Raw genomic sequence first — 57,671 nt, 5'->3', positions numbered from 1 at the left:
CGACCATAATGACTGATATAGAAAGGAGAGTAACCCTCCAGAACCAGATTATCCTCATCCTCATATTTCTCGATGGAAAGAGTTTTACCGGTCTCTACCTCAGTAAAAGGATAAGCGCAGTACACCCCACCCATCTGGCGACGGGTCTGAGCTTGTACCAGCAAGAGACACATGACAAAACCGATTACTAATATTACTTTCTTCATTAGGCTTTTATATTTTTCCACAAAGTTACAAAATTAATTCTATTATCAGAACAAATCTGAAACAATTTTCTTATGGAAGAATCATTTCCCGTCCGGAAGCATTCCTGTGAGGGTCCAATCAATACCTAAAGGATTGTTTTTCATCCAAAGCACCCATGACAGTTGGTGACAAAGACTGATACACATCGTTGTGCCATCTATATCCGCCCGCACGACAACGGTCTTTGCATCCCTTGACACCTGTCGCCAAGTCATATCATTATAGATGAAAGTACCAGAATGAAGCAACTGCTGTAAGGCTTTTCTGGAAATAAACAGGAAGGTACCATCACGCATACCTTCATTCTGCGACTTGTTGCAGACATAGATATTCTTTCCTTTCTGCGGATTGTCCCAAGAGAAACCAGTAGCCTCATCCACCAGTCTTTCCGGTATCAGATAGACCGACTGGTTGCATTTCAAATACAGGGTATCACGGTTTCCATTCAGATAAGTTGCCCCGAGCTCCCAATTGCGATACTGACGGTTTAAAACGAAATGAGAAATCCCCTGTGAAGGAATACTTTTCAACAAGTTATCCACATCTTGTTCACAACGTGGAAAACGCTCTTTCTGATTAGAAATCAGCATCTTAGCACCGTTATCAACAATAGAATCAACAGCAGAAAAACCAGGAAGTACAAGTTTTCCACCATTTGTTAATAACTCATGAGTCAAGAATTTCCTATCCCAGGATTTCATCTTTTCATCCCTTACCACTTGCAGTTTTTTACCATTCTCCAGATGAATCGTATATTCAGGAATCAGCGGCGAGCCTACCAGATAGAGATTCTGTCCTGCCACGGGATAAAGCCCCATCATATTGAAGACAAGCCAGGAAGACATGGCGCCGCTATCATCATTTCCCGGCAAACCGAGCGGAGTATCGTTATAGTTGTCATTCACAATCTGTCTGATACGTGCTACACTCAGATCAGGTCTATCCACCCAATGGTAGAGATAAGGAGTCATAAAACTCGGTTCGTTAGCAACATTATAATGTTTGTTGGCAAAGAATGTATGAAGGCGCTTGATAAAAGCCTCCTTACCGCCGCACAACTCCACCAATCCCGGCACATCATGCGGAATACTGAGACTATATTCAGCCGACAAAGCTTCATAGAAGAAAGTACTCCACCATGGCAGATACCAGGGAGCCACCTTCGTGTCAGGGCGATAAGGAATCAGGGGATGGTAAACTTTTGATTTTCCCCAAGGCACAGAGTCGAGCCATCTCCCATCTGCATCACGAGGCATGATGAAGCCACGCATTCCCTGCCATTCATAATCACCACGCCAAAGATTGCGCCAGTTACCAGAGCGCTTGAGATATTTCTGATACAGGTCTTGATGTCCTAACCCTTTCGCCACCTGAGCGATGCACCAATCATCATAACTGTATTCCACCGTACGGTTACCAGCTCTGTCGATACCATAAGGGATATAGCCAAGCGTATTGTATTCCTTCAATCCACCACGACCATGCTTTTCATCAGGCACACTTCCCAAATAACCATCATCATCCGTAGGTGGAACTTCAGCATCCTTGATCATAGCCTTGAGTGCCAATTCATAGTCGATGCCTTTCATCCCTTTGGCAAAAGCATCGGCTATCACAATTTCAGCATTGCTTCCTCCCTGGGTTCTTCCATTCCAATTACCACTCCGGGCATCCGGCATATAGCCATCATGCTTATAAATATTCAGAAGCGAATGGATCATATCCCGCTGCTTATCCTCATCTATCAGAGTAAGAAGCGGCATAGACGTACGGTAAGTATCCCAAATGGCATAGTAATCATCATAATAAGGAGTATCAGAGAAATGAGGGTTTTCCCCCGACTTATCCACAGGCATCAGCATCGTATGGTAGATGCCCGTGTAGAACATCCGTTTCTGTTTTTCAGTTCCTACAATTTCTATCTTCCTCAATTTTCCATTCCAGGTTTCTCGTAGTTGCTTCAACTGGGCATCGAAACCACAGAAAGGGATATTCCGCTTGGCTTGGGCGATACTGATATGCGAAATACCCAATTTCAGATTGGCAATACTTTTCAAGAAAGTGACATCCAATCTTGCTTTAGATTCTTTCACCTTATTATATAATAGAGGAACATCGCTCTGCAAATAGAAATATACGGTATAAGGGCCGCCATTGTTCCAGCCGCCCCGAACCGTACTCCAGCCAGAGACGGCATATTTTCCATCACAGGAAACATATGAATCCACATACTGCTGCGCTTCGCGCTTATCAGGAATCGTATCTATACCTAAGAAAGTAGCCACATCTATCAAGAGTTTTCCCTTCTGCTTCTTGCCAAAGTCCAACCGATAGAAAGCACAACGTTCTGAGGCAGTAATCTCAGTTCGTATTCCATTCTCAAAGGTACACGCATAATATCCCAAGGAAATCTTCTCATCCATCCGTTTCTGGATGATTTCCTTGGAATCGAGGTAAGGCTGAATCAGGATATTGCCATATTTCTGTCCACCTCCCGTTCCGCTGACATGCATCTGCGAAAATCCCTTGACAGGTTCAGGTATCGGTGCCCATCCTGCATTCGGCATAGTCACGGCATCCGGTCCCGGCTTTACCATACCATAAGGCATACAAGGCCCAGGGAAAGTTCTTCCCAATCCCTCACTTCCGATACGTGGGTCCACATATCGGGTATAATCCTTAGCTGCAACCAGCAAGGCCACAGCCAAGAAGGCCACCAAAAGCTGTAAAGACTTTTTTCCTGCCAACCATAGTAATAAAAACAATAGGTTCCTTCTCACAATCAAACAGTTCTATCAAAATGAAACAAACTTCGCCTAACAATTAGGAAAAAGGGAGTGGCAGACCCTGCCACTCCCCATTTATCATCATTCAATCGATTAATAACCAGCATTCTGTTCCCAACCATTCAAGTCGATGTCACTTTGAGGAATAGGGAAGATACGATGGCGCTTGTCGAAGTTTGCATCAGGGAAGTCCTTGTAATGTGGAAAGAACTCATCCTCGTAATGACCGAAACGAATCATATCATTACGACGCCAGTTTTCATCGAAGAACTCACGACCACGCTCGTCATAGATTTCCTTCAATGTAGGCTCAGAAGTAAGAGTTGGAGCACCTGCATATGTACGAATTTGGTTGAAGAGTTCCTTTGCACCACCAGTGCCTTGACGAGTAAGAGCCTCCGCCTTCATCATCAGGATATCCGCATAACGGAAAATCGGGAGGTCATTAGACTGGTTGCGACTATTATTGTAGTCGCTAGGAATTGCAAACCATTTGATAGAGTGGCATCCCTGCTGATAAGCATTGGCATCATTTCCAACATCAATATCGTTGTCAATTTTGGCAAGAGTTATATCCTCTGTAAAATGCATCTGCACACCTTTATACATAAAAGGTTCCGTCGTTGGACGCAATGTTTTTGGGTCACGAACATAGACATCGCCACGAAGTATACTAAGGTTACGAATATCACCATCTAGGCAGAAAAGTTTGGCAAACTCTGGAGTAACAACAATATTTCCACCAAATGACTGCGTAAACTTATCCGTTGACCCATAAACATTAGGCAACATATTCTTCATATCCTTAAATGTACGAGGGCGTGCATACTGTAATCCATAAGAACTACCATCCTTGATGTCTTGGACAGCATCGTATGGTATGGCATAGATAAAATCCTCTACCGTCCAACCATTATCATAAGAGAACTTATGGAGATAATCTACTGTACCCAAATTGAATTTACCACTATTGATGATTTCATCGCAAGCAGCAATACAAGCATCCAATTTTGGATTAGCTGCTGTTGCAGCATCATACTGGTCAACAGACTCCGCAGTATAAACTGCCCAATTGATATAGAGTTTGGCAAGCAGAGCCTCAGCCATCCACTTAGTTGGTTTACCGTATGTATTCTCCGTTACATCCTCTGTCAAATAAGGAATAATATCCGTCAACTCACTCTCTATCCACTCTGCAACTTCCTTACGAGGAGAACGAGGCACAGACGTACCTTCTGCAGGAACACTTTCCAAGATAGGTGTGTCACCATAACTATCCATCAAAATCCAGATATAATAAGCACGTATGGCACGAGCTGGCGCTTTCATCTGGGCAGAAGCCCCACTACCCAACTCTTCCAAAACTTTATTAGCCTTTGTTATGCCTGCGGTTACATCGGAATACCAACCTATAGATGCATCTGTAGGAGAGCTACAGTGAAGTGCTTGATTTGCGTAAGTATGACCATCAACGTAACCACCGTTAAATGCTACAGATGTAAACTCATCAGAGGCAAGACTCTGAGCTTCCATATAACGACGTCCAAGCGTACCTTTAAGATGGTAATACACATCAGCCATCTTCGCCTCTACCACAATCATAGGGTCTATTCCTGAATTCTGACTAGGATCTTCCGTATATTGCGAATTTGGAGCCATATTCAAATCCGTACAGCTGGTAAGTGCCATAGCTAACAATCCAGCTGAAATAAACAATCTATTTAGTTTCATATTCTGTAATCTGATTAATAGTTATTACTTAACAGTCACAATAGCGATACGGTTTGCATGGTTGCTATCTGCACCCTTAGCAACAATACGTGTCACGTTTACGCCCTTATCTTGCAGATATTTAGCAACCGCATCCGCACGTTTCTGTGAAAGTTTCTGGTTAGCAGAAGACTTACCTTCAGGAGAAGAGTAAGCCACAATCTCTACATTTGAACCACTCTTAATACCATCAAGTTCTGCCGTGCTAACAATTTCTGCAGAGTTTACAGAGAATGTAACCACGTATGTACTCTGCACGAAAGTTGGCTTTCCAGGAACCTCCTTAACCACTTCCTTGATGACTGGTACTTCCTTGATTACCTCTCGGTCGATATACTGTGGCGTAACCTTTTTCTTCTTGCTTCCACCGAAATTAATCTTAACACCCACCATGAAGGTACGTGTATGTGGATAACGGCTCCAACGATAATCGATACCCGGGTCAATGCCACCCATATTCACCTCAGGATCAAGTCCCTTATAGTTAGTGATCGTAAAGAGGTTATTGGCTGTACCATAAAGAGTCAAGTCCTGAATCCAGTCATTAAAGCAATTACGGAAGGTATAGCTTAGAGAGAGGGTTTGGAGACGAACGTATGACCCCTTCTCTATGAAACGGTCTGACGGAAGCGAACCAGAGGCATCACTAGCTGGGTTGTTAAGAAATTCCTTCAACACGTTCTTACCATCAGAGAACATTTGAGCACTCGTATAATGAGCACGTGCGCTATTATAAACATCATTTCCAAACACACCTGTGATAAATGCATTCAAACTCCAGTTCTTATAAGTAAGCGTATTGTTCCAACCTGCATTGAGTTTAGGCTGCGCACAGCCTGTTATAGAACGGTCTTTCAAACTTGGATTATTGGTAGTTTCGCCTGTACGATTACCATTTTCATCAAGAACGTAGTACTCTGAGCGTCCATTTACAATTCCTGCATACTGATATGTATAGAATGTACCAATAGGTTCGCCCTCCATAATTCTCTGTGTCCAACCATCTGCAGAAACACCAGCTACCATTGGGTCACCCTGGGTGAGATTAGTAGTATGGAATGTCTCATTCTGCATCTTATCGACAGTATTCTTGTTATGAGAGAGGTTGAGGGTAGTACTCCACATGAAATTCTTGGTACGAACAGGCACCGCATTCAACGTAAACTCAATACCCTTATTGGTCATCTCACCCACATTGGCATCTATCCAACCATATATGTACTGAGTTGTTGAAACAGGATAGCTCCAAATCAAGTCTTTGGTCTTCTTATGATAAACCTCTACAGTACCATTCAGACGTCCCTTCAAGAATGCAAAGTCGAGACCAATGTTCAACATACCCGTTGACTCCCACTTCAAATCAGGGTTTGCATTCTTGGTTGCACCGTATGTGCGATAAGTCTTACCATCATATACGAATGTACCAGAAGCACCATACGTATTATAAGAAGAATACACATCGAAGCCCATGGCATTACCAGAGATACCATATCCCGCACGAAGTTTCAAGTTATCGAAGATGTGCTGGTTCTGCATAAACTTCTCCTCAGTGATATTCCAAGCAGCAGATACAGAAGGGAAAGTTCCCCAACGATTGTTCTTGCCGAATACCGAAGAGCCATCACGACGAATGGTTGCCTGAAGCATATATCGGCTATCAAACGAGTAATTCACACGACCATAGAAAGAGATGTTACGCACTTTCTCCAAATAGCCGCTCTGAACGGAGTTCTGAACGCCCAAGATGGTTTGTGCGTAAGACATATTATACCATCCAAGATCATCATTATAGTAACCTTCAACACTGAGACCGAATCCATCGTTATTCTTCTTTTCTTCCCAAGAATAACCACCCATCAAGCCCCACTTGCTCTTTCCGACCTTGAAATCGTAGTTGAGATAAGTCTCAAAAGTCTGTTCACGACCAAAATAAGTATTACGGGTAGCCTGACCATTCTTGTTGCCAATACCCTCCAACTGAGAGTTACGGGTATTATAGGCACTATAAGTACTTTGATAATTACTCCAAGAATAGTTGACACTCCAAACGAATCCCTTCCAAAGTTCGAGGGCGGTCTTACCAACAAACTGGTTACGTTTCCAGACTGTCTCAGACTTATTTTCCTCCATCAATGCAAGAGGGTTATAGTTCTTGGAGCCAGAGCCTACGGTCCATGTTCCATCCGCATTTTTGATAGCATTAGTAGGAGAATAATAGTTCATGGCATCAAGCACAGATGCACCCTCATTGCCAGATGGTACGCCAAAGTGTTTGCCATACATCATATTCGCACCAAGAGAAACAGTAAGGTGGTCTTTCAAGGTCTTGGTTGACACAAGAGAACGGACATTGAAACGGTCAAAGCCTGTCATCTTGATGACACCCTCACGCTTTCTGAGATCGGCACTAATCATATAATTAGTAGAACCATTTCCACCACTAATGTTTACATTATGATTATGACTTATACCTGTACGAAGCACCTCGTCTTGCCAATCCGTATTGGCGCCACCATCCTTGAGAGTTATATTGTTGTCCTTTGCATACTGACGCAAATCATCAGCTGTACACACATCATATTTCTTCAGAATATTATCAAAAGCCACATAGCCATTGTAAGAGACATTGGTTTTCTCCTCAGCACCCTTCTTGGTAGTAATGATGATTACACCATTGGCTGCCTTGGAACCATAAATGGCCGTAGCTGTAGCGTCTCGAAGAACGTCAATAGACTCGATATCTTCTGGAGACACAATAGAAATATCAACTCCAGGGATTCCATCCACAACATAATAAGGTGACATGGCACCCGTACGGAGAGTAGAAGCACCACGAAGGGTAATGGTAGGAGAGCCGTTAGGATCGGCAGTAGAAGAAACCACCAAACCCGGAACCTTTCCCTGAAGCATCTGACCTGGGTCTGTAAACACACCTTGGTTCAAATCTTCTGCCTTCACGGTAGTAATTGAAGAGGTAACATCCTTACGGCGCATCGTACCATAACCAACCACTACCACTTCATTCAGAGCGGTATTGTCTTCTTGCAAAACAATCTGACTGTTGGAACCGGCCTTTACAGTCTGTGGTGTGAAACCGATATACGAAATTTTCAACTTTGCACCAGGCTTCACATTCAGTTTGTAGTTACCATACATGTCAGTAACTGCACCATTCTGCGTACCCACCTCCAAAACGGAAACGCCGATAAGAGGCTCGCCATTGGCATCCTTCACGGTACCACTGACATTACTCTGTGCAAACGTGAGCGAACTCACCAATAAAAGGGCGGAAGAGAACAAGACACGTCTCATGTTACTTCCAATAGTCTTTTTTACTATTTGCATAACCTATTAGATTTTAGTTATAATTATACGGTGCAAAGGTAATGATACCTTATTACGCCGGAGTTAAGTTCTGATTTCATTAGAATGAAAGAACTACAGAAACCGTTTCGCATATAGAAATATTAATCATCTATGCCGAAAGTCTTTCCGCCATAGTTGATCTTAGGATCTGCAATTACTTTCAGGTCATCTACCTCCACATTGGTGGCTTGTTCCACATAGACTCCATATACCTTATTATATATAAAGCCCTCACCACGACATGGACGCTTATCATAGACGCCGCCATCGTAAGAAGTCACTTTCTTCAGATTCAAATGAACATTGTTGAGATAAATATCGCGGACTTTATCCTTAGTATCCCCTCCGATAAAGCACCCGTTTTCAGAAGTTGCATAAATATTATTGAAGTAAATGCGGCTCACTTCTCCACATTTACCTACGGTCTGTCCTTTAGGGAAACGCCAGTTGGCATCCTTATGATTACCATTGGCACGAGGATAAGAAGTCACATAGATAGGTTCCGCCTTTCCCCACCAGACATCACTCCAAAGATGACAATCCAAAATAATATTGGAGAATACCACATCCGTCACAGTACCTTCATCACGATTCTGGATACCCAAACCACGGTTACTGCCCTTGATCACACAATTGTCTATCACCACATGATAGATGGAATCCATATTCTCGCTGCCAATCTTGACTGTACAACTGCGACTTTCCATCACGCAATTGGTCACTACGATGTCATGACAAGAACCATACTCCTCAAACTCACGTCGGTTTTTCAGACAAATGGCATCATCACCACTCGTAATATGACAGTTGGCAATACGTACATTCTTGCTATGATCAATATCAATACCATCACCATTGCGTATTTTCAGATTATTCAAAAGATTAATTCCATCTATCAAAGCACCATCACAGCCTATCAGATGAACTGTCCAATAGGCACCTTCACAAATCGTAATATCACGGATAGACAGATTCTTCACACCTATCAGCGTGAGGACATGAGGACGAGGATCGAAGGTTGTTACAGGTTTCAGTTCATAACTGTCAAACAACTCTGCTCCCATAAACTGAATACCATTACCATGAATCGTACCATGTCCGGAGAAAGACAGATTCTCTATATCCTTAGCCCAGATCCACATCATACCTTCACCTTCATTCTTGCCAAAGGCACTTTTCCGATAGATGCTTTCATCAGGATTCGCTTTCCAGACAGAATGGGTCTCCAGGATAATATTGACATTAGACTTCAATTCGACTGGTCCAGAAAGGAATGTATGATTAGCAGAGAAAACGACATTGCCTCCTCCTACTTGCGAACAAGCGTCGATGGTTTTCTGAATGGCAGAAGCATCATCTGTCACCCCATTGCCTTTAGCTCCAAAATCCACTACGAGAAAATCTTTGGCCAAAGCAACAAACGGCATTGCCAACAACAATATCCAAAATAAAGTTATTCGTTTTATCATGAAAGTTTAGTATTGTTGAATGTTGTATTTAGGTTTATTTATGTTGCAAATGTAAACAAAATAATTACAAGTTGCAAGTTTTTCACACATTATTTTATTAAAAGACCTCCAAATTTAACATTTTACCAGGTATAGAGCATAAAAAAAGTGTATCAGACACTCTTTAGGGGGTTGAGTATCTGATACACCTTATTATATATATAAGAGAGAATAATTAATCAATCTCTTCGTCTGCTTCATAGCCACCCATCTCGCGGATTGCATTCTTGAGCATGGTATATTGCTGATACAGATTGTTGACAGCCTCCTCACCCTGTGTATAATCATGCATAGGAGCCTTGAGGAAGAAACTCAAGAAACGCTGGATACCATAACGGCCAGCACGGGCAGCAAGATCACTCAATAAGGTAAGGTCGAGCAACAATGGTGCTGCAAGAATTGAATCACGGCAAAGAAAGTTGATCTTGATCTGCATAGGATAGCCCATCCAACCGAAAATATCGATATTATCCCAGCCTTCCTTGTTGTCATTGCGTGGTGGATAGTAGTTAATACGTACCTTGTGATAATACTGAGTATCCTCATCATTACCATGACCATAGAGATCAGGCTGTACGTCTGGCTTCAGGATGGTTTCGAGAGTAGAAAGCTTACTCACCTCCTTGGTGTGGAAGTTTGCTGGCTCATCCAGTACAAGTCCGTCACGGTTGCCAAGAATGTTGGTAGAGAACCATCCGCTCAAACCGAGGCAACGAGCACCGATCATAGGAGCAAATCCACTCTTTACCAAAGTCTGACCAGTCTTGAAATCCTTACCGGCAATAGGCATCCTGGTCTTCTCTGCCAATTCCCACATTGCAGGAATATCCACTGTTGTATTAGGAGCACCCATGATAAAAGGAGCACCCTCTGTCAAGGCAGCATAAGCATAGCACATGGATGGAGCTATATGTTCACGGTCGTCAGCCTTCATCGCCTCTTCCAAAGCAGCCAATGTGCCATGAATCTTTTCATCTACTGGTACATAAATCTCAGTAGATGCTGCCCAGATCACAACGATACGGGCACAACCGTTTTTCTCCTTGAAGTCGCGGATATCCTGACGGAGAGCTTCTACCATCTCCCAACGGTTCTTGCAATCCTTCACATTGTCACCCGTCAGACGCTTAGCATAGTTCTTATCGAACGCAGCCTTCAACGGAACGATTTTCTCCAATTCATCTTTTACCGGATTAATGTCCTTTTCCTTCAATACCTCTGCATACATCGCTGCCTGATAGGCATTTTGAGGATAAACATCCCAAGTTCCAAACACGATATCATCCAATTTTGCGAGGGGTACGATGTCTTGATAATGCAAATACTGCTTGTCGGCACCACGCCCCACACGAATCTTATCATACTGAGTCATAGAACCAACAGGCTTTGTCAAGCCCTTGCGAGTCATCAACACACCGGTCATAAAAGTAGTAGCAACTGCACCACAACCTACAACCATAATACCAAGTTTGCCATCTGCTGGCTTTACATCGTTTTGTTTCATCACGTTTTGTTATAAATTTGATTATTAGAATAATGTTTGGCAAAGATACCAAAAACTTTCAATAAATAGCGGGTTTTCACATTCAATTCTCCTAAAATTTAGAAATATTAGCTTATAAAGCAGAAATTTACTACTAAAAGAATACAGAAGTGAATAAACGGATGCATACTTACAAGAATTACTGCATATTATTTCATTTTACAAGAAAGAATACGATTATGCGCATATTTATGCGCTTTTAAAACAGCAATATGATATTTTATCACATATTAGTGCAATTTTATTGCAATTTATTTGGTAGTTTAGTGATATTATTGTATTTTTGCAAGCGAAATCCGAATAATAATACATCATATGAAGGTAAAGAATAGTAGAATGGAAACCCTGAAGATGCTTATCTCAAGTCAAGAGTTAAGTTCACAGGAAGAAGTTTTGAAGGCCTTGTCAAAAGAAGGTTATAAGCTTACGCAAGCCACTTTAAGCCGCGACTTAAAACAACTGAAAGTTGCCAAAGCCGCCTCTATGAATGGTAAATATGTATATGTACTCCCTAATGAAACCATGTACAAGCGAGTTTCCAATCCTCGTTCGCTCAAAGAAATGATGATGACCCCTGGATTTCTATCCATCAACTTTTCTGGAAACATGATTGTCATCAAGACTCGTCCGGGTTATGCCAGCAGTATTGCATATAACATTGACAATCATGACATTCCTGAAATCTTGGGTACAATTGCTGGAGATGACACGATTTTCCTGGTAAAGAAAGAAGATGCTTCTGAGGAAGCACTCCTGAAATCACTCGCAAATGCCATTCCAGAACTGAAGTAAGACATACGAGAACAAAATAGAATCTCATGCATATCTATGCATGCTTTTTCATATAAGATAACAAGAACATTATAATAAAAGAAAGAGAAATGGAAGAAGTTAAAGTCATGGTGGCTGATGAAAGTCACATCAAGTACATCGACACCATTCTGACTACTATCGCAGAAGCGGCAAAGAAACGTGGTTCTGGTATCGCCAAGCGTTCACCAGAGTATGTTGCCACCAAGATGCGCGAAGCCAAGGCTGTCATCGCTCTCCAAGGAGAGAAGTTCGCAGGTTTCAGCTACATCGAAACATGGGGCAACAAGCACTATGTCACCACATCAGGTTTAATCGTTCACCCAGACTTCAGAGGTTTGGGATTGGCTAAACGTATCAAAAACCTGACCTTTACGCTTGCCCGACAGCGATGGCCTCATGCAAAAATTTTCTCTTTGACATCAGGTTCGGCTGTGATGAAGATGAACACCCAGCTGGGTTATCTTCCTGTTACTTTCGCCGACCTGACCGATGATGAGTCTTTCTGGCGTGGTTGCGAGGGTTGCATCAACGTAGATGTGCTCCATCGCACCAACCGCAAATACTGCATCTGCACCGCCATGCTCTTCGACCCAGAGGAGCATCTTCCTATCAAACTTCCTCAGGACGTGATAGAGAGAATCCGCAAGATTGACGGTCCATCTGCAGAGATTTAAATCCTTATATATAATAAGGTATTGACAAGAATGCCAATTTAATATTTCACATTTAACATTTCACATTAATCTTAAGATTATGGCAAATAAGAAAGTTGTAGTCGCTTTTAGCGGCGGTCTCGATACATCATATACAGTAATGAAGTTGACCCAGGATGGCTGGGATGTTTATGCAGCATGCGCTAACACAGGTGGTTTCTCTGCTGAGCAGTTGAAGACCAACGAGGAGAACGCATATAAGTTGGGTGCTAAGGCATACGTCACTCTCGACGTTACCCACGAGTATTACGAGAAATCATTGAAATACATGATTTTCGGTAATGTACTCCGCAACAACTGCTACCCTATCTCTGTATCTTCTGAGCGTATCTTCCAGGCTATCGCCATCGCTCGTTACGCCAAGGAGATTGGTGCTGACGCCATCGCTCACGGAAGTACAGGTGCCGGCAACGACCAGATTCGTTTCGATATGACCTTCCTGGTAATGGCTCCTGGTGTAGAGATCATCACCTTGACTCGTGATAAGGCGCTTTCTCGTAAGGAGGAGGTTGACTACCTGAACGAGCACGGTTTCTATGCAGACTTCACCAAATTAAAGTATTCTTATAACGTAGGTATCTGGGGAACCAGTATCTGCGGTGGTGAGATTCTCGACCCAACCCAGGGTCTTCCTGAGGAGGCTTATCTGAAGCACGTTACTGCCAAGGAAGAAGAGGCAGAACTGAAGATTACCTTCGAGAAGGGTGAGATCGTGGCTGTCAACGGCGAGAAGTTTGATGATAAGATTGCTGCCATCCAGAAGATTGAGGAGATTGGTGCTTCTTACGCCATCGGTCGCGACTGCAACGTGGGTGACACCATCATCGGTATCAAGGGTCGTGTAGCTTTCGAGGCTGCGGCTCCTAAACTCATCATCGAGGCTCACCGCCTGTTGGAGAAGAGCACTTTGAGCAAGTGGCAGCAGTATTGGAAAGACCAGGTAGGCAACTGGTACGGAATGTTCCTCCACGAAAGCCAGTATCTGGAGCCAGTGATGCCAGATATCGAGGCGATGCTGACTTCTTCTCAGCGCAACGTCAACGGTACTGCTATTCTGAAGCTTCGTCCATACAGTTTCCAGACTGTAGGTATCGATTCACCAGACGATTTGACCAAGTCTAAGCTCGGTGAGTATGGCGAGATGCAGCATGGTTGGACAGCCGAGGATGCAAAGGGCTTCATCAAGGTAAGCTCTACCCCACTCCGTGTTTATTATGGTATGCACCCTAACGAGGAAAGATAATATGGTAAAAGTAGGTATTTTAGGAGCAGCTGGTTATACAGGAGGTGAGTTGATTCGCCTCCTTATCAACCATCCTGAGGCAGAGATTGTATTCGCCAACAGCGAGAGTAATGCCGGCAACCTGGTGGCTGAGGTTCACGAGGGATTGTATGGCGAGACTGATTTGAAGTTTACCGCCGAGATGCCTTTCGACCAGGTGGATGTCATCTTCTTCTGCTTCGGTCACGGCAAGAGCGAGGCGTTTTTGAAGGAGCACAATGTTCCAGAGAACGTGAAGATTATCGACCTGGCACAGGACTTCCGTCTTGCTCCAGAGACTGTGGTTGCTACCCAGCAGCCAACTCCAGCCGCTCACGACTTCATATATGGTCTTCCAGAAATAAATGAATCTAAGATAGCCACAGCTCAGCACGTAGCAAACCCAGGTTGTTTTGCAACTTGCATTCAACTTGGTTTGTTGCCTGCTGCTAAGATGGGCCTCATCAACAGCGATGTTTCTGTTAACGCCATTACAGGTAGCACTGGCGCTGGTCAGAAACCAGGTGCCACTACCCATTTCTCATGGCGCAACAACAACATGAGCATCTACAAGGCATTCAACCATCAGCACGTGCCTGAGATTTGTCAGAGTCTCAAGCAGACACAAGGTTATCTCGATGCAGCCATCGACTTCATCCCTTACCGTGGCGACTTTGCCCGTGGTATCTTCGCCACAGAAGTTGTGAAGACCGATAAGCCTATCGAAGAAATCGTGGCTGGTTACAAGGAGTTCTACAAGGATGCCAAGTTTACTCACTATGTGGATAAGGCAATCGACCTGAAGCAGGTGGTGAATACCAACAAGTGCCTGGTTCATGTAGATAAGTATGGCGATAAACTCCTCATCACTTCCTGCATCGATAACCTTCTGAAGGGTGCTGTAGGTCAGGCTGTCCAGAACATGAACATCATGTTTGGTCTCGACCAGACTGCAGGTTTGAAACTCAAGCCATCAGCATTTTAGATAAAAGAATTCGGAAGAACGGATGAAAAATCATTCGTTCTTCTATCATAAAAAATAGTTTGTAATAAGATAACTCTATGAGTTGTCTTTCTTAAAACATAGATTTAACATGAAACTTTACGACGTATATCCTCTTTTCGATATTAATATTGTAAAAGGACAGGGCTGCAAGGTATGGGACGACAAGGGGCAGGAATATCTCGACCTTTATGGCGGTCATGCCGTTATCAGCATCGGTCATTGCCATCCTCACTATGTGGAGATGCTCACCAACCAGTTGAACAACCTGGGTTTCTATTCCAACTCTGTCATCAACAAGTTGCAGGTGAAACTCGCTGAGCGTCTGGGCAAGATTAGCGGTTATGAAGATTATCAGTTCTTCCTCATCAACTCTGGTGCCGAGGCAAATGAGAATGCCTTGAAACTGGCTTCATTCACCAACGGAAGAACCCGCGTGCTTTCTATAGAGAAGGCTTTCCACGGCAGAACATCCCTTGCCGTAGAGGTAACAAATAATCCTAAGATCATCGCTCCTATCAATGATAATGGTCACGTAACCTATCTTCCTATCAACGATTTGGAGGCTTGGGAGAAGGAACTTGCCAAGGGTGATGTCTGCGCTTGTATCATCGAGGCTATTCAGGGCGTAGGTGGTTGCAACATGGTTACTCCTGAGTTTGCTCAGGGATTGCAGGCAGCCTGCAAGAAATACGGCACTTTCCTGATTTGCGATGAAATCCAGTGCGGTTATGGCAGAAGCGGTAAGTTCTTTGCTCACCAGTGGTTGGGCATCAAGCCTGATCTCATCACCGTAGCCAAGGGTATCGGTAACGGTTTCCCTATGGGTGGCGTATTGATTTCTCCAAAGTTTACACCTGTATATGGTCAGCTGGGTACTACCTTTGGTGGCAACCATCTGGCATGTACTGCCGCTCTTGCTGTTCTCGATGTTTTCGAGAAGGAGAACCTGGTACAGAATGCGCATGAGGTTGGTGAATATCTCATCGCCCAGCTGAAGGAGTTGCAGAAGCGCAACAGCCACATCACAGAAGTTCGTGGCCGTGGCTTAATGGTAGGCGCCGTACTCGATATTCCTCACAAGGAAGTTCGCAGCAAGCTCATCCACGAGCAGCACTGCTTCACCGGTTGCGCCGGCACCAACATCCTCCGCATCCTCCCTCCATTGGTATTGACCAAAGAGAATGTGGATGACTTCATCGGAAGATTGGAAACTGTATTAAAAGAAGTATAAACCCATTGAGATAAGGATATAAAGAAAACTCAACCCATAAAAGAAATAGGAAACACTCCTATCTTGAGCAGCAAGCCCTTTGCGGTTTGCTGCTTTTTTGTTTCCCTTATAGGAAAAGTGTTGTTTTTTGCTGCAAATATGCTGAAAATTAGCGAGAAAGCAAAACACATCACATTTTTATGAAGGACTTTTTGACAGATTAACACACTTTTATGAGGGACTTTTCTAGCTATCCATACACTTTTATGAGGGACTTTCTGCAACGTCCTTCTTGCGTGTACACGTCCTCTCGAGGGTTGAGTCGATTACAGAAGACTATGTGGTGTCAAATTGCTCCATGACCCGAATTTTTTCCTCCCAAAAGAGTGAGTTTCTCAGATTTAATTTGTAACTTTGCCATGTCATATCAGAGTTTTGCTTGTTTTCTTATCGCAACACTAAGATAAGTAAGAATTCTGACATAGCAAAGCCCCGGACAACTTTTTGTTGATCAGGCTATTAAAAGGTTTAATTTACAATAGTGTTGCGGAATTAAGGATTATGAAAATATATCGTGTATTAGGTGTTATCTTAGTTGCGTTATGCTTCTTTGCATGTAATAGCAATAAAGAAAATGAGTATGAGTATCAGCCTCTGACTATAGCTAATTACGCAGAGGTATCCTTGGGTGATACGACAAATCTCATAATAACTGGCGGAAGTGGAAACATTGTTGTTGAAGGAAACGACAAGGTGGACATTTCTACAGATCAGAATGACAAACAGAAAATCACTCTTATCGGCAAGGAAATAGGCACTACTAACATCTTCGTACGAGATAAAATCACGAACGAGTCATGTAGCATTGAGGTAAATGTGATTCTCCCATATCTTACATTGAGCTTTGAAATAGAGAAAGAAAACCACCTCAATATAATTCCACATAGCTTATTCGCTTTGGTTGCAAGTGAAGATAGCATATGTTACGTTTTTAGCTATAATAACATGCAGTTTAAGTACAATGACATACCAATGATGAAAGGAACATACCATATATCTCAAAATGGGACCATGTTGTCTTTCGACTTAAATGGAGAAAATAGTACCTTCGAACATACCTTTAAGGTAAAAAACGATAATGTTGCATACCTTCTGTCAAACATGTCAAGCATAAGCACGCTACCGAAAACCTATTTAACGGCAAGTTTTACTGACGTAGAAACGGGCACTGACTTTCCGCATGTATTCATAGGAAATAAGTTCCGCAAGAATTTACCCAAACGAGAGTAGAAGCTCGTATAACAGTATTGAATTAAACGCAAACGTGTTTCTTCCGAAAGACGAAAATATGTACCAATGGGATTCATAAAGGCAGGGACAATCGTTACAGACCGCGTACAAATAATTCCAGCAGCCAGCCTTTATCACAACTGTTCAAGAGGTATACGAAACCGCATTAACAGTCACAACCCTTGCCACATAGCCATTAGGCAAAGATGGCATATCAACTACCTCTTTAACTGGATGCTCCTTAAGGAACTCCTCCCAGGTGGTATGAACTACTTTTAATTTATTGTTCTCTTTCATATCTACAAGCGCTTAATATAAATCAGTATAGAAGAACAAGTTCATTATTCCCCACAATAATGTTCCCAATCTGTCTCGTTCAGGTATTTCTCCACTTGAGCCTTGATTTCGGGAATATTCTCTTTTGCTGTTGCCCAAAGAATACGAGGCAACACCTGCGAATAACCATGCACCAAAACATGGCGCATACCTTCCACCTGTTTCCAAGGAATCTCCGGGTGACTTGCCTTGAATTCCTTGGTCAGCATATAAACAGCCTCGCCTACTATCTCTACATTTTTCATCGTTGCAAAATAGACTAAAATATTTGAGGAAAACTCCTCAAACTCTATCCCATCAATGATTTTGAGTACGTTGGAAGAATACTCCACAATATCTTCCAGTCTTCCTTTATCCCTAACTAACTCTCTCATATACCAAGATTTTATCTCGTTCCACACTCTCCTGAGCATACGGACGCAAAGAGCCATCAACTACCAAGTCAACTTCACGACCTAGCAGTTGCTTCAAATCCTCATACATTCCTCCATGAGTAAGCAAAGTAAACGAACCATGCTCAAAATCGGGGACAAAGAGAATATCTATATCGCTCTGAGCCTTTTCTTCACCACGAGCAAAAGACCCAAAGATCCATGCCTTCAACACAGGCTTCCTAGACATATAATCATGGATTATACGTATAATTTGATATCTATCCATATTTACCTCCTCATTTTAAATAGTAATCACGCTGCAAATATACACCTTTTATTTTTTATCTCCAAACATTCCTGCCTAAAAGTGCAAACCTACCTCAAAAGAATAATCTTAAATGTCTCTACTTTCGAATAAAAGTAATAAAAGATATTTATAGTCGATTCAGCTCCGCATTGCCGGCACCAGTTCCCTTGTACTTGCTACGTGTGGTATTGAACTTATAGCGAAGGGTGAGTTGCAGGTCTCTCGTACCTCGCTTAGATACTTGCAAGAGTTCCATCTTCTGGTTATAGAGCAAGTCGGCATCCCAACATTTATAAAGCAGGTCGTTGCCTTTTATTTCCAAGGTAAGGGCGACGATAGTTCATGTTAACCTGTTGGATGGTATTGTCGTGCTTATTGTACCAATACACAGAGCGAGTATCAAAGCCGAAGCCTTCGCCTTTCTTCTTGATGGTTTTGATTTTGATTACCGCATTTACCGAAGCATCGTAGGCGGCTCCTGGATTCTGGATGACTTCCACACTCTTGATGTCGGAAGATTTGATGTTATCCAACTCACTGATGTCTTGCATCTTCCTGCCGTTGATATATATAATAGGTGTACCCTTGCCGACCACCTCATATCCATCTTTCTTCTTCACGATACTCGGCACATGCTTCAATACATCGTCTGCCGTCCCCATCTTGCTAAGCACGGTTCCTGCCACGTTGGTCAGCAGTCCTTCGTGGGTTTTCTTATATTGAGGAAGATGAGCTTTCACCTCCACTTCGCCAAGTTCTTTGGAAAACTTATCAAATAGGGTCGTGTCGGAAATCTGTTCGCCGTTGATGTTCTGTGCCATCATCTGTGTTATAGTAATGCCACAGAAGGATGCTACTAATGCAAGTCTTTTCATTTTCTTACTATTCTTTATGTTGTTACTATTCTTATTTGTTGCAAAATAGCAAGGCAACGTCTATGCCAAAAACATAAACGACTGATTATCAGAATATATAGAAAGAAAGTCCATAAAAGGACCTGTCTAAATACTTGACACTGCTGTCTATTTTTTAGACAGAAAAGCCATCAAAAAGGTTGCGATGCGACACCATCTCCTTAATATATTCAAGGTATTATTATTGTATTCTTGCTGCAAAAGACTGAAAAACAATGAGATAGCAAAATTTATCACATTTTTATGAGGGACTTCCTACTTTTTCGTCTTTTGCTGTATCTTTTTGTATTTCAATTGGCTCTATTTCCAACTGATCAAAAATTATTTTATCTGAATTGCAAATTTCATTTTTAAATTTAGAGATATTTTTATTAGAAGCATTATTCAAATATACGACAATTCTATTTTGAATAGGTCTGATACCAACAGCAACCCACCCAATTTCGTCTCGCAATGCAGCTTTCTTGGCAAAAGAGACTTTTAATTTAGCGTGTAATTCTTTTAATTCTTGAAGAGAATAAGTACAAGATACAAATGTCACATTTGAATCTGTGCCTAGTCTTTTCTTTATATCTTCTATTCCTTTTGGACTTCCTTTTTTGACCATGACAATAAGTTTATTTGCCTTAACATATGAGCCTCCAAAATATTCTGGTGTTATTATGTCATCAGATGTTGTGTTGTTTTTCCTTACTGCAACATTTGCATAAGAATCATATAACTTTTCATTAAGTTGTTCTATGTTGCTTGCATAAGAAGGACTACACTTATTACTATTCTCTGCACAAGAAGAGATAAATCCTAAAAGGATTAAAGAGAAGATTGTAAAGTATAAATTCTTACTATTCATAGTTGATAAAATTTAATAATACTACAGCATGGGTTAGTTCCACCCATCGAGTCGGACTCATCGTAAAAGCATTTGAGTCCGCCTCTTTCAAAAGGGGGTCGAATTCGCCCCCTTTAAAATTAGGGTTGTTCAACTGCTCTCAAAGTTCTAAGTACTCCAAGGTGTTTTTGGAACGCAACCAATTCTTTACCACATCTTTGGGCTCAATGGGATTCTTCTACCTTGCTATATCGGTAATGCAGATGTAATCAACACCATCTTTGGTAAGTGTTTTTTTCGTTTGGTTTCTTACAATAATCTTTGCCATAAGATATTTGTTTTTGCATTCATTCTTAGATTTTTGCGTTGTCGGTTTCCCGATTGCGAATGCGAATATACGAAAAATATCGCTAAAATGGGAACAAAAGAATAAAAAACGGATGAAATTCTGACATAAAACTTGTTTTTTAACGGTTATTATAGCATTGGCGCACGTTTATTGTAGTCCAGATGTTCTTAGCAAATGCAAACAGACTGGATGATAAAAAAGAGGCAGCACAACTCATATCCAAAGCCAAAGAGCAGCTCAAGCAATAACCATCAAACTCTCATAAATACATGAAAATAAATTTTATCTTAGGTTCAGCATTATTGCTGAGCCAACCCCTTTACGCTCAAAACAAAGAGGCAAAAGATCAGTACAAGGCAATCAAGACTATCACATGAACATCAAGCAAGATTGGGCATCAGCCTCCATCTCCTTCATCTATAAGATAGGCAAGTACAAGGAGAAGACGAACAAGAACGTGAATACTTCCAGAATGGGAGTAAACTAACGAATTTCTTAAAAAATCGTCAGCAAACCAGCGTGCTTTCTTAAAAAATCGTCAATAAACTGCTCTTTTTCTGATAAAAGTCGTATCTTTGCACCATAATTGCATTTTAACTATAAGAAGACAATGAAAATAACAATTATCGGAGCAGGTGCTATGGGCGGTGCCATGGCAGAAGGCTTATTGAAGAGTGAGAACTTCACTCCTTCAGATATTACGGTATCTGACCACAACCAACCAGTATTGGATCACTTCGCAAGCGAAGGAGCCAGCGTAACCCTCGACAACCAGTTGGCTTGTCACGGCGCAGATATCGTATGCGTAGTTGTAAAGCCTTGGTGCGTGGAGAAAACTTTGAAAGGTATCAAGGATGTACTTGACTACAAAAGCCAGAAACTCGTAGTAGTTGCAGCCGGTGTTCCATCAGCCAATATCAAGGAATGGCTTGACAAGGACGGTTCTACCCCAACATTCTTCCTGGTAATGCCAAATATCGCTATCGCTTACAAACAGTCGATGACATTCATCACTCCAATTGATGCATCTGCTACAGAGAGTAAGCAAATTACAGATATATTTGATGAATTGGGCGAGAGCCTCATCATGGAAGAACGCCTTTTCCCTGCAGCCACAGCCATGTCATGTGCCATTGCTTATGCGATGCGCTATGTAAGAGCCAATGTGGAAGGCGGCATAGAGATGGGCTTCAAAGCTAAGGATGCACAGAAGATTGTACTCCAGACTGTGAAGGGTGCTGTAGAATTACTGCAAGAGACAGGCGAACACCCAGAGGCTGCCATTGATAAGGTTACTACTCCTGGCGGCTGCACCATCAAGGGTCTCAACACCATGGAACAAGGAGGTTTCACTTCTGCCGTCATCAACGGCTTGCTGGCAGGTAAAAAATAAAAATATTCCATTACAAGAAGTGTATTGTAATAGTCGATACACTTCTTTTTTTCCTTATCGAAAATTTCCAGTAAAAGTCTTTGGCATATTCATTTTTTCTTCGTACTTTTGTCCCCGAAATCTAAACACTTGCAATTTAAAACCAATCAGAAGATGAATTACCATAAAAATCATGGCAATCTCAAAAGATGCTGGGGACTTACATTCTGTTCACTAAGCATATTATTAGGTGCCTGCACAACAAAAGTTGTCAAGCAACAAGACAACCTGCCAATAGAGGATAGTACTGAAATCGAAATCAACACAACTGTTCTTCCCCTACCAGACACCTTGTATCCGTCGGCAGAGAGAGTGCGCTACGATGTTGAAATCAAAGATTCCAGCGACCTCACCTTGTCCTCTTTGGAGAGTCTCTATGATGGGGAAGATGTACTGACTTTCAGGAAAACCCTACTGCGTGATGCCAACTTTGGCGGTAAGGTAACAGGAACACCTGCTACCATAGACACGGCATGGGTATTTCATACCTATTATAATACAGAGCAAACGAAATATGGAATCTGGGGAGGAGGTTCCGGATGGACTGGTCAGCCTCTTTATCACAAGAAGAGAAATGAGATTATGGTTGGATCTCTATGCGGCAGAGTCTATTTCATCGACTACAATACAGGAAAGGCGACAAGACAAGCAATAGACGTGACCAACACGATAAAGGGAACTCCATCGCTCGATCCTACTCTCGACAACCTCTATGTCGGACAGGGTGTTCCCAATCACCAACCATTCGGAAGTTTGACCATAGACCTGAAAAAGAACCAGATAACCGATTTCTTCGGACGTGACTCCAAAGCACGCCGCGGTTGGAATGCCTTCGACTCATCACCAGTAGTCGTAGGAGACTTCCTTTTCTGGCCTGGCGAAAACGGATGTCTGTATAAATTCCGCAGAGCCCAAGGCAAGCTTACACTTGCAGCTGCATTACGCTATACCATCAACGGTTCGGCTCCTGGAGTTGAGAACAGTCTCTGCGTATATCGCAACTACGGTTTCTTCGGAGACAATCATGGCAACATTCTTGCTGTCAACTTAAATACGATGAAACCAGTTTGGAGTTACAACAACCATGACGACATAGATGGCAGTATCGTATGCAAAGTAGAAAAAGACACACCTTATATATATTGTGGCTGCGAAGTGGACAAACAGGAAAATGAAGGTATTTGTCATATCGTAAAATTGGATGGAAGAAACGGCAATCGTATCTGGGAATTGCAGATTCCATGCAGACGTTTCAACCAAGGCACGAAGACTTTGGATGGCGGTATGTACTGCACCCCTTTGTTAGGTCAAGGCGACTGCAGCAGCCTCCTGTTTGCCAATATTTGCCGAAACGGAGCTGATGGCAAAGGCAGAGCCTCAGCGGAGATGATAGCCGTCGATATTCAAACAGGTAAGATTGTCCACTCGACCCAGCTGAACCAGTTTGCGTGGTCATCACCTGTAGGATTCTTAAACGAGAAGAACGAAATGTATATTTTCACAGGCGACTCTGGTGGAACCACATATCTTATCCGCGCCAAGACTGGAGAAATACTGTGTAAGAAGCATTTTGCTCACAACTTTGAATCATCGCCATTGGTCATTGGCAATACCGCTATCGTAGGCTCCCGACAAAACGGAATCTATAAATTCGTTATCAAATAGAGGATTAACGCTGATTTTTCTTGCTCATATCAGCAAAAATTAGTACTTTTGCCCACAAACCAATAAAAATATAGAAATATGGACGAAGCAATCAAGCAAATCGGCGAGAGACTGAAAGGTCTTCGCGAGGTTCTCAACATCCCTGCAGAGGAGGTGGCTGAGCTTTGTGACATCAGTCTCGACCATTATCTCAAAATAGAGGCAGGAGAGGCAGACCCTTCTGTGTATCGCCTCTCAAAGATATCCAAGCGGTATGGTATCGACCTTGACGTATTACTCTTCGGCGAGGAACCTCGCATGAAGGGATACTACGTGACCCGCAAGGGACAGGGACCGGAGATTGACCGTAACAACCAATATAAGTACCAGAGCCTTGCCGTTGGTTTCAAAGACAGAAAGGTAAATCCTTTCATGGTTCAGGTTGACCCATTACCTGGTAATGAGAAACCAAATAAGAACGGACACGACGGACAGGAATATGATTATGTGATAGAAGGAACACTTGAGGTAACCATCGAAGAAAAAGTCATGGTACTCAACCCTGGTGACAGCATCTATTTCGACAGCAAGAAACAACATTGTTTCCGTTCCCTCAATGGAGAACCTGCCAAGTTTCTTTGTATCATTATCTAAATAGAGAATTCAATTCTCTAAGCAAATCAAACAATTATGATTGAGAGATTTTTAAAACAAACTAAATTTACTTCAGAACAAGACTTCAAGGAGCATCTGGAGTTCATTATACCAGAAGATTTCAACTTTGCCTACGATGTAATGGACGAGTGGGCAAAAATCAAGCCAGACCATGTTGCACTGCTTTGGACAAGTGAACGTGGCGAGGAAATACGTTTTACATACAAGGATCTGAAAGAACAGAGCGACAAGGCTGCTGCCTATTTCCAGAGCCTCGGCATTGGTCATGATGATAAGGTAATGCTTATCCTGAAGCGCCACTATCAGTGGTGGCTTGCCATGCTCGGACTCCACAAGATAGGAGCCGTAGCCATTCCTGCCACCCATATGCTCACCAAGCATGACATCGTATATCGCAACAATGCCGCCAGCGTAAAAGCCATCATCTGCTGCGGCGATGATTACGTGGTAGAGCAAATTGAAGAAGCTATGCCAGAGAGCCCTACCGTCAAGACCCTGATCAGTATCGGTCCGGATATCCCAGAAGGTTTCCACGACTGGATGAAGGAGTGGAACGAATGCGCTCCTTTCGTTCGCCCAGAACATGTGAATTCCAATGAAGATACGCTCCTGATGTATTTCACATCAGGTACGACAGGCGAGCCAAAGATGGTGGCCCACGACCACCTCTATGCCCTCGGTCATCTGACCACGGGTGTATATTGGCACAATCTCCACGAGAACTCCATCCACCTGACCGTAGCCGATACCGGTTGGGGAAAGGCTGTTTGGGGCAAACTCTACGGTCAATGGTTTGCCGGAGCTACCGTCTTCGTATTCGATCACGAGAAGTTTACGGCTGATAAGATTATGCGCCAGATAGAAAAATATCATATCACTTCTTTCTGCGCCCCTCCTACTATCTACCGTTTCATGATTCAGGAAGATTTCTCCAAGTACGACCTCAGCAGTCTCGAATATTGTACAACTGCGGGTGAAGCGATGAATCCATCCGTAGCAGAAACCTTCCAGAAACTGACTGGTGTACAGATCTACGAGGGCTTCGGACAGACCGAAACCACCATGACATTAGGAACCTTCCCTTGGATTAAGCCAAAACCAGGAAGCATGGGCAAGCCTAACCCACAATATGATGTTCACATCCTTCGCCCAGACATGACAGAGTGTGAGGATGGTGAAAAGGGTGAGATTTGCATCCGCATCGGTGATAACAAACCTCTTGGACTCTTCAAGTATTATTACCGTGACGAAAAGCAGACCAAGTCTGTGTGGCATGACGGTTACTATCACACGGGCGATATGGCTTGGCGTGACGAGGAAGGCTACTTCTGGTTTGAGGGCAGAATCGATGATGTGATCAAGAGTTCAGGTTATCGCATCGGTCCTTTCGAGGTAGAAAATGCCCTGATGACTCATCCTGCCGTAGTAGAGTGCGCCATCACCGGTGTACCAGACCCAATCAGAGGTATGGTTGTCAAGGCAACCGTCGTACTGAAGGAAGAATACAAGAGTATGGCAGGACCAGACCTCATTAAGAAGCTGCAGGATCATGTGAAGCATGAGACTGCTCCTTATAAATATCCTCGCATCATCGAATTCGTAGATGAATTGCCAAAGACCATCTCTGGCAAGATTCGAAGAGTAGAGATTCGAGAAAAGGATAATAAGAAATAGGAGTAATGAAAAAAATATATAAAATAATACCTATTGCACTATTGCTCTGCATGAGCAATAGTGCACAAGCCCAAAAATGGGCAAATGCTCCTAAAATAATCGTAGGAATAAGAGGAGGAATTACATTTGCTCCAACAGATTGGGGATGCTCAGATATCGAAGTTTTCCCTTCTACAGGTGTAGCAGCAAGTTTCAGAATAGCGAAATTGCCATTCTACATTGAAACAGGCTTATATTACACCAATAGATTTGTATATGATTACGACAATCATTCACTCTTGGTACCCGCTCTTTTTTCCTATCATATTCCTCTTAAAAAGAATATGTCCTTACAACCATTCTCGGGTCCATTCATATCTTATGGTTTCGAAGGAGAATTGGATGAAGGTTGGCGTATGGGTGTTGGTTTCAGCTCAAAGAAATTCTATGCAAACTGTGGTTATGACTATAGTTTCAATTATGGCGTTGACGAAGACGCTCTTTTCGTAAGCGTCGGCTATAACTTTTAATTATAAACATATCACATAAAATATAACAAGAAGAACAAGAGAATTCTTCACTCTTCGTTCTTCACTCTTCACTTTAATCATGGGAAAAAGAATTGTAGTAAAGGTGGGCAGCAATGTGCTGACCCGAGAAGACGGAAAGTTGGACGTAACAAGAATGTCGGCGATTGTAGATCAAATCGTTTGGCTCCGCAAACACGACTATGAGGTAATTCTGGTATCATCAGGTGCCGTAGCAGCCGGAAGAGCCGAGCTGCATGTTGACCACCATTTAGACAGCGTGGAGCAACGCCAGCTGTTCTCTGCTATCGGACAGGTGAAACTCGTAGGTCTCTATTACAACCTTTTCCGTGAATACAAGATCAAGATAGGTCAGGTATTGACCATGAAGGAGAATTTCGGTGCCGAGGAGCAGTACAAGAACCAGGAGGCCTGCATGCAGGTAATGCTGGAGAACAATGTACTTCCTATCGTCAATGAGAACGATACCGTGTGCATCACCGAGTTGATGTTTACGGATAACGACGAGTTGTCTGGCTTGATTGCCAAGATGATGAATGCCGACACACTTATATTATTAAGTAATGTGGACGGCATCTACAATGGCGATCCAAGCGAGCCTACCACCCGCATTATCCCATCGGTTTATTACGACCGCGATATCAGCGAGTACATTCTTGCCAGCAAGAGCAGCCACGGCAGAGGCGGCATGACTTCAAAAGTGAAAACCGCCCACGACGTAGCCAATGCCGGCATCAAGGTAATCATCGCCAATGGCAACACGCCAAACATCCTCATCAACCTGAAGGAGCATCCGATGGAGACACTTCATACAGAATTTGTAGCAAGACCGCTAAACAAGTAAAATCATTAGGGAAAAGAGATACAGATACCTAAAAAAAAGCAGCAAGCCTATTATAGACTTTGCTGCTTTTTTAATTATGAATATTGATACCTTATTCTAATACCAATACATGGCTGGTTCCATCGGTCTGGCTGAATACATTCAAGCCGACTTTCATCAGATAGTCACCGCTATACTGTTTACCATTGCACTCCAAATCAGATTCCTTTCCAGGCATCAGATTGGTCTCCTTGACAGTATATACTTTATCGGCATCCAAACCCTGCATCTTCACATTCATCACAGGCTCCTTATAGCGTGGGTGCAAGTCGTATGCAAAGAGAACGGCACGCTGCTTGTCCTTACTTACATAGTTAATGGCACAGTGGTTGCCTTCGTATGGAGAAACCAGGCGATACTGGTCGCCTTCGAGAATCATCGGCTTCATGTTATCGTAGTTCTTGACAGCATTCTGTACAAACTTGTAGTCATCATCAGAAAGCGACTTGAGGTCGATGTCGAAGCCCAACTTGCAAGAACTGCAAACATCGGTGCGGAACTTCACGCTGGTATTTTTGTTCCAATTGGTTACATGAGAGCCCATGGTCTTGGCTGGGAAGAACTTAGACAAGCTCCACTGGATGTAGATGCGCTCGAATGGGTCTGTATCGTCTGAGCACCAAAACTCGGTGAAGTATTTCAACATCTCGTAGTCCATTCTGCCGCCACCGCCAGAGCAGAGCATCATAGGCAACTTAGGATACTTGTTGTGGATGCGAGTGAGTACCTTGTAGATGCCACGCACATGGTCGATATAGAAGTTACCCTGGTTCTCCTTGTGATATGGAGAGTAGATGTTGGTAATCACACTGTTGCAATCCCACTTGAAGTAAGCCACATCTGGGTTCTCCGTCATGATGCGATCCACGATGCCGAACACATAATCCTGTACCTTAGGGTTGCTGATGTCAAGCACCAACTGGTTGCGATAGTAATAAGTGTCACGCTTAGGCTGCATGATGACCCAGTCGGGATGCTTCTCAAAGAGTTCGCTCTTAGGATTCACCATCTCAGGCTCAATCCAAATACCAAACTTTACACCTGCCTTCTTGGCATCTCTTACCAATCCTGGTATTCCCTCTGGCAGCTTGCTCTTGGTAGCCTCCCAGTCGCCGAGACCTGCATGGTCGTCCTTGCGAGGATACTTGTTAGCAAACCAACCATCGTCGAGCAAGAACATATCTACACCCAAGTCCTTTGCATCCTTCATCAACTCAGCAAGACTCTGCTGGTTGAAGTCGAAGCCAGTGTTCTCCCAGTTGTTCAGAAGGGTAAGGCGATTTTCCATACCCATGTTCACCTGATACTGGCGAGCCCAGTTGTGCAGATTTCGTGAAGCCTCACCCATGCCATTGTCGCTCATGGCGAAGATGAACTCAGGGGTAGTAAATGTCTCTCCTGCCTTCAACTTATAGTCGGAAGCGTATGGGTTGATGGCTGGGATGACACGGAGTGCGCCCACGTTGTCCACCTCGAAGGTAAAGCGGAAGTTGCCAGGCCATCCGATGGTACCAAGCATCACCTTGCCTTCGTTTTCTTTGGCAGGCTCATCAAATCCCAGTTCAAAGAATGGCTCCTCCTGCATGGCTGCACGGGTACCCAACTTGGTATCAACTATCTTTTTTCCAGCAGTCAACTGGCAAGTCTCAGGCTGTCCTTCCTTAGCCCAGTCGCTATGATAATTGGTAACGAAATACTTGTTTGCCTTGAAATAAAGCATTGTAGAACTATATCTCCAAAGCGTTACAGGGGCTTTCTCTTTGTGAGAGATTTCGCTCCACGCCTTAATGACGTTCTCCTTAGGATAAGCTGCATAGTGGAGCTTCACGGTCAGCGGATATACCTTGTCCTTAAGAGTGATGATGGTCTCAACACCTCCACTGATAGCCTTTTCTTCAGAAGACTGATAATACAAATAGGTGGTCATGTTGCCATCGGCATGAGTCACAGCCACTGCCGGCTCGAAGAAATCTTCTGCACCAGAAGTTGCATAAACCTCATGACCTCGTTGACAGACGGCACCATCAGAGGCTGCATATACGTCCCATTTCAGGTTCTGATAGTCTGCGGGATTCTTCAACTTGTCGCCTAAATACACTTGATAGAGACGACCTTTAGGAGAAACTTGCATCACGAGATCGGTCTTGTCGGTCGATACTCTGATGGTCTTTTGCGCGAATGCCATCACTGAAGTCATGCACATAGCTGCAATAATCATAAATACCTTTTTCATTGTTCTTTGGTTTTTATTTGATTGTTGGTTTTATTATTTTTGCTATTACGATAACGTCTTGCAGTCTTACTTTATTGCAATTTTCATCGTATATTATGAAAGCTTAGAACTTGATTCCTGCTGAGAACTCGATGGTGAATGGGCGAAGATAGCTGCCGCTCATATACTTGCCTGCATATTTACTGGCTTCTTCCTTTGTAATCAACTCCGAACCGTTGATGGTACCTTTGGCACCCTTCTCGTTGAGGATGTTGATGACGCTCACACCGAGGCTCAGTTTCTTATTCACGTTCCAGTTGATTCCGCCGAAAGTCTCCCAGTGACCATTGAAATAGAGTGCCTCCTGGAGGTTGGCGTAGGTCTTGCCAAAGTAACGGAAGCTCAACCAAGCGTTCAAGTTCTTGGTGATGTCATACTTAGGATCCAACTCAATGAGTACCTGTGGAATCTCCTTCACGATCATGTTGTTCGCATTTACACCCATAGTCTGGCCATCGTTGAACGTTACGCTTGCATTGTAGTTCTTATACACTGGCTTCTGACAGGTGAAGAGGGCGTGCATGTGGAAGTTCTTGAATGGATTGATCTCGGCAGAGGTGGTCCAACCCAAGGTCTGGATGTTGTAGATGAGCAACACGGTCTTGCCTTCTGACGTGCCAGGCTTGGTGAGGTTCTGCTGGTCGATGTTGTTCGACTTCGAGATGTAAGTAATCATGGAAGATAAGTCTATCCAATCGTTCTTGTAGAAGATTCCACCACGAATCAGCGGGATTGTAACTCGCTTGTACTGTTCCTCGGTAGGACCTGTTCCTGCATACTCGCTGATGCGTGGGAAGCGGGTGGCGATGGTTGCGTCAGCTGTCAGACCAAACTGGTTGGTGAGGTTGTACGTCAACTGCAGGGTAGCCGCATAGTTCAGTTTGTTCTTGGTCACCTTGGCTGGTTCGATATTATGCGCTGTGGCTACGATAGAACCATCCTCCGCAGTAGAATAGGTGTTGTAATTGCCGATATGGAATCCCTTGAAGCGTGAGGCAGAAATTTGGTTTGCCGACATGCGATAGTACTCCAGACGTCCGCCATAGAAAACTTTGAACTTAGGGGTTACTCTCCATTCGTCGGTAAAATAAACAGCCAACTTGTTCTCAGAACCCTTGGTGTATTCAGGACTCAGCTCGTTATATCCAAAGGTCTCGGAGCGACGTGCGGTCAGTGTAGGGTCAAGAGGATTTACGTACATTTGGCTCAATGTGCGAGGATAAGGCTCCACGGTACCAGCCCACTGGAAAGATGATGAATAGTAGTCGAGATGATAATACCACTCGTTCAGACCTATCATCAACTTGTGGTTGTTCAGCTGCTTGCTGATTTCTGTCGTCATGAGAGCATTACTCACCTTTCCTACGTGCAACCAAGTACGTCGTCCCTCAATGAGTCCGCTATAAGCTGAGCCATCGGAGAGCTGATAACCATCAGCCTCGCTCACCTCCGAGATAGAGCTACCACCGTAATCCACGTAGTTGGCGCGAGGAGCATTCATGTATTTAGCGTTGAATTTCCACAACCATCCGTTGTCAAATTGGTACTGGCTGATGAGGGCAATCTCGTTGGCGTGGTTCTCGCTTCCGTCGCTCATGTTCCAGGTCTCCATCTTGCCAGTCTTGGTGTTCAAGTATGGGAAAGAACCTTGTCGCTGAACATAGGAGTTCATGCCTGGGTCGAAGCCGGCGATTTTCTTGATGCTGCCGTCACCTGCGTAGATGAAAGGTGCCGCATTGGCAAAGTTGCCTGGGTTCTTGCTGTTTGAGTACTTATATAATAAGGAGATGCGTCCCTTGCCTTCGTTCAGAATTCGGGTCAGACCGAAATGATAAATCTGGGTACGATCTGCGTAATCGGTGAAGCGAAGCTTGAAACTTCCTGGGTCGAAGTTCTGGTACATACTAGCAGTATAGAGCCAGTTGGTACCGATGCCACCAGAGAGGTTAAGGTCAAAGTTCTGCATACCGAAGTGGTTCGCCTTGTAATTGAGCTTGCCCTTGAACTCTTTCTGACCAAATTCGCTGAAAGAAGATACAGCGTAAGCAATGTTACCTGTGGCAATAGCCGACTCGGAAGGCGTCATCAGGTCGGTACCTTTCAGAGAGGCATCGCTGCGCCAGTGGGCTGAGAGTTTGTGAACTGAGGATGAATAAACTGCAGGAAGACCGTTCTCATATACGGTTACGTCTTCGCTCGGCAATCCAATCTGGATTTCACGAGGCTTGTTGGCGTCGGCAGCATTAAGCATCACGTTACGCTCTTCCTTCTTGTCCTTCTCTACGGATTCCTCTTCGAGGTTGAAAGACTTCTTTTCTTTTGTACTTGACTTCTCTTCATGATTATTAGAAGGAAGTGCATACATGTAGCTTGTCGCTGACATTACAGCCAAAGCCATGGAAAATGTACGGATTCTTAGGTTCATAACTTATTCTTTTTTTAGTTACATTATTAAATTTATTTGTTCATTCCAAAATGTTTTAATCTGAATCGAATGCGTTTAGATTTCGGTTACAAAGATAGATTGTTTTTAGACACCTTGGTGCTGTGTGTAGGGCGTGAGTAGATGCTTGGATACTCTTATAAAGACTTAACTGCCTAATAATCAGAATATATATAGAATTAATACTTTTTATGAGAGTAGATGTTGAAAAGAAGAATAAAAGTCGTATTTTTGCAGCCGTAAAGGGTTATTCTCTTTCATAACAAAGCAAAAACAGGTAAGAACAATAACAAACAAAGGACAATGAAGAAGATAGTATGGCTCTTGATGATGGTGGTGATGCCGATGTTGGCAAATGCGGCATTTTCCCGTAATGCGGATTTGGAGGACGAGGATGAGTTGCTTCATCGTCTGGACCAATATATTGCTCGTCGGGACGAGTTCTCTTCCAAGAAAGAGAAGAAACTCATACGAATGAAGAAAAAACTGAATCTTACTTCCGACAAACGAGAGCGTCTGAGTCTTTACAATCAAATCTATCGTGAGTATTATACTTATCGATATGACTCAGCCATGGTATATGCCAACAGGGGTCTGCAATTGGCAGAACAGTTGCATAATGACTATTTCATCAACCTCAACAAGATCAATCGGGCTGCGGTGTTATCCACAGGTGGATTCTATAGTCAGGCAGAAGACCTGTTGCTTTCTTTGAAGTCAGAAGACATTTCGCCCAAGCTGATGCAATACTATTATTACACCTTGACATGGGTGTATAACTATTGGGGAGCTTTCTGCGAAAGGTCTGAATTCAAGGAGGAAATGCAAGACCAAAAAAGACTCTATCTTGCCAAGACCCTTGAATATGTAGGCAACAAGCATTCCGCGCTCTATTATTATCTGAGTGGTGAGTTGGAGTATTTGCTACATCGCACAGACAAGAAAGTGTTGGGCTGGTATCAGAAAGCCCTTGCCGCCAGTCCTATTGACAGTAGAGTGCATGCTTCTGCAGCATATTGTATAGCTCGTTATTATCAGGACAATGGGCAGATGGACATATATGAGAAATATTTGGTAGAGGCGGCCATCTCCGACCAGATTTGTCCCTTGAAAGAAAATTTGGCACTTCAGGAACTTTCCACCTATCTATATAATAAGGATGCTAAGTATGCGAAGCGTGTGTCAAAGTATATCTATTGTTCGATGGAAGATGCTCAGTTTTATAACAATCGTCTTCGAATGGTTGAGATCTCTCGCATACTTCCGCTTATCACGGAAACGAATCATCAGCAAGGAATACGTAAAAATCGCATCATCACGGCATCGCTGGTTGTGGTAAGTATCGTGTCTCTTGGCTTCTTGGCGATGATGTTCTTTGTCTTCAGGATAAATAAACGTTTGGCAAAGAGTCGTCGGGAGGTGAAGAGTCAAAATACACTCTTGGACGAACTGAACCAGAAGCTGCTCAATACCAACAAGCGCAGGGAGACTTATATGAGATTGTTTATGGACATCAGTGCCGTCTATATCAAGAAACTCGACGATTATCGCAAGTTGGTGAGCCGCAAGATCAAGGCGAAACAGACTGCCGACCTCCTTACCGCCATCAACAGCTATAAGTTGGCAGAAGAGGAAGCTTCAAGTTTCTACAACCGATTCGATAAGGCTTTTATGGACTTATACCCTAACTTCGTGGATGAGTTCAACCAACTGCTGTTGCCAGAAAAGCAGATTGTTCTCCCAGCCCCTAACAGTCTTACCAAGGAACTGCGTATCTATGCACTGATGCGATTAGGAATTACGGATGGTCAGGAACTAGCCACCCTCCTGTTCTATTCTACGCAAACCATCTATAATTACAAGACAGCCATCAGAAAGCGAGCGAAAGACCTCACCACTTTTGATGCAGCCATCAACCAACTATGCAATGTGATAGGCTAATCAGAGCCAGAATAAGCAAGAGAACATAAAACTTGCCTCCAATATCCCCATCTTAGCTAAGAAGAAAGACAAGAAGGCTCGTGAATGGTATGCAAAGGAGGCACCATTTCAAAAAGGTCAGGCAGTGCCTGATCTTTTTTTATCTCATTTTCCGTATAACTATCCATTTATCTATAAAACTATTACTTTTTCTTGCATAAGGTTTGTAATTTCCGATATTTATGCTTACCTTTGCCGTTGTTAAGAGGAAACTCGTAACACATTACAAAATATCTTATCATCAAATAAGAAAGGAAATAGCCAATGGAACTAAGAGAGACTTTCCAAAAAGTGAAGACTGCCAGCAAGACCTTAAGCTTGCTCAGCGATGATCAACGTAATGAAATTCTGCAGGCGGTGGCTGATGCCATCATCGCCGAAACTCCTGCGCTCCTTGCAGCAAATGCAGAAGATCTGGCAAAGATGGACAAGGCGAACCCGCTCTATGACCGACTGCAACTTACTGAGCAGCGACTTCAGGATATTGCTTCGGATATGAGACACGTCAGCACGTTGCCCTCACCACTTGGAAGAGTTCTCAAAGACAAAACACTCGAAAACGGATTGCACCTGCAGAGAATTGCCGTTCCTTTCGGAGTCATCGGTATGATTTATGAGGCTCGTCCTAACGTAACCTACGATGTTTTTTCTCTCTGCTTCAAGAGCGGCAATGCCTGCGTATTGAAGGGTGGAAAGGATGCAAATGCCTCTAACTCAGCGGGTGTCGAACTTATCCACAGGGTGTTGATAAAGTATGGAGTGAATCCTGACGTATGTACGCTCCTACCTGCTACCCATGAAGCTACGGGAGAAATGCTGAATGCCGTTGGCTATATCGACCTCTGCATTCCTCGTGGCGGAAAGAAACTCATCAACTTCGTTCGTGATACTGCCAAAGTACCGGTCATTGAGACAGGAGCAGGCGTGGTACACTGTTACTTTGACAAGGATGGTGACTTGGAGATGGGCAAGCGCATCATCACCAATGCCAAGTGCCGAAGAGTAAGCGTATGCAATGCACTCGACTGTCTGTTGATTCACGAAAACAGATTGAGCGACCTCCCTGCCCTCTGTGAAGGACTCGCCGAGAAGCAAACCAAGATTCATGCTGATACCCAAGCTTACGAGGCATTAAAGGGACACTATCCTGATACCTTATTATATAAGGCAGAGGAAAGCGAGGCGAAGATGAAGGAAGCCGATGCCAACGTGAAGAGCATCTGGAACACCGAATGGCTCAGTATGCAGATGGGTATCAAGACTGTAGCTTCTGAAGACGAAGCACTCGACCATATCGCTACTTACGGAAGCGGACACAGCGAAAGTATCGTTTCTAATGACAAAGCAGCCCAAAAGAAATTCCAGATGATGGTAGATGCTGCTTGCGTCTATGTGAACGCTCCAACCAGCTTCACCGATGGCGCACAATTTGGACTGGGCGCAGAAATTGGCATCAGTACCCAGAAACTTGGAGCTCGCGGACCAATGGCGCTAGAAGAGATTACCACCTACAAGTGGTTGATTACAGGAAATGGACAAACAAGAAATTAAAAACAAAATAACAATGAAGACATTCTTTAATGTTGAAGACCTTGGCGACCTGAAAGCAGCGCTCGCCGAGGCTCAGGAAGTGAAAGCAAACCGTTTCGGTTATCAAGAGTTGGGCAAGAACAAGACCTTGCTGATGATATTTTTCAACAACAGTCTCCGTACCCGTTTAAGTACACAAAAGGCAGCAATGAACCTGGGCATGAATGTAATCGTGCTCGACGTAAATGCTGGTGCATGGAAGTTGGAGACAGAACGTGGCGTTATCATGGATGGCGACAAGAGTGAACACCTGCTTGAGGCCATACCTGTGATGGGAAGTTTCTGCGACCTCATCGGTGTACGCAGCTTTGCCGGTTTGAAAGACCGTGACTACGATTATGCCGAGACCATCGTCAACCAGTTCGTGAAGTACAGCGGCCGCCCTGTTTTTGCCATGGAGACTGCTACCGTTCACCCACTCCAGGCATTCGCCGACCTCATCACCATCGAGGAGCACAAGAAGGTGGCTCGTCCTAAGGTGGTTCTGACCTGGGCTCCTCATTGCCGTGCCTTGCCTCAAGCCGTACCAAACTCATTCGCCCAGTGGATGAATGCAGCCGATGTAGATTTCGTAGTAACCCATCCTGAAGGTTATGAACTCGACCCTAAGTTCGTAGGCAATGCCAAGGTGGAGTACGACCAGAAGAAAGCATTGGAAGGCGCAGACTTCGTTTATGCTAAGAACTGGAGCTGTCCAGGCGTAAAAGACCCAGCACAGTATGGTGAGATTCTGAGCAAGGACATGAGCTGGACCATCGACGAGGAGCACATGAGCTGGACCAATGACGGTTGCTTCATGCATTGCTTGCCAGTTCGCCGTGGTTTGATTGTTACAGATGATGTCATCGAAAGCCAGAACAGTCTGGTCATTCCAGAGGCAGCCAACCGTGAGATTTCAGCCGAGGTTGTCATCAAGCGTATGCTTGAGTCACTCTAAAGCAGGAAATAAGAAAGAGATTGGGGAAGTAAAGGAAAACAAGCCTTTACTTCCCTTTTTCGTTCTTCCCCCTCATGATTCCATCCCCATTTCTCGGTATTTTTATCTTTTCATTCTGTCCAAATTCACATATTTCAAATATTATCTGTACCTTTGCCGCCGAAAAAAAAGAAGAAGATGGACAAATACATTACATTATCACCAGAAGCTAAGGGCACTTTCAACGACCGCCTCAACTTTCTGTATCTAAAAATAGGTAATTATCTCGACACAGAGAATCTGCAGAATAGAACCTTGCAGTATTGCAAGGTTTTCCTCAGCGACTCCAAAAACCAGATAAAAGAGCTACAGGAATCGCTCCTTTATCAGGAATTTCTCAAAGATACCAATCTTACGATTGTAGAGCAACCTCCGCTTGATGGAAGCAAGATTTCTCTCCTAATCAAGACAACAGATGATAAGACCCCTATCCTATTCCATAGTCTCCGACTGACAGAAGAGGAAGCTAAAGGAAAAGATTCATACGAGCAAACCCGTATGCTGTTTGAAAGATATCTAAGCCTCATCGCTGATACAGATATGACCATGGAACGGAATCTGGTAAGAACATGGATTTACGTAACCGATATTGATGTAAACTATCAAGGCGTGGTAGAAGCCCGAAACGACGTATTCAGCCAACAAGGTCTTACTGCAGATACTCACTATATCGCCAGTACAGGCATAGGAGGAAGCACTTCTGTTCTGAATGCATCCGTGGCCATCGACTTCCTGACCATTCCTGATATCAATGAGGAAAACAAGAAGTATCTTCAGGCACTCGAACATCTGAATCCTACTCATGAATATGGAGTTGCCTTCGAAAGAGGAACCCGAGTTACAATACCAGTTCATTCTGTAAATTCTGATGGAAACCAACAGTTCAAACAGCAATACTTTATTTCCGGCACAGCAAGCATCGACAAACAAGGTGATGTAGTTTATGAAGGAGACATTGTAAGACAGACAGGCAGACTTCTGGAAAACATCGGAGCTCTGCTAAAAGACGGTGATGCCACCATGAATGACATCCAATACTTCATCATCTACTTGCGCGATATTTCCGATTATCATACGGTAGATAGACTGATGCAACAGTTTTATCCACAGATACCACGCATCATCGTGGACGCAAAAGTATGCCGCCCTGGCTGGCTGATAGAGATGGAGTGCATTGCAGAGAAAGAAACATGTTCTACAAAATAAGGAATTATAAAGATTCTGTCATCTAACCTTCGTCGGAATTCTCTCATCACTTATGATTTCATTTCCTGCCGCACAGGCATCAAGCTCTACTGGCTTCGAAGTGAAACCAGAGGTATTCTAAAAAAATAACCTTGCTGCTTATTGAGCAGCAAGGTTATTACGTACAGGATTAGCATACATCGTCAACAGACGCTCTTTCAAGTAGACCTCATCCTTATTAGGAAGGTCAATTTTTGCAAGTTGACCCTGGATATACTTTTCAAATTTTGCTTTGTCTTCAGCAGTATATTGATCGGTATAAGCCTCCGTTTCCTCCAGCATATCGAGAGCCACATAATTTCCAGGATACAAACGGTAATTACGATGTATCTGCTGGTCAATATAAGCAGCTACCTTATTATATATATCCTGCTTTGGCATATCCGGATCCAGAGAATCAAGATACTCATCAAGACATGGGGCAGCATGATAATGTACGTGTCCCTTATAACCGAAGATACCAGTCTGCATACTTACCAGATCATCAGTAGGTCCCTTTTTCCACTCCGCATGATCACGCTTCTGCTGGAATTCCTTTGCCTTCAGAAAATCGCATGGGTCATACTCATAACTGATAGACAGAGGAACCAGATGCAACTGCTTCAATCGTTCTATAATACTTCCCTCACCACCCATAGACATCATCTGGAGAATTGATTTCTGGGTACGGTCATTGCTATCCTTGGCACGACCTTCACGCTGGGCAATCCAGATATTCTCATTTTTCTCCTTGATAGCAAAGTGCATATAGTCGGAAAGACGCTTACTGGACATCAACATCTGACGCATACTCAAGGCACGCTCTACGATGAATGCCTTGTTGACACGTACCAGATCCTTGACCCATGGAAGAGACAGGAGATTATCGCCGATGGCTATCTCGCAAGTCGTTTTGAACTTGTTTTCTATCAGCATGACATCGAGGATAGCAGAATCGAGCACGATATCACGATGATTACTGATGAAGGTATAGTTGCGGGTATTGTCGAGTGACGAACAGTCCATCTCGCAGCCCGTAGTCGCCTTCTTCAATATGCCAAGAACGAAGTCATAAGCGAAAGCCAGCTGGAAATCAAGATTTGTCTTACAAGCCTTCAACTTTTGGGCAATCATTTCCAATGGTACCTGTGGATACAGGTATGCCAACACTTGCTTGAACTGGTCGTTTGCCAGCAAACGATCAAATACCTCCGGGAGGTCTTCCGGCTCCCAAGGTCTAATGGTATCAAATTCTTGAGGGATTTTCATGATGTAAAGCTTTTAAAATTGATTCTCTACAATGTCACTGAGCACATCCTTGATATCAAGTCCTGCGGCACGAACCTGCTGCGGAATGAAACTTGTAACGGTCATACCCGGTGTCGTATTGATTTCCAGCATGTTCACCTTATCCTTACCGTTCTCATCCTTGGTGATGATATAATCAATACGGATAATACCATTAGCATGAAGGATATCATAGATGCGGGAAGTAGTCTTAGCCACTTCTGCTGCAGTTTCAGGAGAAAGACGAGCAGGAGTAATTTCCTGTACCTGTCCATTGTACTTGGCATCATAATCGAAGAATTCATTGCTGGTCACCACTTCAGTAGCAGGCAAAACCACACACTTGTCGGCAGTCTTGTATATACCCTGAGAAATTTCAACACCATCCATGAATCCCTCTATCATAGCTTCCTCAGCCTCCATGAAAGCCACACGGAGGGCTGGAGCCAGCTGGTCAGCATTCTTCACCTTGCTCACACCAAAGCTACTGCCGTCAGCAGCAGGCTTTACAAAGCAAGGCATACCGATGCGCTTGGCTATAGCCTCATCATCATACTCCTCACCACGGCGGAGCAAGATGCTATCAGCTACATTGATACCAAATCCACGAAGATAATTGTTGAGTACATACTTATCAAAAGTCATAGCCTCTACAAGAACACCACTTGTAGAATAAGGCAAATGAATCAGGTCGAAATAGCCCTGCATTACACCATTCTCACCAGGCTGACCATGAATCGTAATATACGCATAATCAAAATACTTGCGCTGTCCATCCTTGACAAAAGAGAAATCATTCTTGTCAATTTCGGCAGTATCACCATTATCAAAGGCTACATGCCAGTCGGTGCCCTTGACATCGACTATATATATGTTATAGCGCTCTTTATCAAAGAAAGAGTACAAACCCTGACCTGAGCGCAATGATACGTCGTGCTCAGAAGAATCACCACCGCAGACGATGGCTATCGTTCTTTTGTTATTTTCCATCTCTTATTTATATTTAATGAATTAGAATCTTTTTTATCTGTCACTTTTGACCTATAGAATCATCACTTAGTCTGGAACGTATCTTGTGTGGTTCCTGCGATGAATCCTCTCCACTTCTCTATGAGTTTGCGGAAGTCATCAGGCCACTCGCTATCGAAATCCATCTGCTGTTGGGTAGTAGGATGCACAAAGCCAAGTGTCTTGGCATGGAGTGCCTGTCTTGGGCAGAGTTTGAAACAATTTTGTATAAAAGCCTTGTAACTGCTACTTCTCTGTCCTCTCAATATTTCTGCACCACCATACGTCTCGTCCATAAAGAGCGGATGACCGATATGCTTCATGTGAGCACGAATCTGATGGGTTCTACCTGTCTCCAGCACACACTCCACAAGCGTGGTATATCCAAAGCGCTCCAATACCCGATAATGCGTTACCGCACTTTTACCGATACCACTATCCGGATCGAACACCTTCATACGAAGACGATTCTTGGGATCTCTTCCGATGTTCCCCTCGATACGACCTTCGTCCTCAACGATATTTCCCCATACCAAAGCATTGTATCTGCGATGGGTGGTCTTATTGAAAAACTGCTTTCCCAAAGAGGTCTTGGCACCAGGAGTCTTTGCTACAACGAGCAAGCCGGACGTATCCTTATCAATACGATGCACCAGTCCCACTTCCGGATCGTTGGCATCAAATTCCGGCATATCTCTCAGATGCCAGGCTACAGCCTGAATCAGCGTACCATGGAAATTACCAGCGCCAGGATGCACTACCATACCAGCCTCTTTATTTACGACCATCAACTGGTCATCTTCATAAACCACATTGATGTCAATCTCCTCTGGTTTGATGCTGGTCTCATGTCTTGGACGGTCCATCATCAACGTGATCATATCATTCGGGCGAACCTTATAATTACTCTTTACAGGTTTCCCGTTGACATGGATAAAACCGGCATCAGCAGCCTGCTGAATACGATTACGGCTCTGGTATGCCATTTTATCAGCCAGGTATTTATCAATTCTCACCGGATCCTGATTAGCATCCACCTGCACCTTCCAGTGCTCATAGAGTTCACCATCCGACGAGGACGACTCGCCGATAGGCTGAAGCTCATCATCCAACTCTTCATCAAGCCCATCAACATCTCCAGCATCATCAAAACCGAAATCATTCTCCACTGGAGCATATACCTTATTATATATATAATCTAAAAATCTCATTCGTTCGTACAATTGAATTCTTCACATATCTTTCTTCATTCATCACTTACCTATTCTACCACTTCGTTATGTGAATGTGAAGGAGTCGAAGGATCAGTGTTTTCCGTGCCAGGAACGACCTCAAAATTGTCAGCATCTCCCGACTCTTGAACCTCCTCCTCAAACTCTTCCTGTTCATACTTAGGATCAACATAGTTGACGGAATCAGCAGCATCACGCTGACCATTTCCCACCTGTACCGTAAGAATCGCATCAATGGACACCTTATCACCAGCAACCACATGCTTTCCCTTGACCAGGATACCATAAACCCAGTCTTCCTCACCAGGTATATACTGAGGAGCACCCAACTTGAAGCCCATGGCTGTCAACTTAGCCATAGCCTCTCGCAGAGAACTGTTGTCAATCACATCAGGGATGGTCAAGGTAGGTGTGTGATCAGAGTTGATAGTCACATAAATCACTCGTCCAGCCTTTACCCTTTCTCCAGAAACAGGAGATTGTTCCAAGATACAGTCAGGAGGAAGATTGCGCACATATCCCGTATCCGTCACTTCAATCTGAAGTCCGGCATCATCAAGGATACGCTCAGCGTCAGCGAAACTCTTATACCGGATATCCGGAATCAGAATAGCCTCACCATGATGAGTATAGAGTTCAATACCGAACTTAACGCCCACACAAAGCAGTGCGACAACCACTCCCATAGCGAAGAGATTGCCCCAGAGATACTTGCTCTTAAACTTATTAAAAAATTCAGATGAAGTCATTCTATTTCATTTTTGTCTGCAAAGATAGTATAAATCGAAGACAATACAAAATAAAAAAATGATTTTTTCAATTTATTGTTGAGAAGAAGGCTATAAATACAAAAGAGACCTAAAACAAAAAGAGGCAAAACACCTAAAGGTCTATAAACACAAAAAGCAGCATAGGAGTTATCCCTGCTGCTTTCAATGTCATCGTTAATTCTGAAGCCCAACGAATATTATTTTCCGTGGTGCTCGTCAGACACAGTTAACTTCTTACGGCCATGAGCACGGCGAGAAGCCAATACACGACGACCATTCTTTGTTGCCATACGCTCACGGAAACCATGCTTGTTCACGCGACGACGATTGTGAGGCTGAAATGTTCTTTTCATTTTTCTTTATTATTTTTTTAATTAATATTCCAAAAAAGAGGGCATAACACACCTTTCGGGCTGCAAAATTACGCATTATTTCTGAAATAACCAAGAAAACTGCAAAAATTAGCTTAAATATTTATGTTTTTTTCGATAATTGCTTGGGTTTTTCGTGATTTTACCGTAACTTTGCACCGTTTTACAGAAATATAATATAATTCAAGATAAACAAAATGATTAATTCACAGGAAATTAAGATTGGTACTTGCATCCGCATGGATGGCAAAGTTTGGGTTTGTATTGACTTTCAGCACAGAAAGCCAGGTAAGGGTAATACTGTCATGAACACCAAGTTGAAGAACGTGGCTGACGGCCGTGTTTTGGAGCGTACTTTCCAGGTAGGTTTCAAGTTGGAGGATGTTCGCGTTGAGCGCCGCCCTTATCAGTATCTCTACGAGGATGCTACTGGTTGCATCTTTATGAATCAGGAGACTTTCGAGCAGGTGCCTATCGCTAAGGAGAACGTTACTGGTGGTCAGTACATGAAGGAAGGTGATGTAGTAGAGGTTGTAACTGATACAACTGATGGTACTATCCTCTTGGCAGAAATGCCTGTTAAGACTACTTTGAAGATTACTCACTCTGAGCCAGGTGTTAAGGGTAACACTGCTACCAACGCTACTAAGCCTGCTACTTTGGAGACTGGTGCTGAGGTTCGCGTTCCTTTGTTCGTAAACGAAGGTGAGACTATCCAGATCGATACTCGTGACGGTAGCTACCTCGGTCGTGTAAGCGAGTAATTCCTCGCCTGTTCCTATCAGAGTTCTAATCAACTAAACTTGAATCATATATGAAATATTCCATCATTGTCCCTGTATTCAATCGCCCTGATGAGGTGAGCGAACTACTTGAGAGTTTGACACACCAGACCGTCAAGGACTTCGAGGTCATCATCGTTGAAGACGGCTCTAAGATTCCTTGCAAGGAGGTTTGTGATGCGTACAAAGACAAGATGGATATTCAGTATTTCTTCAAGGAGAACTCTGGTCCAGGACAAAGTCGCAACTATGGTGCTGAGAGAGCATCAGGCGAGTATCTGTTGATACTTGACAGCGACGTAGTCCTTCCTGAAAATTATCTCAAAGCTGTAAATGATGAATTGAGCCGTGAGCCTGCTGATGCATTCGGCGGTCCTGACAAGGCGCATTCATCATTTACAGATACCCAAAAAGCTATATCTTACTCCATGACATCTTTTTTCACCACCGGTGGTATCCGTGGCGGCAAAAAGAAGATGGATAAATTCTATCCCCGTTCATTCAATATGGGTATCCGCAAGGATGTTTATCTCAGATTGAATGGTTTTTCTGCCATGCGTTTCGGAGAGGATATAGATTTTTCTATCCGTATATTCAAAGCAGGTTGCCGTTGCCGCCTCTTCCCTGAAGCATGGGTATGGCACAAGCGTCGTACTGATTTCCGTAAATTCTGGCGTCAGGTCTATAATAGCGGTATTGCCCGCATCAACCTCTACAAGAAATATCCAGAGAGCCTCAAGCTCGTGCATTTACTTCCAATGGCCTTTACCGTTGGCGTCATAGGCACGCTGTTACTCCTGTTCTTTGGTTTCTTACCATACCTGTTGGGCACAGAGCACATTTTTCCAGTACTTGGCAATGCCATGGCAGCATTGGGTTGCATCGGCTTATTCTTGATTCTACTCTATATCGTAGCGTTAGTTATCGACAGTACCAAACAGAATCAGAGTTTGAAGATTGGCATACTGAGTATCCGAGCTGCGTTTACCCAACTGATGGGCTATGGTTGCGGATTCCTGTCTGCATGGTGGAAGAGATGCATCTTGGGCAAGAGCGAATTCAGCGCTTACAACAAGACCTTCTACAAATAAAGAATTCCTGCGAAAACTTTTCAAAATCAACAAATATGAGCGAAAAACTATCCATAGCGAAGTGGGCTTCAGAAGACCAGCCTCGCGAGAAACTCGAAAGTTTAGGTCCCAGTGCATTGTCAAATGCAGAACTATGCGCCATCCTTATCGGTTCTGGTTCCAGAGACGAAAGTGCCGTAGAACTGATGAAACGTATTCTCAACAATTGCGACAACAACCTCAATACACTCGGCAAGATGAACCTACAGGAACTACAGCAATACAAAGGTATGGGACCTGCCAAAGCCATCACTTTACAAGCAGCTTGCGAACTTGGCAAGCGCCGTGCTCTTGACAAAATTGGAGTACGTCCCGACTTAGGCTCATCATTGGCTATCTACAACTACATGCTCCCCCGTATGCAAGATCTCGATGTGGAAGAAGGTTGGATTCTCCTGATGAACCAGAACTTCAAACTCATTAAGGCAGAACGCATCTCTCATGGCGGTATCACAGAAACAGCCATAGATGTCCGCCTCATCATGAAAGAAGTGTTCCTCAATAATGCCACCATCTTGGCTATCTGTCACAACCATCCCAGCAACAATCCTATTCCAAGCAAAAACGATGATCTGCTGACCAACCAGATCAACAAGGCCTGTCAGATTATGCGCATTTTCTTCATGGACCATGTCATCATCACGGATGGAGCCTTCTACTCTTATCATGACAAAGGGAAACTGTAAATATCAGCATTTCTCAAGAAAATATCAGCACAAAGAGCGAAAATAAATCACCTTTTATTTTGTTTTCTCTGTATTTTATGCTACCTTTGCAAAATATAAACAATAATCATACAGGTAGCATTTCGTGTGCTCCTTCACAAAAAGAATAAAGCATTTATGACTCAAGAAGAAAAAACAAAAATAGAAGAGAAAATCGTAGATGTACTCAAAACCGTTTACGACCCTGAAATTCCTGTGAATATCTGGGAATTGGGAATGATCTACAAGATAGATGTCAAAGACGATGGCAATGTAGATATTGACATGACATTTACAGCCCCATCATGCCCTGCTGCCGACTTCATTCTGGAAGATGTGCGCACCAAGGTGGACAGCGTAGATGGCGTCAATTCAACAAACGTCAACCTTGTTTTTGAACCTGCCTGGGATCAGAGTATGATGAGCGAGGAAGCTCGCGTAGAACTTGGCTTCGAATAAAGACAAAGCCGTTGAATTCTTCACTCTTCATTCTTCACTCTTCACTTAAAAAGTTTCGCTTATGAAAAATGTATATTTCCTTTCAGATGCACATCTGGGTTCGTTAGCCATACCGCATGCCCGCATGCAGGAACGCCGTCTGGTACGCTTTCTGGACAGCATCAAGACAAAAGCCTCTGCCATATATCTTTTAGGCGATATGTTTGACTTCTGGAACGAATACAAATATGTGGTACCCAAAGGGTACACCCGCTTTTTGGGAAAACTCTCTGAGTTGACCGATATGGGAGTAGAAGTACATTTCTTCACGGGCAATCATGACCTCTGGACATACGGCTATCTGGAGCAGGAATGTGGGGTCATCGTGCATTACAAACCTCAGACCGTAGAAATTTACGACAAGGTATTTTTCCTGGCTCATGGTGACGGACTTGGAGATCCTGACAAGAAGTTTAAATTATTGAAATCCATGTTCCACAACCCTACCTGCCAACGCCTGCTGAATGCCATCCATCCACGATGGGGAATGGCATTGGGACTGAACTGGGCAAAGCATAGCAGACTTAAACGGGCTGATGGAAAAGAAGAACCATACATGGGCGAAAAGAAGGAATTCCTCGTCCGTTTTGCCAAACAGTATATGCAAGGGCACAAGAACATCGACTACTTCATGTTTGGCCATCGCCACATCGAACTGGATCTCATGCTCAGCAAGAAAACCCGCATGATGATTTTAGGAGATTGGATCTGGCAGTTTACTTATGCCGTATTCGATGGAGAACACATGTTTATGGAAGAATACGTGGAAGGCGAAAGCCAACCATAACAATAAAGGGCAGCCCATGAAGCTGCCCTTTATTGTTATCGCTGTATTCTTCCTCCTGAAGAAGTCATATTATGGATAATCTCCTCTTCCGACACCAGGTTCTGGTCACCTGGAATGGTATTCTTGATAGCACTTGCCGACAAGGAGAAGTCCAGACAATATTGATTTTCATCGCCCCATTTCTGATGAGCATGTATATAGGCTGCCACAAAAGCATCTCCTACACCCATCGGGTCAATGATAGGCTGAATATCGTAGATTCTGGTAGTATAGAGTTTGTCTTCCTGAGAATCGTAAAGCAAACCACTCAGGGTATGATGACTGCTGGCAATCTGATTGCGTACTGCCATCACCATTTTCTTACACTTAGGGAAGAGCTTGTGCATCTTGCGGAAATACTCCAGATAAGCCTCCTTATCTATCTCATAGTTTTCATCCAAAGCCTCAAAAGGAATATGAGGTACACCGCTGGCAACCTCCCACTCATTCTGGTCGCCAAAGATAATATCGCTGTATTGCATCATCTGGAAGAGCACATCATGAGGTTCCAATCCGTATCCCCAAAGATTCTTACGGTAGTTGATATCGCAGACAATGGTCAAGCCATCCGATACCGCCAATTTGATGGCATCCATGGTAGATTCCATCGCATCACGGCTGATGGCACAAGTAATACCAGAGCAGTGGAATACAGCCGCATCAGCCAAAACCTTATCCCATTTCACCATATTCCTTTTCAATGAATAAAAAGAAGAATTCTTGCGGTCATAAATCACGCGGGAATTACGCATCGCCACGGCTTCCTCAAAATAATAAGTACCCAGACGTTCTCCGCCACGTACCACATGCGAAACATTCAGACCATACTCTCTGAGATGCATCAGCGCAGCCTCTCCCATTTCCCCATAAGGCACACGGGTGACATATTCTACGTTGTTTCCCAAATAAGCCAGTGAGATAGCGGCATTCGCCTCACTGCCTCCATAATTGCCTTCCATGCGACGGCCCTGGAATAAACGTTGATAACCAGGCTTAGAAATTCTAAGCAAAATTTCTCCGAAAGTTACAATCTTTGTTTTCATCTTTTTATCATTGAGATTAATACATAGTAATAATATAGCTGATGAGTATTGCTTGTTTCACAAAGACAAAGTCTAAGTGTTATAGTAAAAGAATTAAGGTGAAGCATTTCTATCGTTGCAGAAAAGCTTCACCTTATTATATATAGGATGATTACTTATTAGCAACCAAATCCATAGTATCGCGAGCAATAACGATTTCCTCGTCTGTAGGAACTACTACTACCTTCACCTTACTGTCGTCAGTAGAGATGATAGCTTCCTCACCACGAACCTTGTCATTTACTTCCTTATTGATCTTGATGCCAAGATACTCCAGGTTCTTGCAAGATTCCTCACGGAGGCCGGTCTGGTTCTCACCTACACCTGCAGTAAATACGATAGCATCAACACCACCCATAGCTGCTGTGTAAGCACCGATATACTTCTTGATGCGATATTCGTACATACGGAGAGCCAACTGAGCCTTCTCATTACCCTCGTTGGCAGCGTTCTCGATGTCACGCATATCAGAAGAAATACCTGTAATACCGAGCACACCACTCTTCTTGTTCAGGAAGTCAGCCATCTCCTGTGGCTTCATGTTCAACTTCTCCATCAGATAAGTAACAGCAGAAGCATCGATGTCACCACAACGTGAACCCATCATCAAACCAGCCAATGGAGTCAAGCCCATTGAAGTATCCAATACCTTACCATTCAATACAGCAGCTACAGAGCCACCGTTACCGATGTGGCAAGTGATGATCTTAGAGTTGTTCTGGTCAAGACCGAGAATCTCGCAAACACGCTTAGAAACATAGCGGTGAGATGTTCCGTGGAAACCATAACGGCGTACGTGGTACTTCTCATACAACTCATAAGGAATTGCATAGAGGTAAGCGTAGTCTGGCATTGTGCTGTGGAATGCGTTGTCGAATACGCAAACCTGAGGAGTGCCTGGCATCAAAGAGTCAACGGCACGGATACCCTTCAGGTGGCCAGCGTTGTGAACAGGAGCAAGGTCGCAAAGTTCCTCGATACCATCCTCAACGCTCTGATCAACAATAACGCTCTCCTTGAACTTATCACCACCCTGTACGACACGGTGTCCTACAGCGTCGATTTCCTTCAAGTCCTTGATAGCGCCGATTTCTGGATCGAGCAAGCACTTGAACACGAAGTTCACACCTTCCTTGTGGTCAGGCATATCGTGCATAATCTGCTTCTTCTCGCCATTAGGCAATTTCACCTTGATGAATGCGTTATCAAGACCGATACGCTCTACACCACCCTGTGCCAATACAGACTCATCGTCCATATTATATAACTTGTACTTGATAGATGAACTACCACAGTTCAGAACCAATACTTTCATAATAATGTAAATGTTAAATGTTAAATGTTGAATTAAGCCTTCTTAGCATCCTGTGCCTGGCAAGCGGTGATAGCTACCATGTAGTAGATATCATCTATAGAGCAACCACGAGAGAGGTCGTTTACAGGACGAGCGATACCCTGAAGGATAGGGCCGATAGCGATGGCACCACCCAAACGCTGAACGAGCTTGTAACCGATGTTACCCACCTCAAGGTTAGGAACTACCAATACATTAGCCTTACCAGCTATGTCAGAACCTGGAGCCTTCTTGGCAGCTACCTCAGGAACAAGAGCTGCATCGGCCTGAAGCTCACCATCGAGATGAAGCTCTGGGAACTTCTCCTTAGCGATTGCTACTGCGTCTGTCACCTTGTCGATGATATATACGCTCTTACCAGTCTCCTTATTGATAGCATCCTTAGCACTACCCTTTGTAGAGAAGCTCAACATAGCAATCTGAGGATCCTTAATACCTGCTACAGACTGAGCTGTATGAGCTGTAGTATAGGCAATCTGAGCAAGCTGGTCTGCTGTAGGGTTTGGAGTTACAGCAACGTCACCCATTACCACTACGCCATCCTGACCGTACTGCTTCTGATCAGAGATGAGCAACATAGCACCACTTACGCAAGTGATACCTGGAGTACACTTGATAATCTGAAGAGCTGGACGGAGCGTATCACCAGTTGTGCTCAATGCACCTGAGATCTGACCATCAGCACCCTCAGTCTTGATAATCATACAACCGAGGTAGAGGTTGTTCTTAGTTACAAGTTCACGAGCCTGCTCTACTGTCATGCCCTTCTTCTTACGAAGTTCAGCGAGCTTCTCAGCATATTCCTCAGTCTTAGGGTTGTTTTGTGGATCAACGATAGTAGCCTTGTCGATGTTGTTAAGACCCCACTGTGCTGCGAGATTCTTAATATTGGCAGGGTTACCGATGAGGATGATGTCTGCGAGATCATCAGCCAAAACTTTATCGGCTGCTTTCAATGTACGCTCCTCTTCTGCTTCAGGGAGCACGATGCGCTGCTTATCAGCTTTAGCGCGAGCTACAATTTGCTGTAATAAATCCATTTTACTTTTTTATTTATTTAATTTTTGTTGTTTGCTAAGTAGATTTGTCCAAGATGAGGCATCACATTCAGGCATAAACCCGTTTGTTTGCCACATCGACTTTGCAAAAGTACATAAAAAGTTTGATATAAGCTAAATATTATTGTGTAAAAAAAGCTAAAATCAGAGATATTACTATTTGTAAAGGTTTACGGAGTGAAAAAAGTGAAGAACGAAGAGTGAAAAGTGAAGAATTCATATGCTTTTTTCTTGAATCCTTCACTCTTCGATCTACGCTCTTCTATATAATTTCCTGCGTCAATATACTCTCCAACTCCTCTGCAGAAAGTCTCAGTTTAAACTCACCCTTGATAGCCACACTAATTCTTCCCGTCTCTTCCGATACGATGACGGCAATGGCATCACTACTCTGCGAAATACCCAAGGCTGCACGGTGACGGAGACCTAATTCTTTAGGAATATCCAGATTATGACTCACTGGGAGGATACAACCTGCCGACATGATTCGCTTGTTGCTTATCACCATCGCACCATCATGCAGAGGCGAGTTCTTGAAAAAGATGTTCTCTATCAACCGCTGGTTAATCTTAGCATCTATCTCCTCTCCCGTATCCATGATATCCTTCAGCGGAACTCCCCGCTCGATAACGATCAGGGCGCCCACATATTTCTTTGCCATGCTCATACAGGCCATCACGATAGGCATGATGGTTTCCTTATCCGCCTCCCGCTGACTATCCTTGTTGGAATGGAAGAAGCGCACCAATCGCCTCATCCCCTTCTGCGAACCTATCTCATAAAGGAAACGGCGGATATCTTCCTGGAAGATAACAATCAGCGCAATGACTCCCACGCTCACCAACTTATCCAAGATCGAACCCAGGAGACGCATTTCCAACACCTGACTCACGAAAAGCCAGATAAGCACAAAGAGCATGATGCCCACAAATATGTTGAGGGAGCGGGACTCCTTCATCAAGCGATAGACATAGAATAGCAGTGAAGCTACCAGCAGGATGTCTAAAGCATCTTTTATACCGAATTCTATCATTTCAACTTAATCTTTATCCATCATGGCATCTACAATCCTTACAGCCTCGACAGCCTCCTTCACATCATGGACACGCAGTATCTTGGCACCCTTCATCAGAGCAATGGTATCAAGCACCGAAGTTCCATTGAGAGAAGTGGTAGCATCACCACCCAACAGTTTATAGATCATGCTCTTACGGGAGATACCCACCAGCACAGGCAGTTCCAGCACATTCAGCTTTTCCATCTCATTGTATATCTGATAATTCTGAATGAGATTCTTGCCGAAACCGAACCCCGGATCCAGAATGATATCCTTGGCACCAAGATCACGCAATTGCTGCACTTCCTTGGCAAAGCCCTTCATCATTCCGGCAAGTGTAGGCTGCACAGACATTAATATATAAGGTACCTTCAGTTCACCAACCAACCGGAACATCTCCGGATATTCCTCATGACGCTGCTCAAGCGGAACATTGGCAATGCCCGTGATACCACCTTCCGATACATCATTGATGATATCAGCCCCCCACTCTTCTATACACTTGCGTGCCAAGGTTGGGCGATAAGTATCTACAGAGATCGCAGCATCCGGTTGTTCACGACGAACGATGTCGAGAGCGAACTTCAGTCGTCTTCCCTCCTCCTCTTCCGAAACTTCATCAGCACCCGGACGGGTAGAGAAAGCCCCGATATCGATGATGCTTCCACCTTCAGCAATGATTTGGTTGGCTCTGTTGGCAATTTCCTCCTCAGTCTGTTTTCTACTACCAGAGTAAAAACTGTCGGGTGTTACATTCAGAATACCCATCACCTGAGGAGTATTCAGATCCATCAATCGTCCCTTTATATTGATTGTATATTCCATTTATCAACTATTTTCTTGCAAAAATAGAAAGAATATTCGAGATAACTCGCTTTTTTTAAGAAAATTGTTTGATATTTCCACGATTTAAAGTACTTTTGCACTCAAAACAATAGTTATAGACTATGGAAATTTCAGAACTCTATCAGATTTACCAAGCGCACCCGGTGATTACCACCGATAGCCGCGACTGTCCAGAGGGCAGTATCTTCCTGGCTTTGAAGGGCGCATCGTTTGATGGCAACAAGTTTGCCGACATGGCTTTGGAGAAAGGCTGTGCCTATGTGATTATTGACGAAAAGGAGTATGCCAAGGAGGGCGATGAGCGCTATATCCTCGTAGAAGATTGCCTCACCACCTTCAAGGAACTCGCCCGTGAGCACCGTCGCCACTTCGACATTCCTGTTATAGGTATCACCGGTACCAACGGCAAGACCACAACCAAGGAATTGGTTTCTGCCGTGCTCGATGAGAAATACAACGTGATGTTTACACAGGGCAATTTTAATAATGATGTCGGTGTTCCTAAGACGCTCTTCCGCCTCAATCCGGAAAATGAAATTGCTGTTGTAGAAATGGGTGCCTCCCATCCTGGCGACATCCAGAAACTCGTGGATTACGTGGAACCTACCTGCGGCATGATTACCAATGTGGGGCGTGCCCACCTGCAAGGTTTCGGCAGTTTTGAGGGAGTAAAGAAGACCAAGGGCGAACTTTACGACTTCCTTGCGGCCAACGATGCTTTGGTATTCATCAATGCCGACAACGAACACTTGATGGAGATGGCAGACCAGCGCAATATCAACCGCCTCATCACCTACGGCAAAGATGAGAACTGCGATGTTTGGGGAGAGGTTATCTCCTGCGCTCCTTTCCTGAAGTTCCGCTGGCGCTCCGAGAGTTTCGACTGGCATGAGGTTCAGACTCATCTCATCGGCTCTTACAATATCGACAACATGCTTGCCGCCATCACCATCGGTCTTCATTTCGATGTGAAGCCTCAGCAGATAGACCACGCTTTGGAAAATTACATTCCAAGCAATAACCGTTCACAGTTGGAAGAGACGGCGCACAATAAGCTGGTGGTAGATGCCTACAATGCCAACCCATCCAGTATGGCTGCCGCCATCGAGAATTTCCGCGTGATGGATGTACCTCAAAAGATGGCTATCTTAGGCCAGATGGGCGAGCTTGGAGAAGTAAGTCACGAGGAACATCAGAAGGTAGTTGACCAACTACAGGCTGCCGGTTTGGAGAATGTCTGGCTGGTAGGTGATGAGTTCAAGGATATCCCTTGCAGTTACCGCAAGTTCCATGATGTAGAAGAGGTAAAGGCTGCCATCAAGGAAGCACAGCCTCACGACCATTACATCCTCATCAAGGGAAGCAATAGTGTCAAGTTATTTCAGCTTCCAGAATTATTATAAGGATTTAGAATACGCCCCCAAAAATTATTTCCTGCCCAAAGCATAATTTCTACGTGGGCAAGGAGATTTTTTCCTTGGGCAGGGAAAAATGAAAGTGGGGTAAGCCCCAAGAATAAAGGCGATGTTCCGATTTCACTCGGAGCACCGCCTTTGTCTGTTTTTTTTAAGCATCCATACGGATGCAAGTTTCCGTTTTACTTCACACTAAACTTCAGCGTCTTTCCTTTCACCTTGATGATATAGATGCCAGCAGCATCCAAATCCACTTCATGTTCTGTACCACGATATACGGTATAGCCTCCAGATAATAGGCGTTACTTTTGCCATCCGCCAAATCGCCAAAATCTATTGAGGCACCTTTCAACGACAGGAAAGCGCCAGCGTTAGCATACGCTCCGTCGAACAGCGACGGCAGATCCATCTACCCTCTGACACCTACATGAAAACCCGCTTTTGAACTATACAAGGAGCTGTTGATCTTCGAGATGTTCAAACCCGCTTGCACTTCCCAACTCATCTTGCTCTGAGCAAATGCACATACGCTCATAAGGGCGCAAAATGCGAATAAAATTAGTTTTTTCATTGTTTGATGTTTTTAGTTATTGACTTGCTTTTAAAAAGCATGGATATTCTCTTGTTTTTTCAGGAATCATACAACGTCTATTTGATGTAAAAGGTGAAACCATAGGCATTGCCATCCACGGAGACGTCAACAATCACATTACCTTTCTTCAGCGTTGCCCACTTGCCATCGACCTCTGCGATTTTGAAATGGAACTTGTTCCTTAGTTCCGATTTTATATAGTTATAGGCACGTTTGTTGTAGACACGAATCGAGACGAAAGGTCCGAAACCAACGCTTCCTGCTATCAGCACAGAAGAGTTACCCTTACCATATTTAATCGGACTGCCGTCTGACGCCACCATACAATTCTTATAGTAGACATCCTCATAATAGAAGTCGTTCAACTCAGGGTCGTGATAGCGACCTCGAAACGCATAGCCGCTCCTTTCCGCTATTTTCTTAATACCAACGTTGCCCTCTTTCACACTCTTTATCAGCTCACCAATGCTAAAGATATCATCAAAAGTCGCACGCTGCGCCGCAGACTGTCGCGGCGCACCCGTCATAGAGGTCTGGCTATAGCAGCAAATTGTGCTGATCATGAATGTCAGAAAAGATATTAATGCTTTCATATTGTATGGTTTATAGACGAAAGCAATCTTGCTTTAAAGAAGTCACTCCATCTGGTATTTTTACACTCGTCAACTCTTTACAACCAGAAAAACATCTATGATCTATCGATGTTACTTGACGTTCTTTGCCATCATAGTTTATGGTCTGAGGAATGACAATATCACCAGAATATCCGCCATCTTTATTTGTTACCGCTATATCACAGGTCTCTATAGCCAATCTCCTTACAGAATAGCATATACCATCAATCTCTATGTTGTCTGCATAGACTACCACATAGTTTAATATCATAACCGTAGCAAGCAACAGTCTTTGGAGTAAGAATATATACCCATAGCCATATAACACCGCCAACAATGTACAGAATAGAGTTATTGTTGCACTAAATCCATTGTTATAGTTAGAGGCGAACTGCTCATGTAGCTGCATCTCCATCTCTTTGATAGCCTCCATGTCATTTTGCTCTTTTATATTTTTCTCTTCGTTACTCATACACCAAATTCTGACTTGTCATTTGAGTATATACTTTGGACAAAAATTGCCATAATTTTCATAATCATCCGCTATCCTCCAAATTTACTTGACACACATTTTAAGAATAAATGATGACTACACGCCATGCCTGTTGAGTCACAGGTTCCCTGCACCTCAACTGGTATCTGAATAATAAGATAATCGGTAATATGACGAAAGAAACAAAACTACTTATGAACGAGCGGAGCAGAATTGCCCACCCCAATTTCCAAACCAGCAACAAAGCAGCAGTGGCTTTGTTCTCCTTTTGGCAGTAAAGTCCAAAGATGGATAAGTCCTCGATGTTCATAGTTAGTATCATTTACTTATTGACACGGCAAAAATACTAAAAAATATCGTAAGTTGTTTATTTTTATTTCACTTTTTTCTCTTTCCCTACTTTTTTCATTCTTTCAAGGTAAAAGAGTAGGAAAGCATAGAATCTATTCAACGGCGACCCAAAGCAAGAATATTTCCATTCAACACCTTCTTTTAATTATTGAGAAGTAGTACAACTTTGCCAAGGAAGTAGTACTTCTTTGCCATGGCTGTTTATATTGTCAAATACAAAATCAATTGTTCCATACTATTCTCAATACTCTCAATCATCGGTATCTCTTTATAGGCAAGATCAGGAAGTTCTTTTGCATAGACGTTGCTTAATGCAGACCATACATTATGTAGGTCATTGATGATAGGAGATTCCTTGATGTCTTTATTTTGCCATCCTTCGGGCTTATCAAATCTCTGTTGGTCTTGCGCAAACAAGTTGCAGAAATCCGACTTGAATGCGTCACTTTTCAGATAGTCCTGTGTCTCTGCATCATTCAAGAGGAAATGTAAATCATAGAAATGACGTATCTTAGCTGTTAACTCAGGCATATAATTGTCTGCCAAGGAACAACGCAACAATGATACCAATTTCTCTGTCAATGTTCTACGCCTGTCGAGAACATTCACCTCGAAAGGTTGCATATCGTATTCCTCTATCAAGTTCTCGTTGCCTGTCTTTTGAAAAAACTCTGTCAAAAAACTTTTCAGTCTGCATTTCTGGAAAGGATATGGATTGGCAAAGGAATTGATTTCGACAAGCAATTGTCCTGCCTTGATTGCACCTACTTGTAATGTATCAATAGCTCTTGGATAAGAATAGTATGCCTTGTGATAGTGAGAGCCTTTGCTCGTAAAACCTGGCATATTCATTTCCTGCAGTCCTTCTGTCATACTTTTGGCAGTTCTCTTGATCAGCATCTTCAATTGATTGCCGCTGAGCGTCCATGCCTCAGAGATAGCAATATCGATGTCTTCTGAGAATCTACTACCGATACCATATGCTTTTGTTAGACTTGTTCCTCCTTTGAATATGGCACGGTTATCATTGTCGTTCGCAGCCATCAATGACAACGAGCGACAAATCCAATAGTCTTTCTCTATGAAGATGCTCTTGATGCCAAGTCCTCCATCCTCAACAGGTTGCGATGCTGCTTGCAATGCGTCTGAGAACAATTCCCAGTTTTCATGTAATCTCATATGATGTTCCAGTTTCTTTTATTTGATAATACTTTGTCAGAGATTGGCAACTTGTAGCTGGTCACTCCATTCAATGTTTTACTAATGACTTCTGTTACAAGTCCCACACTCTCATAGATGGCTCCGAGCAAAGCTCTTACATAAGGTGTGTATGCCAAAGACAGCTCTATCAACTCTTGTTTTTGTTCCTCTGAAAGAGCAACTATTGCTTTGCGGATGTTTGTCACACATTCATCTGGTGAAGTAGCAGGAATCTCCTTTATAAGGCGCAAAGCATCCAATATTCTAAGTAGTGGAATATTGCTTGATGTTATGGCATTCTCTTGTAACAAAAAAGATATTTTCACACCATTCCTTGTGATAGGTCTCCGATATTTATTTGTGCCGACAAGGATGGATGAACTTATCTGTGTTGTCAACCCCATGGATGCAAATGCTGTAGTTCCTGTAATGTAGCCAACAATCTTACCATTTTGCTCCAAAAAGTCCTTTACTAGTTCAGAATCCGCAGGCTTTAGATTTCCAAAAATAGTCTTCTTCGGAATATAGTATTTCCCCTTTGCTATCTTTTGCAACTCACCTTGGAGCACAAGACGGTTGAGAGCTTTGGCGAGTGCAGGCTGATACCGCATCTCCACCCCAAAGTCTCTTGTAGTCAACACAACCCCAGCAGGGGTCAATGACAATTTTTCCTTTATAAGGCTTGCTATTACCATATTTATCTCCTTTATTCGACTGCAAATTTAGTAAAAAGTCTTGTTTTTTACGTCATAAACTTGACTTTTATATATTTCTTTAACCATTATAGCCTAATATATACCTCAAATTCTGCACATAAAAGCTGTTAGCCAGCCGATTTTATTAGTTTCTTTTATCTAAACTTAACATCGCTCAAACTAAGAATATTACATTATATTTAGTGCCGTTTTATGTAGTTGCGATACACTTTTCTGCACTTATTTTTATAAGCTATAACTTATTAAAAAATCGACCTAACTTAACGATGCGCATCATTGTACCTTAACGATGCGCATCATTAACACCTAATAAAGCGCATCGTTAGACCACTATAAAACGCATC

At 43.4% G+C, this 57,671-nt stretch carries 51 protein-coding genes and 2 pseudogenes (1 of these 53 running past the window's edge); 23 read left to right on the top strand and 30 right to left on the bottom strand.

Features of this window, described 5'->3' with window-relative positions:
* The 6 genes from DW917_RS06890 to DW917_RS06865 form a co-directional block, all read right to left on the bottom strand.
* Nucleotides 1-206, bottom strand: partial view of a GH92 family glycosyl hydrolase gene (locus tag DW917_RS06890; protein WP_118117283.1) — the 5' end (the start) only. Its footprint begins 3,394 nt before the window's first position; the window shows 206 of its 3,600 coding nt (coding positions 1-206); the start codon lies at nt 204-206; the stop codon falls past the left edge of the window.
* An 81-nt stretch (nt 207-287) separates the two neighbouring features.
* Entirely contained in the window at nt 288-3,011 is a 2,724-nt protein-coding gene (locus DW917_RS06885; protein WP_233524658.1) for a GH92 family glycosyl hydrolase, read from the bottom strand.
* A gap of 114 nt (nt 3,012-3,125) precedes the next feature.
* Nucleotides 3,126-4,763: a RagB/SusD family nutrient uptake outer membrane protein gene (locus DW917_RS06880; protein WP_118117281.1), complete on the bottom strand. Its 1,638-nt coding sequence runs from the start codon at nt 4,761-4,763 to the stop codon at nt 3,126-3,128.
* A 24-nt stretch (nt 4,764-4,787) separates the two neighbouring features.
* Nucleotides 4,788-8,147: a SusC/RagA family TonB-linked outer membrane protein gene (locus DW917_RS06875; RefSeq protein WP_158570077.1), complete on the bottom strand. Its 3,360-nt coding sequence runs from the start codon at nt 8,145-8,147 to the stop codon at nt 4,788-4,790.
* Between the two features lie 122 nt (nt 8,148-8,269).
* Nucleotides 8,270-9,595 carry a glycoside hydrolase family 28 protein gene (locus DW917_RS06870; protein WP_233524659.1) on the bottom strand — a complete coding sequence of 442 codons (1,326 nt, stop codon included), beginning with the start codon at nt 9,593-9,595 and terminating at the stop codon, nt 8,270-8,272.
* A 256-nt stretch (nt 9,596-9,851) separates the two neighbouring features.
* The gene (locus tag DW917_RS06865; protein WP_118117279.1) at nt 9,852-11,180 is read right to left on the bottom strand and encodes an inositol-3-phosphate synthase; all 1,329 of its coding nucleotides are present in this window, start codon (nt 11,178-11,180) and stop codon (nt 9,852-9,854) included.
* A 354-nt stretch (nt 11,181-11,534) separates the two neighbouring features.
* Here DW917_RS06865 and argR point away from each other — a divergent pair, with 354 nt between their 5' ends.
* The 7 genes and pseudogenes from argR to DW917_RS18140 form a co-directional block, all read left to right on the top strand.
* Nucleotides 11,535-12,011 (top strand): arginine repressor, encoded by a 477-nt coding sequence (gene argR, locus DW917_RS06860; RefSeq protein WP_022110423.1) that lies wholly within the window; start codon nt 11,535-11,537, stop codon nt 12,009-12,011.
* 89 nt (nt 12,012-12,100) lie between these two features.
* Nucleotides 12,101-12,706 (top strand): GNAT family N-acetyltransferase, encoded by a 606-nt coding sequence (locus tag DW917_RS06855; protein ID WP_118117278.1) that lies wholly within the window; start codon nt 12,101-12,103, stop codon nt 12,704-12,706.
* A 79-nt stretch (nt 12,707-12,785) separates the two neighbouring features.
* A complete protein-coding gene (locus DW917_RS06850; RefSeq protein WP_089544441.1) occupies nt 12,786-13,988 on the top strand; it encodes an argininosuccinate synthase in 1,203 nt (400 codons plus the stop codon).
* A 1-nt stretch (nt 13,989) separates the two neighbouring features.
* A complete protein-coding gene (argC, locus tag DW917_RS06845) occupies nt 13,990-14,991 on the top strand; it encodes an N-acetyl-gamma-glutamyl-phosphate reductase (protein WP_118117276.1) in 1,002 nt (333 codons plus the stop codon).
* A 109-nt stretch (nt 14,992-15,100) separates the two neighbouring features.
* The gene (locus DW917_RS06840) at nt 15,101-16,243 is read left to right on the top strand and encodes an aspartate aminotransferase family protein (protein WP_118117275.1); all 1,143 of its coding nucleotides are present in this window, start codon (nt 15,101-15,103) and stop codon (nt 16,241-16,243) included.
* Between the two features lie 540 nt (nt 16,244-16,783).
* Nucleotides 16,784-17,512 carry a pilus assembly protein N-terminal domain-containing protein gene (locus tag DW917_RS06835; protein WP_118117274.1) on the top strand — a complete coding sequence of 243 codons (729 nt, stop codon included), beginning with the start codon at nt 16,784-16,786 and terminating at the stop codon, nt 17,510-17,512.
* A 21-nt stretch (nt 17,513-17,533) separates the two neighbouring features.
* Nucleotides 17,534-17,638, top strand: a pseudogene (locus DW917_RS18140) (type IIL restriction-modification enzyme MmeI); the annotation flags it as partial.
* An 18-nt stretch (nt 17,639-17,656) separates the two neighbouring features.
* Here DW917_RS18140 and DW917_RS17190 read toward each other — a convergent pair.
* The 6 genes from DW917_RS17190 to DW917_RS06810 form a co-directional block, all read right to left on the bottom strand.
* Nucleotides 17,657-17,809, bottom strand: coding sequence for a hypothetical protein (locus DW917_RS17190; RefSeq protein WP_158570076.1), 153 nt, complete (start codon nt 17,807-17,809; stop codon nt 17,657-17,659).
* A 44-nt stretch (nt 17,810-17,853) separates the two neighbouring features.
* Nucleotides 17,854-18,222, bottom strand: coding sequence for a DUF86 domain-containing protein (locus DW917_RS06830; protein WP_158570075.1), 369 nt, complete (start codon nt 18,220-18,222; stop codon nt 17,854-17,856).
* Nucleotides 18,206-18,469 carry a nucleotidyltransferase family protein gene (locus DW917_RS06825; RefSeq protein WP_233524657.1) on the bottom strand — a complete coding sequence of 88 codons (264 nt, stop codon included), beginning with the start codon at nt 18,467-18,469 and terminating at the stop codon, nt 18,206-18,208. The genes DW917_RS06830 and DW917_RS06825 overlap by 17 nt, the downstream gene beginning before the upstream one ends.
* Before the next feature lie 187 nt (nt 18,470-18,656).
* Nucleotides 18,657-18,851 (bottom strand): hypothetical protein, encoded by a 195-nt coding sequence (locus DW917_RS06820; protein WP_118117271.1) that lies wholly within the window; start codon nt 18,849-18,851, stop codon nt 18,657-18,659.
* On the bottom strand, nt 18,820-19,404 hold the full coding sequence (locus DW917_RS06815) for a hypothetical protein (RefSeq protein WP_118117270.1): 585 nt from the start codon (nt 19,402-19,404) through the stop codon (nt 18,820-18,822). The genes DW917_RS06820 and DW917_RS06815 overlap by 32 nt, the downstream gene beginning before the upstream one ends.
* Before the next feature lie 280 nt (nt 19,405-19,684).
* Entirely contained in the window at nt 19,685-20,293 is a 609-nt protein-coding gene (locus DW917_RS06810) for a hypothetical protein (protein ID WP_118117269.1), read from the bottom strand.
* 938 nt (nt 20,294-21,231) lie between these two features.
* Between DW917_RS06810 and DW917_RS06800 the strand changes: the two genes are divergently transcribed.
* From DW917_RS06800 to proB, 6 genes and pseudogenes are all read left to right on the top strand, one after another.
* On the top strand, nt 21,232-22,014 hold the full coding sequence (locus DW917_RS06800; protein ID WP_118117268.1) for a pyrroline-5-carboxylate reductase: 783 nt from the start codon (nt 21,232-21,234) through the stop codon (nt 22,012-22,014).
* Between the two features lie 153 nt (nt 22,015-22,167).
* On the top strand, nt 22,168-23,718 hold the full coding sequence (locus DW917_RS06795; RefSeq protein WP_118117267.1) for a PQQ-binding-like beta-propeller repeat protein: 1,551 nt from the start codon (nt 22,168-22,170) through the stop codon (nt 23,716-23,718).
* A gap of 78 nt (nt 23,719-23,796) precedes the next feature.
* Nucleotides 23,797-24,351 carry a helix-turn-helix domain-containing protein gene (locus DW917_RS06790; protein WP_118117266.1) on the top strand — a complete coding sequence of 185 codons (555 nt, stop codon included), beginning with the start codon at nt 23,797-23,799 and terminating at the stop codon, nt 24,349-24,351.
* Nucleotides 24,352-24,387: 36 nt separating this feature from the next.
* Nucleotides 24,388-26,046, top strand: a complete 1,659-nt coding sequence (locus DW917_RS06785) for an AMP-binding protein (RefSeq protein ID WP_118117265.1) — start codon at nt 24,388-24,390, stop codon at nt 26,044-26,046.
* Nucleotides 26,047-26,051: 5 nt separating this feature from the next.
* A complete protein-coding gene (locus DW917_RS06780) occupies nt 26,052-26,555 on the top strand; it encodes an outer membrane beta-barrel protein (RefSeq protein ID WP_118117264.1) in 504 nt (167 codons plus the stop codon).
* A gap of 79 nt (nt 26,556-26,634) precedes the next feature.
* Nucleotides 26,635-27,405: pseudogene (gene proB / locus DW917_RS06775) on the top strand (glutamate 5-kinase); the annotation flags it as partial.
* 103 nt (nt 27,406-27,508) lie between these two features.
* Here the strand turns inward: proB and DW917_RS06770 are convergent.
* Together DW917_RS06770 and DW917_RS06765 are read right to left on the bottom strand one after the other, a co-directional pair.
* Nucleotides 27,509-29,689, bottom strand: coding sequence for an alpha-galactosidase (locus DW917_RS06770; RefSeq protein WP_118117263.1), 2,181 nt, complete (start codon nt 29,687-29,689; stop codon nt 27,509-27,511).
* Nucleotides 29,690-29,792: 103 nt separating this feature from the next.
* Nucleotides 29,793-32,153 carry a TonB-dependent receptor gene (locus DW917_RS06765; RefSeq protein ID WP_370453521.1) on the bottom strand — a complete coding sequence of 787 codons (2,361 nt, stop codon included), beginning with the start codon at nt 32,151-32,153 and terminating at the stop codon, nt 29,793-29,795.
* 321 nt (nt 32,154-32,474) lie between these two features.
* On the opposite strand from DW917_RS06765, the gene DW917_RS06760 reads away from it, so the two are divergent.
* From DW917_RS06760 to DW917_RS06745, 4 genes are all read left to right on the top strand, one after another.
* Entirely contained in the window at nt 32,475-34,112 is a 1,638-nt protein-coding gene (locus DW917_RS06760; RefSeq protein ID WP_118117261.1) for a DUF6377 domain-containing protein, read from the top strand.
* A 303-nt stretch (nt 34,113-34,415) separates the two neighbouring features.
* Nucleotides 34,416-35,702 (top strand): glutamate-5-semialdehyde dehydrogenase, encoded by a 1,287-nt coding sequence (locus tag DW917_RS06755; protein WP_118117260.1) that lies wholly within the window; start codon nt 34,416-34,418, stop codon nt 35,700-35,702.
* A gap of 13 nt (nt 35,703-35,715) precedes the next feature.
* Entirely contained in the window at nt 35,716-36,678 is a 963-nt protein-coding gene (locus DW917_RS06750) for an acetylornithine carbamoyltransferase (protein ID WP_118117288.1), read from the top strand.
* 177 nt (nt 36,679-36,855) lie between these two features.
* A complete protein-coding gene (locus DW917_RS06745; protein ID WP_118117259.1) occupies nt 36,856-37,923 on the top strand; it encodes a Rid family hydrolase in 1,068 nt (355 codons plus the stop codon).
* 138 nt (nt 37,924-38,061) lie between these two features.
* On the opposite strand, the gene DW917_RS06740 is transcribed toward DW917_RS06745, so the two are convergent.
* The 5 genes from DW917_RS06740 to rpmH form a co-directional block, all read right to left on the bottom strand.
* Nucleotides 38,062-39,210: a 1-acyl-sn-glycerol-3-phosphate acyltransferase gene (locus DW917_RS06740; protein WP_118117258.1), complete on the bottom strand. Its 1,149-nt coding sequence runs from the start codon at nt 39,208-39,210 to the stop codon at nt 38,062-38,064.
* 12 nt (nt 39,211-39,222) lie between these two features.
* Complete coding sequence (locus tag DW917_RS06735; RefSeq protein WP_118117257.1) at nt 39,223-40,218, bottom strand: D-alanine--D-alanine ligase; 996 nt, start codon at nt 40,216-40,218, stop codon at nt 39,223-39,225.
* Between the two features lie 62 nt (nt 40,219-40,280).
* On the bottom strand, nt 40,281-41,447 hold the full coding sequence (locus tag DW917_RS06730) for an RluA family pseudouridine synthase (protein ID WP_022111200.1): 1,167 nt from the start codon (nt 41,445-41,447) through the stop codon (nt 40,281-40,283).
* 50 nt (nt 41,448-41,497) lie between these two features.
* Nucleotides 41,498-42,217 carry a PASTA domain-containing protein gene (locus DW917_RS06725; RefSeq protein WP_118117256.1) on the bottom strand — a complete coding sequence of 240 codons (720 nt, stop codon included), beginning with the start codon at nt 42,215-42,217 and terminating at the stop codon, nt 41,498-41,500.
* A 218-nt stretch (nt 42,218-42,435) separates the two neighbouring features.
* Complete coding sequence (gene rpmH / locus DW917_RS06720; RefSeq protein ID WP_004351099.1) at nt 42,436-42,591, bottom strand: 50S ribosomal protein L34; 156 nt, start codon at nt 42,589-42,591, stop codon at nt 42,436-42,438.
* Nucleotides 42,592-42,806: 215 nt separating this feature from the next.
* On the opposite strand from rpmH, the gene efp reads away from it, so the two are divergent.
* From efp to DW917_RS06695, 5 genes are all read left to right on the top strand, one after another.
* On the top strand, nt 42,807-43,373 hold the full coding sequence (gene efp, locus DW917_RS06715) for an elongation factor P (RefSeq protein ID WP_022121096.1): 567 nt from the start codon (nt 42,807-42,809) through the stop codon (nt 43,371-43,373).
* Nucleotides 43,374-43,423: 50 nt separating this feature from the next.
* Nucleotides 43,424-44,482 (top strand): glycosyltransferase family 2 protein, encoded by a 1,059-nt coding sequence (locus DW917_RS06710; protein WP_118117255.1) that lies wholly within the window; start codon nt 43,424-43,426, stop codon nt 44,480-44,482.
* A 35-nt stretch (nt 44,483-44,517) separates the two neighbouring features.
* A complete protein-coding gene (gene radC / locus DW917_RS06705) occupies nt 44,518-45,207 on the top strand; it encodes a DNA repair protein RadC (protein ID WP_118117254.1) in 690 nt (229 codons plus the stop codon).
* Between the two features lie 156 nt (nt 45,208-45,363).
* A complete protein-coding gene (locus tag DW917_RS06700; RefSeq protein WP_118117253.1) occupies nt 45,364-45,684 on the top strand; it encodes a metal-sulfur cluster assembly factor in 321 nt (106 codons plus the stop codon).
* Between the two features lie 61 nt (nt 45,685-45,745).
* On the top strand, nt 45,746-46,510 hold the full coding sequence (locus tag DW917_RS06695; protein ID WP_118117252.1) for a UDP-2,3-diacylglucosamine diphosphatase: 765 nt from the start codon (nt 45,746-45,748) through the stop codon (nt 46,508-46,510).
* 35 nt (nt 46,511-46,545) lie between these two features.
* On the opposite strand, the gene DW917_RS06690 is transcribed toward DW917_RS06695, so the two are convergent.
* The 5 genes from DW917_RS06690 to folP form a co-directional block, all read right to left on the bottom strand.
* Entirely contained in the window at nt 46,546-47,592 is a 1,047-nt protein-coding gene (locus tag DW917_RS06690; RefSeq protein WP_118117251.1) for a sugar kinase, read from the bottom strand.
* Nucleotides 47,593-47,743: 151 nt separating this feature from the next.
* Nucleotides 47,744-48,946, bottom strand: coding sequence for an acetate kinase (locus DW917_RS06685; protein WP_118117250.1), 1,203 nt, complete (start codon nt 48,944-48,946; stop codon nt 47,744-47,746).
* 32 nt (nt 48,947-48,978) lie between these two features.
* Nucleotides 48,979-50,025 carry a phosphate acetyltransferase gene (gene pta / locus DW917_RS06680; protein ID WP_118117249.1) on the bottom strand — a complete coding sequence of 349 codons (1,047 nt, stop codon included), beginning with the start codon at nt 50,023-50,025 and terminating at the stop codon, nt 48,979-48,981.
* A 280-nt stretch (nt 50,026-50,305) separates the two neighbouring features.
* On the bottom strand, nt 50,306-51,076 hold the full coding sequence (cdaA, locus tag DW917_RS06675; RefSeq protein WP_118117248.1) for a diadenylate cyclase CdaA: 771 nt from the start codon (nt 51,074-51,076) through the stop codon (nt 50,306-50,308).
* Nucleotides 51,077-51,082: 6 nt separating this feature from the next.
* Nucleotides 51,083-51,925 carry a dihydropteroate synthase gene (gene folP, locus DW917_RS06670; protein ID WP_118117247.1) on the bottom strand — a complete coding sequence of 281 codons (843 nt, stop codon included), beginning with the start codon at nt 51,923-51,925 and terminating at the stop codon, nt 51,083-51,085.
* A 122-nt stretch (nt 51,926-52,047) separates the two neighbouring features.
* Here folP and murF point away from each other — a divergent pair, with 122 nt between their 5' ends.
* Nucleotides 52,048-53,349, top strand: a complete 1,302-nt coding sequence (gene murF / locus DW917_RS06665) for a UDP-N-acetylmuramoyl-tripeptide--D-alanyl-D-alanine ligase (RefSeq protein WP_118117246.1) — start codon at nt 52,048-52,050, stop codon at nt 53,347-53,349.
* Nucleotides 53,350-53,575: 226 nt separating this feature from the next.
* On the opposite strand, the gene DW917_RS06660 is transcribed toward murF, so the two are convergent.
* From DW917_RS06660 to DW917_RS06635, 6 genes are all read right to left on the bottom strand, one after another.
* Complete coding sequence (locus DW917_RS06660) at nt 53,576-53,770, bottom strand: hypothetical protein (protein WP_118117245.1); 195 nt, start codon at nt 53,768-53,770, stop codon at nt 53,576-53,578.
* A 239-nt stretch (nt 53,771-54,009) separates the two neighbouring features.
* Nucleotides 54,010-54,546 carry a hypothetical protein gene (locus DW917_RS06655; protein ID WP_147344130.1) on the bottom strand — a complete coding sequence of 179 codons (537 nt, stop codon included), beginning with the start codon at nt 54,544-54,546 and terminating at the stop codon, nt 54,010-54,012.
* Nucleotides 54,547-54,556: 10 nt separating this feature from the next.
* On the bottom strand, nt 54,557-55,039 hold the full coding sequence (locus DW917_RS06650; protein WP_118117243.1) for a leucine-rich repeat protein: 483 nt from the start codon (nt 55,037-55,039) through the stop codon (nt 54,557-54,559).
* Between the two features lie 100 nt (nt 55,040-55,139).
* Nucleotides 55,140-55,382: a hypothetical protein gene (locus DW917_RS17185; protein WP_118117242.1), complete on the bottom strand. Its 243-nt coding sequence runs from the start codon at nt 55,380-55,382 to the stop codon at nt 55,140-55,142.
* 230 nt (nt 55,383-55,612) lie between these two features.
* On the bottom strand, nt 55,613-56,590 hold the full coding sequence (locus DW917_RS06640) for a nucleotidyl transferase AbiEii/AbiGii toxin family protein (protein ID WP_118117241.1): 978 nt from the start codon (nt 56,588-56,590) through the stop codon (nt 55,613-55,615).
* The gene (locus DW917_RS06635) at nt 56,587-57,306 is read right to left on the bottom strand and encodes a DUF6088 family protein (RefSeq protein ID WP_118117240.1); all 720 of its coding nucleotides are present in this window, start codon (nt 57,304-57,306) and stop codon (nt 56,587-56,589) included. The genes DW917_RS06640 and DW917_RS06635 overlap by 4 nt, the downstream gene beginning before the upstream one ends.
* Nucleotides 57,307-57,671 lie beyond the last annotated feature (365 nt).

This window comes from Prevotella sp. AM42-24, assembly GCF_003461825.1.
Lineage (GTDB): Bacteria > Bacteroidota > Bacteroidia > Bacteroidales > Bacteroidaceae > Prevotella > Prevotella hominis.
The sequence above is the reverse complement of the archived record's forward strand: the minus strand, read 5'-3'. Positions and strand labels throughout refer to the sequence as shown.

Bases quoted from the DNA above. Each gene is read 5' to 3' on its own strand.
- DW917_RS17190 (WP_158570076.1), bottom strand. From the start codon at position 17,809: ATGAAAGAGAACAATAAATTAAAAGTAGTTCATACCACCTGGGAGGAG.
- DW917_RS06870 (WP_233524659.1), bottom strand. From the start codon at position 9,595: ATGCCGTTTGTTGCTTTGGCCAAAGATTTTCTCGTAGTGGATTTTGGA.
- DW917_RS06740 (WP_118117258.1), bottom strand. From the start codon at position 39,210: ATGAAAATCCCTCAAGAATTTGATACCATTAGACCTTGGGAGCCGGAA.
- DW917_RS06795 (WP_118117267.1), top strand. From the start codon at position 22,168: ATGAATTACCATAAAAATCATGGCAATCTCAAAAGATGCTGGGGACTT.
- DW917_RS06810 (WP_118117269.1), bottom strand. From the start codon at position 20,293: ATGAATAGTAAGAATTTATACTTTACAATCTTCTCTTTAATCCTTTTA.
- murF (WP_118117246.1), top strand. From the start codon at position 52,048: ATGGAAATTTCAGAACTCTATCAGATTTACCAAGCGCACCCGGTGATT.
- argC (WP_118117276.1), top strand. From the start codon at position 13,990: ATGGTAAAAGTAGGTATTTTAGGAGCAGCTGGTTATACAGGAGGTGAG.
- DW917_RS06875 (WP_158570077.1), bottom strand. From the start codon at position 8,147: ATGCAAATAGTAAAAAAGACTATTGGAAGTAACATGAGACGTGTCTTG.
- DW917_RS06760 (WP_118117261.1), top strand. From the start codon at position 32,475: ATGAAGAAGATAGTATGGCTCTTGATGATGGTGGTGATGCCGATGTTG.
- DW917_RS06690 (WP_118117251.1), bottom strand. From the start codon at position 47,592: ATGAAAACAAAGATTGTAACTTTCGGAGAAATTTTGCTTAGAATTTCT.
- DW917_RS06840 (WP_118117275.1), top strand. From the start codon at position 15,101: ATGAAACTTTACGACGTATATCCTCTTTTCGATATTAATATTGTAAAA.
- DW917_RS06785 (WP_118117265.1), top strand. From the start codon at position 24,388: ATGATTGAGAGATTTTTAAAACAAACTAAATTTACTTCAGAACAAGAC.
- DW917_RS06855 (WP_118117278.1), top strand. From the start codon at position 12,101: ATGGAAGAAGTTAAAGTCATGGTGGCTGATGAAAGTCACATCAAGTAC.
- DW917_RS06710 (WP_118117255.1), top strand. From the start codon at position 43,424: ATGAAATATTCCATCATTGTCCCTGTATTCAATCGCCCTGATGAGGTG.
- DW917_RS06655 (WP_147344130.1), bottom strand. From the start codon at position 54,546: ATGAAAGCATTAATATCTTTTCTGACATTCATGATCAGCACAATTTGC.
- DW917_RS06770 (WP_118117263.1), bottom strand. From the start codon at position 29,689: ATGAAAAAGGTATTTATGATTATTGCAGCTATGTGCATGACTTCAGTG.
- DW917_RS06730 (WP_022111200.1), bottom strand. From the start codon at position 41,447: ATGAGATTTTTAGATTATATATATAATAAGGTATATGCTCCAGTGGAG.
- DW917_RS06700 (WP_118117253.1), top strand. From the start codon at position 45,364: ATGACTCAAGAAGAAAAAACAAAAATAGAAGAGAAAATCGTAGATGTA.
- folP (WP_118117247.1), bottom strand. From the start codon at position 51,925: ATGGAATATACAATCAATATAAAGGGACGATTGATGGATCTGAATACT.
- DW917_RS17185 (WP_118117242.1), bottom strand. From the start codon at position 55,382: ATGATACTAACTATGAACATCGAGGACTTATCCATCTTTGGACTTTAC.
- DW917_RS06825 (WP_233524657.1), bottom strand. From the start codon at position 18,469: ATGTCTAGGAAGCCTGTGTTGAAGGCATGGATCTTTGGGTCTTTTGCT.
- DW917_RS06640 (WP_118117241.1), bottom strand. From the start codon at position 56,590: ATGAGATTACATGAAAACTGGGAATTGTTCTCAGACGCATTGCAAGCA.
- DW917_RS06815 (WP_118117270.1), bottom strand. From the start codon at position 19,404: ATGAAAAGACTTGCATTAGTAGCATCCTTCTGTGGCATTACTATAACA.
- argR (WP_022110423.1), top strand. From the start codon at position 11,535: ATGAAGGTAAAGAATAGTAGAATGGAAACCCTGAAGATGCTTATCTCA.
- DW917_RS06880 (WP_118117281.1), bottom strand. From the start codon at position 4,763: ATGAAACTAAATAGATTGTTTATTTCAGCTGGATTGTTAGCTATGGCA.
- DW917_RS06685 (WP_118117250.1), bottom strand. From the start codon at position 48,946: ATGAAAGTATTGGTTCTGAACTGTGGTAGTTCATCTATCAAGTACAAG.
- cdaA (WP_118117248.1), bottom strand. From the start codon at position 51,076: ATGATAGAATTCGGTATAAAAGATGCTTTAGACATCCTGCTGGTAGCT.
- DW917_RS06830 (WP_158570075.1), bottom strand. From the start codon at position 18,222: ATGAGAGAGTTAGTTAGGGATAAAGGAAGACTGGAAGATATTGTGGAG.
- DW917_RS06750 (WP_118117288.1), top strand. From the start codon at position 35,716: ATGAAGACATTCTTTAATGTTGAAGACCTTGGCGACCTGAAAGCAGCG.
- rpmH (WP_004351099.1), bottom strand. From the start codon at position 42,591: ATGAAAAGAACATTTCAGCCTCACAATCGTCGTCGCGTGAACAAGCAT.
- DW917_RS06635 (WP_118117240.1), bottom strand. From the start codon at position 57,306: ATGGTAATAGCAAGCCTTATAAAGGAAAAATTGTCATTGACCCCTGCT.
- radC (WP_118117254.1), top strand. From the start codon at position 44,518: ATGAGCGAAAAACTATCCATAGCGAAGTGGGCTTCAGAAGACCAGCCT.
- DW917_RS06780 (WP_118117264.1), top strand. From the start codon at position 26,052: ATGAAAAAAATATATAAAATAATACCTATTGCACTATTGCTCTGCATG.
- DW917_RS06765 (WP_370453521.1), bottom strand. From the start codon at position 32,153: ATGAACCTAAGAATCCGTACATTTTCCATGGCTTTGGCTGTAATGTCA.
- DW917_RS06745 (WP_118117259.1), top strand. From the start codon at position 36,856: ATGGACAAATACATTACATTATCACCAGAAGCTAAGGGCACTTTCAAC.
- DW917_RS06725 (WP_118117256.1), bottom strand. From the start codon at position 42,217: ATGACTTCATCTGAATTTTTTAATAAGTTTAAGAGCAAGTATCTCTGG.
- DW917_RS06800 (WP_118117268.1), top strand. From the start codon at position 21,232: ATGAAAATAACAATTATCGGAGCAGGTGCTATGGGCGGTGCCATGGCA.
- DW917_RS06735 (WP_118117257.1), bottom strand. From the start codon at position 40,218: ATGGAAAATAACAAAAGAACGATAGCCATCGTCTGCGGTGGTGATTCT.
- DW917_RS06695 (WP_118117252.1), top strand. From the start codon at position 45,746: ATGAAAAATGTATATTTCCTTTCAGATGCACATCTGGGTTCGTTAGCC.
- DW917_RS06660 (WP_118117245.1), bottom strand. From the start codon at position 53,770: ATGGATCTGCCGTCGCTGTTCGACGGAGCGTATGCTAACGCTGGCGCT.
- DW917_RS06850 (WP_089544441.1), top strand. From the start codon at position 12,786: ATGGCAAATAAGAAAGTTGTAGTCGCTTTTAGCGGCGGTCTCGATACA.
- DW917_RS06755 (WP_118117260.1), top strand. From the start codon at position 34,416: ATGGAACTAAGAGAGACTTTCCAAAAAGTGAAGACTGCCAGCAAGACC.
- DW917_RS06650 (WP_118117243.1), bottom strand. From the start codon at position 55,039: ATGAGTAACGAAGAGAAAAATATAAAAGAGCAAAATGACATGGAGGCT.
- DW917_RS06865 (WP_118117279.1), bottom strand. From the start codon at position 11,180: ATGAAACAAAACGATGTAAAGCCAGCAGATGGCAAACTTGGTATTATG.
- DW917_RS06835 (WP_118117274.1), top strand. From the start codon at position 16,784: ATGAAAATATATCGTGTATTAGGTGTTATCTTAGTTGCGTTATGCTTC.
- pta (WP_118117249.1), bottom strand. From the start codon at position 50,025: ATGGATTTATTACAGCAAATTGTAGCTCGCGCTAAAGCTGATAAGCAG.
- DW917_RS06790 (WP_118117266.1), top strand. From the start codon at position 23,797: ATGGACGAAGCAATCAAGCAAATCGGCGAGAGACTGAAAGGTCTTCGC.
- efp (WP_022121096.1), top strand. From the start codon at position 42,807: ATGATTAATTCACAGGAAATTAAGATTGGTACTTGCATCCGCATGGAT.